Raw genomic sequence first — 57,671 nt, 5'->3', positions numbered from 1 at the left:
CTTCACTTACACCCGTCAACGTGAAATGAAAGGCTTGGGTCATGCGATTTTGACTGGTCGCGAATTAATTGGCGATGAACCTTTTGCTGTTGTACTAGCCGATGACCTTTGCGTTAATGAACAAGAAGGCGTGCTGGCACAAATGGTGACACTGTTTAAACAGTTCCGTTGCTCAATCGTAGCAGTACAAGAAGTCCCTGAAGATGAAACGCACAAATACGGCGTAATCTCGGGTGAGATGATCAAAGATGATATCTACCGTGTGGATGACATGGTGGAAAAACCGGAAGCAGGTACGGCGCCAAGCAATCTTGCGATTATCGGCCGCTACATCTTAACGCCTGATATTTTTGAGCTGATTGAAAACACGGAACCAGGCAAAGGTGGCGAGATTCAAATTACTGATGCGCTACTAAAACAAGCGAAGTCAGGTTGCGTTTTAGCGTACAAATTTAAAGGTCAACGTTTTGACTGTGGTAGCGTTGAAGGCTACATCGAAGCGACCAACTACTGCTTTGAGAACATGTACCTCAAAGACAGTCAGAAAACTGAGCTTGGTAAGCAAACGACCGCAAAACAAGCTTAAGTTAATCGCATTTAACCTACATTTATTCAAGGCAGCCTTCATGGCTGCCTTTTTGTTACTGTTTTTTTATCCAGTATCTTCTTTGAACATTTCTTCCGCTGTGCAATACTAAGGCAAACTGCGTATAACAATACGCCATCAGTTTAGCCATTCTTAGTATTCTTCCCATATAGAGCGATAACAATGGATAAGATAGAAGTTCGCGGAGCCCGCACTCACAATCTCAAAAATATCAATCTCACTATCCCGCGCGATAAACTTACGGTGATTACGGGTTTATCCGGCTCTGGGAAGTCCTCGCTAGCCTTTGATACTCTCTATGCAGAGGGCCAACGTCGCTATGTTGAATCCCTCTCGGCCTATGCGCGTCAATTTCTCTCATTGATGGAAAAGCCAGATGTCGACCATATTGAAGGACTCTCGCCGGCGATTTCTATCGAACAAAAGTCCACTTCGCACAACCCACGTTCGACGGTCGGCACCATTACCGAAGTGTACGATTACCTGCGCTTGCTTTACGCTCGCGTTGGTGAGCCTCGCTGCCCGACGCACAAAGAACCTTTAACAGCACAAACCATTTCTCAGATGGTTGATAAGGTACTTGAGCTACCGCAAGGCTCTAAAATGATGTTGCTTGCACCGATCGTAAAAGAGCGCAAAGGTGAGCATGTTAAGACATTAGAGAATTTAGCCGCGCAAGGTTTTATTCGTGCACGCATTGACGGTGATACCTGCGATTTAAGCGATCCTCCACCGCTAGAACTACATAAAAAACACACCATTGAAGTGGTGGTTGACCGCTTTAAAGTACGTGACGACTTACAACAGCGCCTCGCAGAATCTTTTGAAACCACACTAGAACTTTCGGGTGGTATTGCGATTGTCGCACCAATGGAAGGCGATGGTGAAGAAACCGTATTCTCTGCCAACTTTGCCTGCCCACATTGTGGCTATAGCATGCAAGAGCTTGAACCACGCTTGTTCTCGTTTAACAACCCCGCAGGTGCTTGTGGAACGTGTGATGGCCTAGGCGTACAACAATACTTTGATCCAGCACGAGTGATTCAAGATGAATCGTTAAGCCTTGCACAAGGTGCGATTCGTGGTTGGGATCAAAAGAACTATTACTACTTTCAAATGCTCAGCTCACTGGCTAAGCATTATGATTTTGATCTTCACCAGCCATTTAATCAGCTGCCAAAGAAAATCCAATCGGTGATTTTAACCGGTTCTGGCCGCACTGAAGTGGAATTTAACTACATCAATGATCGCGGTGATATTCGCGTTAAACGCCACCCATTTGAAGGTATTCTCAATACCTTAGAGCGTCGCTATCGTGATACCGAATCAAACTCGGTTCGTGAAGATCTGGCTAAATATATTGCCACCAAATGCTGCGCTAGCTGTGATGGCAGTCGCTTGCGTCTTGAAGCACGCAATGTGTTTATTGGTGATACCGCCTTACCTGAGATTGTCGAACTGAGCATTGCTGATGCGTTAACGTTCTTTGCCCAACTAAAATTGGAAGGGCAACGCGCTAAAATTGCGGAAAAGGTAATGAAAGAGATCAACGACCGACTGGAATTTCTCGTCAACGTTGGTCTTAACTATCTTAACCTATCACGCAGCGCAGAAACCCTCTCTGGCGGAGAAGCGCAACGTATTCGTCTGGCCAGTCAAATTGGTGCAGGCTTGGTTGGTGTGATGTATGTACTTGATGAACCCTCTATCGGTTTGCATCAACGTGACAATGAAAGACTACTCAAAACATTGGTGCATCTGCGTGATCTGGGCAATACCGTTTTGGTGGTTGAGCACGACGAAGATGCAATCCGCAGCGCTGATCACGTGATCGATATCGGTCCTGGCGCTGGGGTTCATGGTGGCCAAGTGGTTGCTCAAGGCACCATGGCTGACATTATTGCCGAACCAGAATCGCTAACCGGCCAATACTTATCGGGGGCGAAACAAATCGCTGTCCCTCCAGTTCGAACACCGTTTGATAAGAAAAAGGTCGTCGAACTGATTGGCGCATCAGGCAACAACTTAAAAGACGTTAATCTAACGATTCCGGTTGGCTTATTCAGCTGTATCACTGGCGTTTCTGGCTCAGGGAAGTCGACCTTAATCAATGATACCTTCTTTAAGATCGCTCACACCCAGTTAAACGGCGCAACCACCGCAGTCCCTGCGCCATTTAAGAAAATTAAAGGCTTAGAGCATTTCGATAAAGTAATCGATATCGACCAAAGCCCAATTGGTCGTACGCCACGCTCAAACCCAGCAACTTACACGGGTATTTTTACGCCAATCCGCGAACTATTTTCCGGTACTCAAGAAGCACGTACCCGCGGTTATAAACCGGGTCGATTTAGCTTTAACGTACGTGGTGGTCGATGTGAAGCGTGTCAGGGCGACGGGGTTATCAAAGTAGAAATGCATTTCTTACCCGATGTCTATGTGCCTTGTGATGCCTGTAAAGGTAAACGCTACAATCGCGAAACGCTTGATGTACGTTACAAAGGGAAAAGTATTGATGAAGTGTTGGAACTTACCGTTGAAGACGCACGTCAGTTTTTCGATCCCGTGCCAGTGATTGCGCGCAAACTACAAACCTTGATTGATGTGGGGCTTTCTTATATCCGCCTTGGCCAAGCAGCCACCACGCTATCTGGTGGTGAAGCGCAACGCGTCAAACTGGCTCGTGAATTATCGAAGCGAGATACCGGTAAAACCTTGTATATTTTGGATGAACCAACCACTGGTTTGCACTTCCACGATATTCAGCAACTGTTGACTGTACTTCACCGCTTACGTGACCATGGCAATACCGTCGTGGTCATCGAGCATAATTTAGATGTGGTTAAAACCGCGGACTGGATTATAGATTTAGGCCCAGAAGGTGGCCAAGGTGGTGGTGAAATTATTGCTCAAGGCACGCCGGAAGAGGTGGTTAAGGTCAAAGGCTCGCATACCGCGCACTTCCTCAAAGAGATGTTAAAGTAATCACGGTTGATGCTATTTGTGGCGGCATAAGTGATTTACCAGGCAGAGCGCTTATATTTCAAAGCCTTTGACTTGAATAAATAACCAACAACCGCTGCAAAAATTAGCTCAAAAGGTCAACAGTCCTTCGAAACCAGCGTATCATACGCTGGTTTTATTTTTGTAAAAGTGACTCCTACTATATGGCAACCCTACATGTAACCGGAACGCAACTTGAGCCTCAAGTACCAAGATTGCCACTCATCCGCCCATTTTTAGCCTCGATTGGGCTTATTTTCATTGTTGCCATGCACTTTTTTATGCCGAACCCTGGCGGATCAGGATTGGCTTTATCATTTAATGCCACCACTTGGATTGCTTTAGCATTAACCATTGCCATTGGCCTGTATCAAATTGGCACTGCGGGTGTAATACGTTACAACAAGCTGACCATAGTGTTGTTTATTAGCTGCCTAATGCTAACAGCACCCGCACTCTACCCTAATGCCGAATTTCTACTCGCGATTAATCGCTTAACTGGCCTTTGGTTTGGCTTTTTGCTATTTGTAACCTTGCAGCAATTTCGTTTTAGCAATCGCCAGAAACAACGTTTGTTATGGTTCATCGTGATTGCCGTTGCCATTCAAGCATTACTAGGTTGGGTGCAATATTGGCTATTAGAACCGGGCAACTGGCTTGGTTACAACACAGTGCAAAATCGCCCTTATGGCATTTTTCAACAACCCAATGTGATGGCCAGCTTTCTTGCGACCGGCTTAGCTATTTCTGGCTACTTACTGGCTCGCCAGCCGACCAAATATCAACGTAAACTGAGTGATGTTAGCCTACTCTACATCATGCCAGCCCTAACGATTCCGCTATTGATTGTGTTAGCTTCGCGAACAGGCTGGTTAGGCGCTATTATCGCGGTCGCTCTGGTTCTGCCATATCTGTATCGCTTTGCGACTCATAAACGCGTAATTGGTTGGTGCCTCTCGGCGGTGATCGGTGTCATGGCAGGTCTGATTGGCCCTATGATGCAAACATCAGGCAGCGCAGATCTCATGGCGGCAAAAGCCAATTTAGAAAGCCCGCGCAGCTATATGTTCCCTCAAGCGCTAGACATGTTCATTGAAAAGCCATTTACCGGTTATGGTTATGGTAATTTTGAAGCGGACTACATGCTCTACACCGCTCGCCAGCATCAGCTCAACCCTGACTACCATATTGGTTTACCAGCGCTAGATCATCCACATAACGAACTGTTGTATTGGGCGGTCGAAGGTGGGCTATTACCGATTTTGGCCATTTTCTTAGCAGCGCTCTTTGTCTTGATTCGTATCTACCAATGTAAAAAAGGCACTCGACTGGCGATGTTTGGCTTACTGGTGCCGATCATCCTGCACAGCCAACTGGAGTATCCGTTTTACCACTCGATGGTACACTGGCTAACGTTCATTATTTTATTATATTGGATCGATCAACGAGCAAACTCATATCGAGCCGCTGGTTTTAGTCGCATCACTCAAACCTTGTTGAGAGTGATGAGCCTAGTGGTTCCGATTACAGTAAGTCTGTATATGCTCAGCTCATTACACACTAACTCTGTGTTAACCCAATTTGAGAAATCGAGCCCTAAAAATCCAGATATCCTTAATAGTGTCAGCAACCCCATTGTCTGGAAAGATCGCTATGATTGGGATGTGTATAACACCTATCTCAATATTGGTTTGATGAGTCAAAATCCAGATTACATTCAACCTTATATTGATTGGTCTTTGCAGATCATTAAACACAAGCCGCGTCCGGCTTTCTATAACAACCTAATCTTGGCCTATCAAGGCATTGAAGAGACACAGAAAGCCGAGCAAATTCGCAGCGAAGCAAAGTTCCTGTTCCCAAATCGAGACTTTGACAAAGTGCAATATATCGCTCCAGATATCAACGCACTAAAGCCCTCCTCGGCTCAATAAAAAAGAGCGGCCTCAGGGCCGCTCTTACTCGTTCCTACCAGGTTGGTATCTAGCGCTTTGTCTAACGCACTGAACAAGATTATTGCGTGATGGATTCTTCTAAGGCTCGCAGACACAACGCAATATTCTCTTCTCTTGCGCCATATCCCATCAAACCTATGCGCCACGCTTTACCCGCCAAAGCGCCAAGCCCAGCACCGACTTCGAGATTGTAAGTCTGTAGCAAATGGCTACGCACCTTCGCTTCATCAATACCTTGTGGAACAAAAACCGCATTCAATTGTGGTAAGCGATACGCTTGTTCGACCACAAATTCAAAACCTAACTTTTCCAAACCCAATTTGAGCTTTTCATGCATCAATTGGTGACGATGCCAAGCATTCTTTAACCCTTCTTGTCGCAGAATCAGTAATGCTTCATGCAGCGCATATAAACTGTTTACGGGCGCCGTGTGGTGATAACTCCGCTTACCTTCACCACTCCAATAGCCCAATACTAGGCTCTGATCGAGAAACCAACTCTGCACCGGCGTGGTACGACCCTGTATTTTTTCAATCGCTTTGGCGGAAAAAGTCAATGGTGATAAGCCTGGCGTACAAGAAAGACATTTCTGGCTGCCTGAATAAACAGCATCTAACTGCCATTCATCCACTTTTAATGGCACACCACCGAGTGAGGTTACGGCATCCACAATCGTCAGAGCACCATATTGCTTAGCTAGCGCTCCTAGCGCTTGCGCATCGGAGAGCGCTCCTGTGGACGTTTCGGCATGTACAAAGGCTACGATCTTAGTATCCGGATGCTCCACCAGCGCTTGACGCACCTTGTCGATAGAGACTGGGTATCCCCACTCATCATCCACCACTACAACCTCGCCTCCAGCGCGGATCACATTTTCTCGCATCCGTTCGCCAAATACCCCATTGCGGCACACAATCACTTTATCGCCCGACTCAATTAAATTAACAAAACAGGCTTCCATACCCGCACTTCCCGGGGCTGAAAGCGCAATGGTAAACTCATTTTCAGTTTGAAAAGCGTATTTTAAGAGTTGCTTTAACTCATCCATCATAGCGATAAAAAGCGGATCTAAATGACCAACGGTTGGGCGACTCAACGCTTGCAATACTTGTGGCGAAATATCAGATGGCCCCGGCCCCATTAAGGTTCGGTGTGGTGGAATAAAGCTGGTAATCGTCATTGTCACTCCTTGCTGTATATCAGGATTAATCTCAAGCTAATTCACCATAGAACAATACCTTGCTAACAACAATTGGCCGTAAGTCTAGTTAGCAGCGATTTTGTTATATTTGTAAATTTTTAATTGACTTTGGTCACATAAAAACGTTCAATATTTAATCACAGAAGAGGAGCGCTGCCTAGGTAGATGCATCGTGGAGCCACAACTCCGATACGGTGTGTTGAAGGGAGAGCAGTGCCGAGATTGCGCTAAATTGTCGGATTAGAGCAGTCGGTTGACTTGAGTTGATTCTCATCAATTGTCATCAGCACCGCCTGATGAAGCGCTTCTGAGGTGAACTATTCACAATAAATACGAACCTCTTTATACCGCTCAGGAAATTCTCTTCTCGTTTGAATCATCAAACACAAAACATCGGACGTTGGGATTCCAACAACAATTTAGGAAGTCGTGGGAGAAATACTGTGAGCTCTTTTAATGTCGCCAAATTTGGCGGTACAAGTGTCGCAAACTTTGAAGCAATGAGCCGTTGTGCGGCCATCATTGAAAATAACCCTAGCACCAGATTAGTCGTTAGTAGCGCCTGCTCTGGCGTAACCAATCTATTAGTTGAACTGGCTAATGGCGTACAAGAACAACAGCAACGTAGCCAAATCTTAAGCCAAATTGCAGAAATTCATGAAGCAGTACTTGGCCAACTTGAAGATGCCACCAATACCGCCGCTGAGATTTACAAAATTCTCGATACCGTCACCAGCCTTGCTGAAGCCGCTTCGATTCAAGCAACAGATAAACTCACTGATCACTTAGTCGCCTGTGGTGAACTAATGTCAACGCATCTACTTGCTCAACTGATGCGAGAGCGTGGCATCAAAGCACAACGTTTTGATATCCGCCAAGTACTACGCACAGATAATACCTTTGGCAAAGCCGAACCGAATGTAGAACAAACCGCTCAGTTAGCGACACAACATTTAGTCCCTCTCTGCCAAGAATTCGTTGTCATCACGCAGGGCTTTATCGGTTCTGATGAGCTCGGTAACACCACGACTCTCGGTCGCGGAGGCAGTGATTACAGTGCCGCTTTGATTGCGGAAGCCGTTAAAGCAGAAGGTTTAGAGATCTGGACTGATGTTCCGGGTATTTACACCACCGATCCTCGTATTGCAGAAAAAGCGTCTCCAATTCCAGAGATTAGCTTTAGTGAAGCATCTGAAATGGCCAACTTTGGCGCCAAGATCCTGCACCCTTCAACGTTAGTACCAGCGCTACGCCATGATATTCCGGTATTTGTCGGATCATCAAAAGAGCCAGAAAAAGGCGGCACATGGATCCGTCATCAGGTGCAAAGCTCACCTCTTTTCCGTGCACTAGCCCTGCGCTGTAATCAAACTATGGTAACGCTACACAGTGCTAATATGTTCCATGCTTATGGCTTCCTCGCGAAAGTATTTGAGATTCTGGCCAAGCATAAAGTTTCAGTGGACTTGATCACCACCTCGGAGATCAGTGTGTCACTTACTCTCGATCAAACGGGCACATCTGGCGGCGCACCACAATTACCAAGCGCGGCACGTGAAGAGCTAGAAGCACTATGCACTGTCGAGGTAGAACACAATCTATGTTTAGTGGCGCTGATCGGTAACAACATGAGCGAAAGCCGCGGCTACGCAAAACAAGTGTTTGGCACCCTAGAAGATTTCAACTTACGTATGATTTGCTACGGCGCAAGCCCGCACAACTTATGCTTCTTACTGCATGAATCGGTGTCACGCCAAGCGATCCAAAAGCTCCATCAAGAGCTATTTGAAAAATAGTCTTGAAACCAAAAATAAAAAACCGAGCTGCGAGCTCGGTTTTTGTTTTGGTCCACAACAGCCCTATCAGTCCATATCAATGGTGATATCAGCCAGAGATCCACTCGTTAAAGACTCTCCGCGCTCCGTTTTAAGCATAATGCGTAAATCATTGGCAGAGTCAGCACTGTGCAGCGCATCCTCTTCACTAATTTTGCCATCAACCAGCAACTGAAATAACGACTGGTCAAAAGTCTGCATACCCGTCTGCTGCGACTTCGCCATGGTCGCTTTCACTTCGTGCAACTCACCACGACGGATCAAATCAGCGATGCGAGGGCTATTGAGCAGCACTTCAAAAACACCATGACGACCTTGACCATTTTTATCTCGCAGCAACTGCTGAGCAACCACGCCTTTCAGGTTCATCGACAAATCAAATAAGAACTGCTCTTTTTTCTCTTTTGGCACCAAATGTAAAATACGCTCTAACGCTTGATTGGCATTATTAGCGTGCAAGGTTGCCATACACAGATGACCGGTTTCCGCAAACGCCATTGCATATTCCATGGTTTCTCGACTACGAATCTCACCAATTAAGATCATATCCGGCGCTTGGCGCAGCGAGTTTTTCAGGGCGACTTCATAGCTTTCAGTATCGAGGCCGACTTCACGCTGAGTCACAATGCAGCCCTGATGTTCGTGAACAAATTCAATCGGATCTTCCACGGTGAGAATGTGACCGCTGCGGTGTTGATTTCGATAGCCAGTCATTGCCGCCATGGTGGTCGATTTACCAGAACCGGTTGCTCCAACCACCAGCACCAAACCTCGCTTGGTGGTCGCCAGCTTTTGCAACACCGTAGGGAGATTAAGTTCTTCACAAGTTGGAATCTTCGTTTCGATACGTCGAATTACCGCCCCGGGTTGCTCACGTTGAAAAAAGGCAGAAACACGAAATCGTCCGCAATCTCGCACCACGGCAAAATTCGCTTCACGACTGCGTTTAAACTCGCTCAAGCGCTCGTTATCCATTAACGAGTTCAATAACGCGAACACCTCTTGCTCAGCAAGCTTATCGCCTTGTGGCTGTAATTCACCATCAACACGATAAAGCACTGGAGCGCCAACGGTGATATACAAATCTGACGCTTTTTGCTCACTCATTCCTTGCAGGAAGGCATCCATATTGTTTTGCTCCTTTAGAAATCTAGCGAGCCAATTTTTTGCTCAACCTCAGCTTGATCGACCAAGCCCTTGGCGATCAAAAGTTTGGCATTTTGTTCCATAGTTTGCATGCCTTGAGCCGATCCAGTTTGGATCACTGAATACATCTGCGCGACTTTATCTTCACGGATCAAGTTACGGATTGCGGGCGTTGCCATCATAATTTCATGACACGCAACACGACCACCGCCAATACGCTTCAGCAGTTTTTGTGCAATCACTGAACGTAGTGATTCCGAAAGCATAGAACGCACCATGCCTTTCTCACTGCCCGGAAAAACATCAATAATACGGTCAATGGTTTTGGCTGCAGAGCTGGTGTGCAGCGTAGCAAAAACTAAGTGGCCCGTTTCCGCTGCCGTTAGCGCCAAACTAATCGTTTCTTGATCACGCAACTCACCAACAAGAATGACATCAGGATCTTCACGTAAAGCACTACGCAAAGCCGCTTTAAAGCTGCGAGTATCTCGATGGACTTCACGTTGATTGACCAAACATTTTTGGTTGCTGTGAACAAATTCAATCGGATCTTCAATAGTCAGAATGTGCTTGTTATGGTTTTGATTAATATAGTCAACCATCGCCGCCAATGTGGTCGACTTACCAGAACCCGTCGGGCCCGTCACCAGCACTAAGCCTTTTTCCAAGTTGACGATACTTTCAAATATCGCCGGCGCTTCAAGCTGCTCCAACGTTGGAATGGAAGTAGGAATAGTACGAAAAACCGCTGCACTACCACGCGCTTGGTTAAACGCATTGACGCGAAAACGACCGATATCGGGAAGTTCAAATGAAAAATCAACTTCTAAGTGTTCTTCAAATTCGCTACGCTGAGCATCGTTCATCACTTCAAAAATTAAGCGATGGACTTCGGCGTGGCTAAAAGCAGGGATTCCCAGCTTGCGAACTTCGCCATCAATGCGCACCATCGGAGAAACACCCGCAGAAAGATGTAGATCTGACGCATTATGTTTTACACTAAAATCCAGTAACTCAGCGATATCCATTTAAATTCCTTAGTAAAGTAGGCTATGAGTAGTATTCAACAAAACATTGAACAGATCACCTCACAGATCTCTAGCGCACAGCAAAAATGTGGCCGTGTTCAAGAGTCAGTGCAACTTCTCGCGGTAAGTAAAACCAAACCCAATCAAGCAATCCTTGATGCCGCCCTTGCCGGGCAACAGATGTTTGGTGAAAACTACGTTCAAGAAGGGGTTGATAAAGTAACATATTTTTCTGAGCATCAACCTAACCTTGCTATCGAGTGGCACTTTATTGGCCCTATTCAATCCAATAAAACTCGTCCTGTAGCGGAACACTTTGCTTGGGTACACACGGTTGATCGCGCTAAGATCGCTCAACGTTTAAATGATCAACGTCCAAGCGACATGCCGCCGTTGCAAGTACTGATTCAAGTAAACACCAGTGGCGAAGACAGTAAGTCTGGCATTGAAGAGCATCAAGTGTTTGAACTGGCAGCGTTGATTTCGACACTGCCTAACCTCACATTAAGAGGATTGATGTCAATTCCGGCCAACGTGCCAGATTACACATCACAATTGCGCGCGTTTAAACAACTTACAGCGCTAAAACAGGCACTGGCTGAACGCCATCCAAACCTCAAGCTCGATACCCTTTCAATGGGAATGAGTGGGGATATGGAAGCGGCGATTGAAGCCGGTAGCACCATGGTGCGTATCGGTACCGCTATTTTCGGCGAGCGCGATTACAGCACTAAAGCGTAGCAATGCAAAATTAGTAAAAAATAACAATATTACCCATTTAGGAAGTCATCATGGAACATAAGAAAATCACCTTTATCGGCGCAGGGAACATGGCGCGCTCTATCATCGCGGGCCTAGTGGCAAGTGGCTATCCGGCAAACTTGATTACTGCGACGGATCCTAATCAAGAGCAACGTGATTTTCTTTCTAACCAATATGGTATCAATACCGAAGCCGACAATGCGATTGCCGCGACACAAGCGGATGTGGTGGTACTGGCGGTTAAACCACAACTCATGGAAGTGGTTGGCCAAGGAATGCAAGGTGTCGACTTTTCGCATAAATTGGTGATTTCGATTGCAGCGGGCATCAGTGCCGAGCGCCTCAACTCAATGTTTGCAGCCGAGCTAAGCCTAGTTCGCGTTATGCCAAATACGCCAGCGCTAGTCAGCCAAGGCATGAGCGGCCTTTATGCTCCTGAAAATGTTTCAACGCAAGATCGTCAATTTGCCGCAGATCTTATGAGCGCGGTAGGCAAAGTATGTTGGGTTGAACAAGAATCAGGGATCAACAATGTTATCGCCGCCGCTGGTAGCGCGCCGGCTTACTTCTTCTTGTTTATGGAAGCGATGCAAGCTGAAGCGATTGCACAAGGTTTTGATAATGATACTGCGCGCCTGCTGGTACAACAGTCAGCACTGGGCGCAGCCGAAATGGTGATTGCTAACCCACAAATCGAGCTTTCTACCCTACGCGAACAAGTGACATCTAAAGGTGGTACCACCGCTGAAGCAATTCGTACTTTCAATGAGCACCAATTATCGGATATCGTAGCGAAAGCAATGCAAGCTGCGGTTATTCGCGCTCAAGAAATGGAAAAGTTATTTTAATAAGCAGAGCCAATAAGGCTCGATTGATTTAAGGGCAACCTATGAGTTCACTCAGTTTCTTAATTTCTACCGTGTTTGATTTGTACATCATGGTGGTTCTTTTGCGTCTTTGGTTACAAGCAACACGTGCCGATTTTTATAACCCATTCTCACAGTTTATTGTGAAAGCAACTCAACCTGTGATCGGCCCACTACGCCGTGTTATTCCTTCGGTCGGTAGTATTGATTTATCCACGGTACTGTTTGCTTACGTACTTTGTGTGGTGAAGTTTGTCGCGGTTATTTTAGTTGCCTCTAACGGCTCTGTTGCCTTCAGTGCTGATTTCTTATTCCTCGGCGCACTATCACTAGTGAAAGCAGCGGGCGGATTATTATTCTGGGTGCTGTTACTACGCGCAATCTTGAGCTGGGTAAGCCAAGGCCGCAGCCCGGTGGAATACGTGTTCCATCAATTAACAGAACCAATGCTAGCACCGATTCGCCGTATTCTGCCTGAAATGGGCGGTTTCGACTTGAGTGTGTTAGTGCTGTTCATCGTGCTGCAATTTGCCAACTTCCTTATGGGCGACATCATCGGTCCGATTTGGTACCAACTATAGTGTCTGTAGCGGTTTGGAAAGAAGGTGAAGACATCGTGCTTCGCCTTTATATTCAGCCTAAAGCCAGCCGTGACAAAATCGTCGGCTTGCATGGTGAAGAAGTCAAAATCGCCATTACCGCTCCGCCAGTGGATGGCAAAGCCAATGCGCACTTGTCTAAGTATCTGGCAAAACAATTTAAAGTGGCTAAGGGATTGGTCAAGATTGAAAAAGGTGAACTCGGGCGGCACAAACAAGTGCGTATCGTGACTCCCAGCCAGATCCCTGCTGAAATTGAAGCCATCCTATGATGGCTTTTTATTTATCTCAGGAATATCACAATGACAAAATACCTCATCGCTTTACTCGCATGCGCTCTATCACTGCCAAGCATCGCCGGTCAGTTCACTACTATCAAAGATGTTGAAGTGCACTACTCAGCATTTAATTCAACTTTTCTTACCCCTCAAGTCGCCCGTAGCTACCAACTAAAACGCAGTGGCTACTCCGCCATTTTAAACATCAGCCTACTCGACCGTTCACAGCTAGGTAAGCCCGCTATCAGTGGCAAACTGACTGGCACGGCAAAAAATTTAATTGGCCAAACTCGCGAGCTAAACTTTAGGAAAGTAGAAGAAGGAGATGCGATATACTATTTGGCTGAATTTGCCATCACGGAAGAAGAAACTATTCGCTTTAATATCGAACTCGATGCTGGCAATAAAGGCAAAGGCACTTTAAAGTTCACCCAAAAATTTTATGTTGAAGAGTAACTAGGATAGAGCATGAGCAAGATTGTATTAGCGACAGGTAACCAAGGTAAGGTACGTGAAATGGCCGACCTATTGGCCGATTTTGGTTTCGACGTATTTGCTCAAAGCGAATTTAACGTCATTGACGCCGAAGAAACCGGTACCACCTTTATCGAAAATGCGATCATTAAAGCACGTCACGCAGCAGCAGAAACGGGCCTAGCGGCGATTGCTGATGACTCAGGTCTTGAAGTCGATTATCTACAAGGTGCTCCTGGCATTTATTCTGCTCGTTACGCAGGCGAAGATGCGAGTGACCAAGACAATATCGATAAGCTACTTAAAGCGATGGTTGACGTGCCAGCAGAGCAACGTACTGCACGTTTTCACTGTGTTTTAGTCTTTATGCGCCATGCGGCCGATCCAACTCCTATCGTGTGCCATGGTAAATGGGAAGGTCGTATTCTTACTGAAGCGCAAGGTGAAAACGGCTTTGGCTACGATCCGATTTTCTATGTTCCTGAAGACGATTGCTCATCTGCAGAGCTTGAACCGACGCGTAAAAAGCAACTTTCACATCGTTCAAAAGCGTTGCAAAAACTCTTTGCTGCGTTATCTGAGCAGCACTAATTTATGCATCTAATTCCACCAGCACTCAGCTTGTACATCCATATTCCGTGGTGCGTACAAAAATGCCCTTATTGCGATTTTAATTCTCACGCGTTGAAAGAGCAGATCCCAGAAGATCGCTACATTGATGCCCTACTGGAAGATCTTGATCGGGATATCAGTAAGTATCAACTTAACGATGCTCCAAGGCCTTTGCATTCGATATTTATTGGTGGTGGCACGCCAAGCCTGATCTCAGCCGAAGGCATTGAGCGTTTGCTCAAAGGGGTTGAACAGCGCATTCCATTTAAGCCCGGAATCGAAATTACCATGGAGGCGAATCCAGGAACGGTAGAAGCAGAACGATTTGCGGGTTACAAAGCAGCTGGCGTAACTAGAATTTCGATTGGTGTACAAAGCTTTGCTGAAGAAAAACTGGTGAGCCTTGGTCGAATTCACGGAAAACAAGAAGCGCTCAATGCCGCCAATTTGGCTCATCAAATTGACTTAAACAGCTTTAATCTTGATTTGATGCATGGTCTGCCGGATCAAACCATCGATCAAGCATTGGCTGATTTAGATCAGGCGATTGCATTGAATCCACCGCATTTGTCTTGGTATCAACTGACCATAGAACCGAATACCATGTTCTATTATAAGCAGCCGACCCTGCCTGATGATGATGAATTGTGGGATATCTTTGAGCTTGGCCATCAAAAATTGACTGAGGCCGGTTATGTTCAATACGAAATTTCTGGCTACAGCAAAGTGGGTTATCAATGCCAACACAACCTTAATTACTGGCGCTTTGGTGATTACCTTGGCATTGGTTGTGGTTCGCACGGTAAATTGAGTTTTAGTGATGGACGTATTATCCGCACCACCAAGGTTAAACATCCACGCGGCTATCTCACCGCATACCAAAACATGGTGAAACCCTATTTAAGCGATGAAGTGGAAGTGGCAGCAGAAGATCGCCCGTTCGAATTTTTTATGAACCGCTTCCGCTTAATCGAATCATGTCCAAAGCAAGATTTTATCGATACCACCGGCTTACCATTGAGTGCGATTCAATCCACCATTGATTGGGCGCTAGAGCAGCAATACCTTTCACAAACCGAGACGCATTGGCAGATCACCGAGAAAGGTAAACTGTTCTTAAATGATCTATTGGAAGCGTTTATGGCGGAAGAAGAGTAAACACCAAAAAACTGAGAAGAGAGATTTAGAGCCGTTGTATTAACGTCAATCGAAAATTTCAGAAACGAAAAGGGTCAGCAAATGCTGACCCTTTCACTATTCATGCGACTCAATAAAACCCACAGCGAGCGCTTCTCGATTCTCCGATCTAAACTCTCGTATATTCTTGGCTAAAAGATCGAACGACCAATTCGCTCTGAAAGCAATTCGAGTGCATAGGTGCCAGCTAATGAGTTGCCCGAAGCATCAAGCTCTGGTGACCATACTGCAATCGTCATCTCGCCCGGTACGATCGCGATAATCCCACCACCGACACCGGACTTACCCGGCATACCAACACGATACGCAAACTCACCCGCGCCATCATACAAACCACAGGTTGCCAGCAGAGCATTTAACTGTTTGGTTTGCATTGGTGTAATGATCTGCTTACCCGTTTGTACCGACACGCCTTTATTGGCGAGATAGCTAAATGTTTTTGCCAAATCGACACAGTTCATCTTCAACGCACAAGCATGAAAATAGTTATTCAGCACCGGAATCACTTCATTTTCAAAATTACCAAATGCACGCATCAAGTAGGCGATAGCTGCATTTCTATCGCTATGCATCATTTCTGACGCCGCTACGACCTTGTCGTAAACGATATGACTTTCACCTGATAACTGACGCACAAAATCCAAAAGACGCTGTCTCGGCGCAGATAGACGGCTGTGGAGCATATCCGCGACGATGATTGCACCAGCATTGATAAATGGATTGCGCGGAATGCCCTGCTCCATCTCAAGCTGGATCATTGAGTTAAATGCTTGGCCAGACGGCTCTTTACCAACACGAGTCCAAATTTCTTCAGGCTTATAGAGAGACATAGCAAGCGTTAAACTGAGCGCCTTAGAGATCGATTGAATCGAAAATCCCTCGTCGGCATCACCCGCTTTAATCACTTCACCTTGGTTGGTATAGACCGCGATCCCGAGCTTTGTATGTGGCACTTTTGCCAAGGCTGGAATGTAATCTGCGACTTTCCCTTGTCCTATTAAAGGACGAACTTCTTCCAAGATGTCCGCCAGAATCTCATATGTTGGTTTCATCATGACCTGCTTATGCTTGTAGTCTGAACCCGTAATTTTGGGGATGGTAAGGTCAAAAAAGCCAACATGATAATGTTGGCTTATTGTCTATATTCTATACCTAGTTAGGCTAAGTATAGGGAGGTATTAAATCGCTATTACGCTGTGCGTTTGTATTTAATATCCCAAACGCCGTGACCTAAACGATGGCCGCGCGCTTCAAATTTAGTCAGTGGACGCTCATCCGGACGAGGGATGTAGTCACCATCAGTGGCAATGTTAGCAAAACCAGGCGCTTGGTTCATCACTTCAACCATATGCTCTGCGTAGTTCTCCCAGTCTGTTGCCATGTGGAAGATACCCTCTTCTGGCTTCAGCTTTTGACGCACCATTTCAGCGAAATCAAGTTGAACGATGCGACGCTTGTGGTGACGCTTTTTGTGCCATGGGTCAGGGAAGAACAGTTGCAATGTGCTTAGGCTGCCATCTGGAATCATGTTCTCAAACACTTCAACCGCATCATGGCACATTACACGTAGGTTGGTAATGCCAGCTTCGCGAGCGTCAGAGAGACATGCACCGACGCCAGGACTGTGCACTTCAATACCAAAGAAGTTTTTCTCAGGAGCATTTTTAGCCATTTCAACTAATGATGCACCCATACCGAAACCAATTTCCAACACTACAGGATTGTCATTACCGAACACTTCTTGCCAATTAAGCAGCGTATCTTGGTAGTCGATACCCATCGTTGGCCAGCAATCTTTCATTGCACTTTCTTGACCTTTGGTTAGACGACCCTCACGGCGCACAAAGCTACGTATTCTGCGGATCAACTTACCTTCGTCATTGTATTCGTTAGTAGTCACTTCACTCATGATTTTGCCTGTTTAAAAATTGGTCTCGATACAAAGGGATTGTGATTATCCAAAGAATCGTCATTGGTGCAAGCATTTCCGAATAAAACCACATACTTTATCGGTTGTACTTTACCCACAATCTGTGATGCAATTTTAGCCCAATATCGAATAAATAATAAATGAGCACGTCGTGACCCCTTTTGCCCAAGCCATTTTGCAATGGTATGACGCTTATGGAAGGAAAACCCTTCCATGGCAACAAAACAAAACTGCCTACAGTGTTTGGCTGTCGGAGATCATGTTGCAACAAACCCAAGTAGCTACCGTTATTCCTTACTTTGAGCGCTTTTTAACGCGCTTCCCAACGGTAATCGATTTGGCCAATGCCGAACAAGATGAAGTACTTCACCTATGGACCGGCCTTGGTTACTACGCACGTGCTCGTAATCTACATAAAGCAGCGCAAATCGTTGCCAACGAGTATCACGGCGAGTTTCCAACCGATATTGAAGCGCTCAATGCGCTGCCAGGAATTGGCCGTTCAACGGCGGCGGCGATCCTCTCCTCTGTCTACAAGCAGCCACATGCCATCTTAGATGGCAATGTGAAGCGCACTCTAGCTAGAAGCTTTGCGGTAGAAGGTTGGCCAGGACAAAAAACGGTTGAAAATCAACTCTGGCAATTCGCCGAGCAGCACACCCCGAAACAAGATACCGATAAATACAATCAAGCGATGATGGATATGGGCGCGATGGTTTGCACCCGCAGTAAGCCGAAGTGTACCTTGTGCCCGATTGAAAAATTGTGTCTTGCTAACAAGCAAGGTAACCCACTCGATTATCCGGGTAAAAAACCGAAAAAAGAGAAGCCAGTGAAAGAGACTTGGTTTGTGATGTTGCATTACCAGGGCCAAGTCTGGCTAGAGCAACGTCCACAATCAGGGATTTGGGGCGGCTTATTTTGCTTCCCTCAGCATGATAATTCCGAAATCACACCGCAATTAGATCGTCGCCACATTGATCCTTCACAGATCATTAGCCAGCAAACTTTGATCGCATTTCGCCATACCTTTAGCCATTACCATCTCGATATTACGCCGATTTTGCTGGATCTATCAAAACAGCCTGACGTGATAATGGAAGCCAACAAAGGTCTTTGGTATAACTTATCTCAACCAGAAGAAGTTGGCCTTGCTGCCCCAGTAAAACAATTACTGCAAAGCTTGCCTCATGAACTTCGCTAGTCAAAAGGAATCTAATATGAGCCGCACTGTATTTTGTGCTCGACTACAACAAGACGCTGAAGGTCTTGATTTCCAACTTTACCCAGGAGAGTTGGGCAAAAGAATTTTCGACAATATCTCAAAACAAGCATGGGCTGAGTGGCAACAGAAACAAACCATGTTAATCAATGAGAAGAAACTGAACATGATGGATCCAGAGCACCGTAAGCTCCTGGAGACGGAGATGGTTAACTTCCTATTTGAAGGCAAAGACGTTCATATTGAAGGTTACACACCGCCAAGCGCATAACGTTAAGCCCATCGAAGTGAAATGGCACCGCAGTTTTCTACGGTGTCATTTTTGTATTTGTAGTTAGGATACTCATGAGAAAACTCATTTACTTTTTTACCACCTTAATGCTGGTCGGCTGCAGCCGTGAATTCGTCGAGAGCTTTTACGACGTAAACTATGAGCCAACCAACCGTTTTGCCAAAAACTTGGCACAACTGCCCGGTCAATTTCAAAAAGATACTGCTGCGCTCGATGCGCTAATTAGTAGCTTTTCAGGCAATATCGAAAAACGCTGGGGAAGCCGTGAAATCAAAGTTGCGGGTAAAAATAACTACGTTAAATACATTGATAATTATCTCAGTCGCTCTGAAGTTGATTTTCAGAAAGGCACTATCATCATTGAAACCGTTTCTCCTACGGATCCTAAGCTGCATCTAAAAAATGCCATCATGACGACACTGTTAACACCTGATGATCCCGCTAACGTCGACCTGTTCTCTTCAAAAAGTATCACTTTAGAAGGTCGACCATTTTTGTATCAACAGGTGGTCGATCAAGATAACAAAGCGATTCAATGGTCTTGGCGTGCTAACCGCTTTGCCGACTATTTGATTGCCAACAAGCTAAAAGTCAAAGACGTCGATTTTAAGAAAGCCTACTACGTCGAAATCCCTCTGGTCGAAAACCAAGTGGAGATCCGTAGCTATCAATACGCCGACATCGTGCGTCGTGCGTCACAAAAATATGATATTCCGGAAGACCTGATTTACGCCATCATCAAAACCGAAAGTAGCTTTAATCCTTATGCGGTGAGCTGGGCGAATGCCTATGGTTTAATGCAAGTGGTACCCAAAACCGCCGGCCGCGACGTATTCAAGTTAGTCAAAAAACGCTCTGGTGAGCCAAGCCCAGAATACTTGTTCAATCCGGAAAACAATATTGATGCGGGAACCGCTTACTTTTACATCTTAAAAAATCGCTATTTGAAAGATGTACAGCATCCACTAACGCTTGAGTACACCATGATCTCCGCCTACAACGGTGGTACTGGTGGTGTTTTAAACACTTTTAATCGCAACAATCGAAAACAAGCAATGAACGACATCAATTCTTTGCAACCTAATCAGGTTTTTTGGGCGCTCACCAATAAACATCCCAAAGCAGAAGCGCGTCGTTACCTAGAAAAAGTTACAAAATTCAAAAAGGATTTTAACTCTGGCAAAACCTAACGGTGACTTTCGCACAAAAACCGAGCAAACAATCGTTATTTTGAAATTATTTTCAAAAACACGTTGACGGATGACCTGAAAATCCGTTTAATACGCTCCGTTGCCCGGATAGCTCAGTCGGTAGAGCAGAGGATTGAAAATCCTCGTGTCGGTGGTTCGATTCCGCCTCCGGGCACCACAATTTGATTGTTGGTGTCTTAGACGTCAACAAGTTAGCAAAGAATTTAGTGTGCCGACTTAGCTCAGTAGGTAGAGCAACTGACTTGTAATCAGTAGGTCACCAGTTCGACTCCGGTAGTCGGCACCATTCTTTTGCCTCGATAGCTCAGTCGGTAGAGCAGAGGATTGAAAATCCTCGTGTCGGTGGTTCGATTCCGCCTCGAGGCACCATTATTTGGTGCTTATCTCGCAAGAGATGACACAGATAATTCCCCCTTAGTTCAGTCGGTAGAACGGCGGACTGTTAATCCGTATGTCGCAAGTTCAAGTCTTGCAGGGGGAGCCACTTTAAGAAAACCGTATCGCAAGATACGGTTTTTTTTCGTCTCAAGCTTGGTAAATAAAATCGACACATTTCCGCATCATAACCTCCTCCCTACTCTTTCAGTTTTTCCTGCAAGCGGTCATTTCATTAAGTGTAAAAATCAACAGACTCCTTCATCTCAGTTTCATATTGCGTTATATTTATACGAAACGACATGCCATAACTATTTTTTTGCTGCGTAATAAATGGCTAGATAATTAGAAAACGTCTCGTAATCTGACTACATAATTCCAAAATTCCGGACTTAATACAGTCAAACCTGATCTTTCTATGCATTTATCTCGAATCACCACCTTTTTTATTTTGTAGCGAAAATTTAATCAGCGTCATATTTTTGAGCTTTGCCGCTATACCGCGCCAAGGTGGGACGTAATAATTTTGTCATATTCGACGATACCAAAAGCTAGTCGCTGTTAAAGGCAGTCTAAATTGACGTATCACTAACAACGTAAACTCGCGAGGGCGTATGAAACTCAAAACTCAGGCCTATATTCTGTCAGCCATCATTTTAACCGCACTTTTAGCACTGACAGTGACAGGACTATGGACACTGCGCGTGGCCAGTAATTTGGACAACAAAGCTCGAGTCACCGAACTATTCAAAAGTGCTTACAGCATTTTGACTGAAGTTGAACAAATGGCCGTAGAAGGCTCATTAGGCGAAGACGAAGCAAAAGCACTTGCCACTCGCCTGCTACGCAACAACATCTACAAAGACAATGAGTATGTTTATGTGGCAGACGAAAATATGATTTTCGTTGCCACCCCATTGGATCCTCAATTGCACGGCACCAGTTTTAACGACTTTAAAGACGGCGATGGAAAAAGTGTTGGTCAGTTGATCCAACGTGTACTTGGAAACACGACAGGTCAGATCGTCGAATACACTTGGACACAAAAACTGGAAGACGGCACGATTGAGGAAAAACTCTCGATCGCTGAAAAAACACCACATTGGGGTTGGGTTGTTGGCACTGGTATTGGCTTCAATGAAGTCAATGCGCGCTTCTGGTCTACCGCACAATGGCAGCTACTACTTTGCTTCGCCATCGCTATCGGCATCTTTAGCGTGCTACTCGTCTCTATCCGTAAAATGCTGGCGCTACTCGGTGGCGAGCCACAAGACGTGCACAGTGCGGTACAGGCCGTTGCACAAGGTAATATTCAAGCATCATTTGATAAGTCTGCTCCGAAAGGCAGTATTTACGAAGCCGTCCAGCAGATGAGCCTATCACTGGCACAGCTAGTGAAAAACCTCGATACCTCGATGATCGCATTACGACAAGAACTGGCCAATGTTGAAGACCGTTCTGCTTCAATCGCAAGTTTGACAGATTCACAGCAACAATCGACTGAAATGATTGCCACTGCGATGACAGAAATGGCCTCTTCTGCGAATAACGTCGCTGATTCAGCGCGTGATACCGCAAGCAATACCGAAGAAGCCGACAAGCAGAGTCAACACACTCAGCACTGAGGGATCCCCTCATAATTTCCCCAAAGCACAACCATGTTTGAATAGATTTTGAGCAAGCAGGGTTGCAGCCGCGAGCAAGTCTTCCCTCGTTATTGTGTAGCCAGAATGCCGCAAAACTTCCATCCCTAAGCGCACTGTTGAGAGTACATTTCGATTTTTGACAGTGTTAGCTTGGAAGTGCTTATCCCAACCTTGTTTCTGACCATGAACTCCAGCAAGCCAAAATGTCAGTTGAAGCATTAGGGCGATTAGCAGCATGATATCAAAGCGCTCTGAGCTGCTAGTTCGGCTATGACGGAGGCCTAAACCGTAGGCTGGGCTTTTCAAGTCTCGGAAGGTTTCTTCAATTTGCATACGCTTCGAGTAGAGCCTAACAAGTTGCTTTGGTGTTCGGATTTCAACGGGCAAGTTAGTCGCTAAAACCCATGGTTCTTTTGTCGAAGCGGAGTAGATTTTAGGTGACGGATGATGACAATTAGTCCGTGTCGAACGCTGATTTTTTCGGCCTTTAGGACGTGATTTATACAGTGCAATTTGACATGAAATTGGGTTGCTCTTAGTCAACCTCTTATAGCCTAAAGTCTTTGAGCGACTTGAGGATATGCTATGTAAGTTGCTGATAGGTTGCCAGTTTTCCGCACCTAAATCTGCATATTGCACTTTCCCTCTGACTCGACTTAACCAGTACCAACCTAGCTTTTCAACGGATTTATACCATGGCACTTTAAAGCCAGCATCACTGACAATGAGCGGTGTAGTGTTACTCGGTAGAATGCTTGCAAGGTCGGCTAGAAATTGGTCATGAGCCTTCTTTGAACATTGCTCTGAAAGCGGAAAGGCTTTCTCATAAAGAGTAATAGAACGACCATGTAGTGCCACCGAAGCCCGCAATACCATAAGCCGTTTTTGCTCACGAATATCAGACCAGTCAACAAGAACAATGGGCATCGAATTACCTGAACAGATAAAGCTGGCATGCCAACGGTATACAGCGAGTCGCTCTTTGTGCAAGTGACGATTACCTAACAATCTGTCGATTCGTTTGATGTTATGTTTTGTTCTGGCTTTCGTTGGCAGGTTACGACCAAGTTCGGTAAGAGTGAGCGTTTTACATTCAAGTAATGCGTGGCAAGCCAGCGTTAAACTGTTGAGTCGTTTTAAGTGCAATTCAGGGCAGAATTGGTAAAGAGAGTCGTGTAAAATATCGAGTTCGCACATCTTGTTGTCTGGTTATTGATTTTTCTCAGAACCATTTGATCACATGACAAGATGTGCATCTACCTTAAATTTATGATTTTTATCAAAATCATTAGGGGATTCCTCAGCACTCAGCATCTAATTCACAATACCGTGGATAATATCCAAGGTTTGGCATCTCAACTCGGCACGGCAAGCCAAGCAGTGGCTGATCTTGATAGCGACGTAAATAACATCGTAAAAGTACTTGATGTGATTGGTGACATTGCTGAGCAAACTAACCTACTCGCGCTGAATGCGGCAATTGAAGCTGCTCGTGCTGGCGAACAAGGCCGTGGGTTTGCTGTTGTAGCCGATGAAGTTCGCAACTTGGCGGGCAGAACACAATCAAGCACCAAAGAGATCCAGCAGATGATCACTAATCTGCAAGCGGGCTCTCGCAATGCCATTAACACGATGGAAGTGTGTGCAGAAACCAGCCAAAGCACAGTGGTGGAATCACAAAATGCCTCTGAAGCACTGCAGCAGATCGTTATCGCACTCGAATCGATTACTCAAATGAGCCATCAAATTGCCACGGCAGCAGCTGAACAGACTCAAGTAGGTGATGATATTGCTAAGCGAATTAACCTAATTGAAGAGAGTGGTAATCAGCTAAGTAATGTGGTTGCAGAGAGTCACAGCAGTACACAAAGTCTAAATACTTTGGCGAATGACTTAGAAAACTGGGTAAGTAAGTTCACTGTTAAGCAATAATTCCTAACAGAAACCATAAAAAGCACGCTTTAACGCGTGCTTTTTTCTGCCTGATAGCAACTAATGCTGCGCTTTTTTAGAGAAAATGCATGGCTCAACTAGCCTTACAAGCCTATAAATGGCTAAAAACAGCCCATTAAGTATAGAAAAGCAACAAACGATATTTTTTTTGCATTTTAATGTTGACCTAAAAAGCAAAAAGCCGTTTAATACACCTCGTCGCCCGGATAGCTCAGTCGGTAGAGCAGAGGATTGAAAATCCTCGTGTCGGTGGTTCGATTCCGCCTCCGGGCACCACAATTTGATTGTTGGTGTCTTAGACATCAATAAAAAATAAAGAAATAGTGCGCCGACTTAGCTCAGTAGGTAGAGCAACTGACTTGTAATCAGTAGGTCACCAGTTCGACTCCGGTAGTCGGCACCATTCTTTATTTGAAAAGATAATTCCCCCTTAGTTCAGTCGGTAGAACGGCGGACTGTTAATCCGTATGTCGCAAGTTCAAGTCTTGCAGGGGGAGCCACTTTCAATTGACAAGCAAAGCTTGTTGATGAAAAACGTGCCGACTTAGCTCAGTAGGTAGAGCAACTGACTTGTAATCAGTAGGTCACCAGTTCGACTCCGGTAGTCGGCACCATCTTTTCCCCCTTAGTTCAGTCGGTAGAACGGCGGACTGTTAATCCGTATGTCGCAAGTTCAAGTCTTGCAGGGGGAGCCACATTCGAGAAAGCCTCATCATCTGATGAGGCTTTTTTTTACCTGTCATTTACCCTTCCCTGCTTATCGCTCGTCACGCATAGATGACTCATTACAGTAAACTCGCCAATTGTTTAATGGTCGTGAGTGTTGGCATGCTCGGCATATCGTAGTTTGCCCCCGTCGCGACAATCACCGCTTGTTTTCCTGGTAGCATCATAATGTACTGCTCACCGATACCTACCGCCGATACTGCCCCATTTACAGTTGGAACCTGCCAAAAATGCAAACCATAACCCATGTTATAACCATGAAACTGACTATGCTTTAGTTGCTCAAACCAATGCTTAGCGACAATTTGTTGCCCTGCAAAATGCCCTTGATTAAGCCACATCAAGCCAAACTTTCCCATATCCTCCGGCGTAAGCATTAAACCCCAGTCTGCGCCAGGCTCATTGCTGCCATGCTGATTCGACCAACGATAATTTTCTATCGCTAACGGGGAAAATAGCTTCTCTTTCATGACCACAGCAAAGGGTTGACCATATACCCGCTCAATCACCTTGGACAAACCGACCGTTGAAAGACCACTATAAGCAAAACGAGTCCCTGGCTTAAAAGCGAGATCGGTGGAGAGGAACTGAGCTAACAAATCTTTAGCCATATAATGACGCGTAAATGCATTGCCTGAACTATACGAAGCGGCAAGTTCATCCAAGGCATAACCTGTCGACATATTTAACATATCCCGCACGCTAATTTGCATCTTCTCCGCTCTATCGTTCGCTTGATACTCGGGAAATAAACTGAACACCGGCACATCCAAACTGGCGAGCTTGCCTTCATCAACCGCGATGAAGATTAATGTGGCAACAAAGGACTTCGTCACCGAATGGAGATTATGCAGTTCAGAGGGCCCTACAGGCACACTAGGCCGACTTTGTGAGCCAATGCGGCCACTGCCCTGCCTATGCAGCTCAAACACCTTATCTCCGTGCTGCCACGCAATCAAAGAGTGGATATTATTTCCTTTATCGCTTTCCACTCGCTTTTCGATAGGCGCAAAACGCTCTGCACTGATCACAACCTTAACGCTGGGCTTGGAACAACCAAATAGGAATAAGCCCATCGCTAAGATAAATAACTTTTGCTTCATCTTGTTACTCTCCATTGACTTCAGGCCAATAAAACAAAAAAAGAGAACGATTTCAGCGTGCTGCTATAGATATAAAAAAAGCGTGCGACTAAGCGCACGCTTTCTCAACTCATTTTGTCACTATCATCAAGCAAAGGTTATTTGCTTTGATTTAGAACCTTTACTTCTTCATTCAGCTCGGCCAGCTTTTGTTCCATTTGCTCACGGCATACATTCGCCACTTCACGCACTTGCTCTTTCTTACAGCCTTGTGTGCTCACTGGAGGTAGCATTTCAACGATAACATGACCATTGTTCCAACGGTTTAGCTTTACTCCTTCTGTTGAGCTACATACGATAGGCACCACATCAACCCCAGCACCAATAGCCGTATGGAAAGCACCGGTTTTAAATGGCAATAAACCACGGCCACGTGAGCGTGTGCCTTCTGGGAACATCCAAATAGACACATCACTGTTTTTCATTTTATCAATCACCTGATCAATGGTACCCATCGCTTTACTACGATTCCCACGATCAATCAAAATATTGCCTGTCAGCCAGTACAACTGACCAAACAACGGTAAGAACGCTAAACTCTTTTTACCAACAGTAACAACTTTAGGCGTTACCGCTGCGGCCACAGTAAAGAGATCCCAGTTATTCTGATGGTTAGCAATATAAACATGCTGACCACGTGTGTACGCATCTTCAGGCATTCTTAGCTCTAACTTAATGCCAAATACGCGAGCCATCTTGCCGAACAGGCGACCAAAGGTGAACACGTGTTTTGGGTTACGTGGGCTCAGCAAACAGTAGCCGCAACCAAAGACAAACATGACAATCGCAAATATCGCGACAGCAAAAACACGGAACAGTGCAATCATTAATGTTCTCCAAGAACAAGAGGGAAAAATTATGGCCATAATCTAACGTATCTTTTGGCCATAAAAAAGCCGAAACATGGGTTTCGGCTTACATTTGTTCGCTAAACTGTATTGTTACACAGTAAGCTTAATTAATTAGCGTCACGAAAACGTTCGATGTTTGCGCCCAACGCAGACAATTTATCTTCAATCTTATCGTAGCCACGATCGATGTGATAAATACGGTCAACAATGGTTTCGCCTTGTGCGATACAACCCGCGATAACAAGACTTGCAGAAGCGCGTAGGTCAGTTGCCATCACTTGAGCACCGCTCAGAGACTCAACATCACCACAGATCACTGTGTTGCCTTCGATTTCAGCTTTAGCACCCATACGCATCAGTTCTGGCACGTGCATGAAACGGTTTTCAAAAATCGTTTCAGTGATCACGCCGCCACCCTTAGCCATAAGGTTAAGTAGCGTAAACTGAGCTTGCATATCGGTTGGGAAACCAGGGTGTGGTGCTGTACGGATAGTCACCGCTTTAAGCTCACGACCCGTCATATCTAGCGAGATCCAGTCTTCGCCAGTTTCAACTTGTGCGCCCGCTTCTTCAAGCTTAGCTAGCACCGCTTCTAGTAGATGTGCACGAGTATTACGACATACCACTTTACCGCCAGAAACCGCCGCAGCAACTAAGAAGGTGCCTGTTTCAATACGGTCGGCAACAACAGCGTGTTTACCACCACCAAGGCGTTCAACACCTTCGATAGTAATGGTATCAGTACCTGCACCGGTAATTTTAGCGCCCAAAGCGTTTAAGAACTCAGCCGTATCAACGATCTCAGGTTCACGCGCAGCGTTATCTAATACTGTTTTGCCTTCAGCAAGCGTTGCAGCACACATGATAGTGATCGTGGCACCAACACTGACTTTATCCATTACGATATGGGCACCTTTAAGGCGGCCATCAACAGACGCTTTTACGTAACCATCTTCCAACACAATCGTCGCGCCTAATTGCTCTAGACCATGAATGTGTAGATCGACTGGACGCGCACCGATAGCGCAACCACCAGGTAATGACACTTGGCCTTGGCCAAAACGCGCCACTAGTGGACCCAGCGCCCAGATAGAGGCACGCATAGTCTTTACTAGATCATAAGGCGCACAATATTCATCGATGCTGCTTGGATCAACGTGCACAGAACCATTGCGTTCTACCTTAGCACCAAGGCGCTTTAGCAGTTCCATCGTGGTATCAATGTCACGTAAGTGAGGGACGTTAGTCACTTCAACCGGCTCTTCCGCCAAAATTGAAGCAAAAAGAATTGGTAGGGCGGCGTTCTTCGCACCAGAGATAGTGACTTCACCAACGAGGGGCTTGTTAGAACCTGTTACTCTAAATTTTTCCATTACTAAACCTTACAGTGACATCAACTTTTTATCACGAGCCCATTCAGCCGGCGTGTATGCCTTGATGGAAAGCGCGTGGATGTCATTTCTTTGGATATATTCCATGAGGGGCGCATAAATGGTTTGTTGTTTCTTAACGCGGTTCATTCCCTCGAAACAAGCATCAACAGCGATCACTTCGTAGTGGCTACCCTCGCCCTTCACGTGTAGTTCTTCTAGGTTTAGTGCTTCGTTTAAAATCTGTTGTACTTTTGCGCTATCCACAATTTACCTCTAATTAATCTTTATGTGCTCAGCAATGTATTTTTCAACATTACTCAGTGCCAGCAAAGTGCTGAGTTGCTTTGGCACGAAGCTGAGCATTATATGACAGTTTCGTTTTTTTGCATGCTCTAATAGGTGGATGAGCATCACCATTCCGGCGGAATCCACTCGTTCAAGCTGAGAAAGATTCAGCTCTAGCGTCGTTTGTTGTGGTTGCCATGCTTTCAACAGCTTCCACAGCGCGGGAACGGTGTCACGATTCAATAAACCTGTAAGCTTAGCCGTATTATCATCAATACGCTGATATTGCTCGTGGGCTATCATTTTTGTGCCTCAAAACGGATCGGTTGTGCCGCAAGCGTATCGAGCTCTTGCGCCACGGCTAAAATCCCTTCTTGACGCAGTTTTCCACTCCACTCTGATTGCTTACTGGACAACAAACTAATGCCTTCAGCAATCATATCAAACACTTTCCATTCACCCGTTTTTTTGTCTTTACGCAGCTTGAATTCCAATTGAATATTCGGCCGTGGCGCATCAACAATATCGACCTTTACGCTAGTAATGGTCTTACTTGGATCAATCTTCAACTCAGGGCCAAACTCGATCTCCTGATCGGTGTATTGGGTTAGAACCTGAGCGTAAGACGCAATTAAGTAAGAACGGAAAGCAATGATGAACTCATTAACGTCTGCACGTTTAGCCCCTTTTAAGTTTGAACCAAGTAGTTTCAATGCCGCATACTTATAGTTCACGTACGGCATCAACTCTTCTTCAACAATCACTTTTAAGTGATTAGGGTCTTGTTTGATGAGGCCTTGCTCTGCTTTTAAACGCTCAAATGCCATGCTGCCGACTTGTTCCATCATTGAGTATGGCTGGGTTGTATCAATTTCTGCACTGACTGCGTAAAATGGCAATATCAAGGCACAAACCGTTAATAAGAATTTTTTCAACATTATTTCTCTCCAGAATCAGAGCCGCCACCAACGCTATACAGCACTTGGCCAATAAGATCTTCTAGCACCAAAGCTGATTTGGTGTCTTCAACAAAGTCACCATCCACCAGCATCTGTTCATCATCGAACACAAAGCCTGGCGTCAGGCCGATATACTGCTCACCAATCAAGCCTGAAGTGAGAATTTGCACACTCGAAGTTTCAGGGAACTGATCGTACTGGCTATTCACCGCCATACCAACCACAGGCAAAAGTGATTCAGGGTTCAATGTGATAGACGTAACACGCCCCACGACCACACCGCCCACTTTCACCGGTGAGCGAACTTTTAGGCTACCAATGTTATCGAACTCAGCATTTAAGCTATAAGTATCGTTCGAACCAATACCTTTTACGTCAGCGACTTGAAAAATCATAATCAAGACTGCGCAAATTCCCGCTAAGATGAAGCTACCCACCCATAATTCTGTTTTACGTGTCTGTTGCATGTTTAGTTCCCGAACATCAATGCGGTCAGTACGAAGTCTAGTCCAAGTACTGCCAAAGAAGAGTGTACTACCGTGCGAGTGGTTGCGCGGCTGATGCCTTCCGAAGTCGGAATCGCATCGTATCCATTAAATAAAGCTATCCAAGTCACGGTAATGGCAAAAACAAAGCTTTTGATAAAGCTATTGCCAATATCTTGACCTAATTCAACTGACGATTGCATCGCCGACCAGAAGCTACCGTGATCGATGCCTTTCCAATCCACACCCACCAGCTGACCACCCCAAATACCCACCGCCATAAAAATCATCGTGAGTAAGGGCATAGAAATAACACCAGCCCAGAAACGTGGTGCAATCACGCGCTTCAAAGGGTCAACGGCCATCATTTCCATCGAAGAGAGCTGCTCGGTGGCTTTCATTAAGCCAATCTCTGCTGTCAATGCCGAGCCTGCCCGACCAGCAAATAGCAGTGCAGTTACGACAGGGCCTAGCTCACGCAATAGCGATAGCGCAACCATCTGACCTAATGCACCTTCAGCTCCGAAATCAATCAGAATGACATAACCTTGAAGGCTCAATACCATGCCAATAAACAGACCAGATAAAATGATGATCAGCAAAGATTGAACACCAACGCTATACAATTGCTTAATTAACAACGGTGCGTTTTTGATAGGACGAGGTCTGGCTGCTAGTGCGCCAAATAGCATCAAGCTAGCACGACCAACAGACGCACTAAATTTCATACCTCGTCGACCTAGAGAGGCAATAAAATTAAGAACACGAGTTATCATTGAAATAGATCCTCACCTATTGGTTTAGCCGGATATCGAAACGGCACAGGGCCGTCGGCATCACCCACTAGGAATTGTTGAACTTGCGGATCCGGATTGGTTCGCAGCTCCTCAGGAGTACCACTGGCAATCACTTGACCATTAGCAAGAATGTAGACCCAATCGGCAATACTCATCACTTCAGGCACATCATGAGAAACCACAATCGCAGTAATCGCCAAGGCTTGATTAAGGTTACGAATCAGCTCCACCAACACACCCATGGTAATCGGATCTTGGCCAACAAAGGGTTCGTCGAACATGATAAGTTCAGGGTCTAAAGCAATAGAGCGCGCAAGAGCCGCACGACGTGCCATACCACCAGAAAGCTCACTTGGCATGAGCTCAGCGGCGCCACGCAACCCCACGGCTTCTAGTTTTAGTAAAACTAAGGTGCGCAGCAACTCTTCATCAAGCTGAGTGTGCTCACGCAATGGGAAGGCAACGTTATCGAAAACGTTTAGATCGGTGAAGAGTGCGCCCGATTGAAAAAGCATACTCATGCGTTTTCTTTCTTGATAGAGCTTACGGCGACTCAATGTAGGGATATTCAGACCATCAAATAAAACCTCTCCACTATCAGGAGAAATCTGTCCGCCGATCAGGCGTAACAAGGTCGTTTTTCCGATCCCTGAGGGTCCCATAATGGCAGTCACTTTGCCCTTGGGAACATGTAGGTTTACGTTGTCAAAAATCTTCCTATTTCCACGTGAAAAAGTGAGATTATTGACTGTAACCAAATCAGTTGATGACATTCGGTACTCGTCGTCAGAATCCTTTATATGATGCGCAATCATAAGCAGATTAATCTCGAATTTAAAGCACTGTTCAATTAAATGTGAAGTACTTAAATTCCCGTCTTATATTCTAGCCACATATGGAATTACAAAATGGGCGGTAAATAATTGCATGTTCAGCTTCCATTTTACCCCCCAACGCGTCAAAATTGACGGTTAAATTGTTCAGTTTGTAGATAAGTTAGGATATATCATGATCGAAGCGGTAGCGTTTCTTATTATTGGTCTCATTTTTCTGGTATGGAGTGCCGACAAACTGGTTTATGGCTCTGCAGCCCTAGCGCGTAACTTCGGTATTTCACCGCTGGTGATTGGTATGACGATCCTAGCAATGGGCTCTTCAGCCCCTGAAATGATGGTGTCCGCAACGGCAGCGCTGGATGGCAAAACCGACACTGCGGTCGGTAATGTGATTGGTTCCAACATCGCAAACATCGCACTAATTCTTGGCATCACCGCCATGATTAAGCCACTCTCGATTAGTTCACCGGTATTACGTCGTGAACTGCCACTGATGATCGGTGTCACCCTGATTGCGGGTGCAATCTTGTGGGATAACCATCTTGGCTTCTACGAAGGTGTGCTGCTGCTAGGTCTATTCGTTATCTTTATTCTTGCTATGTTGCGCATTAGTCGTAAAGAGCAACCAAACGGTGATGTGCTACTTGAAGAACAAGAGCAAGACGTCCCTGAAGGCGTAGACAACAAAATTGCCTTAATGTGGGTTGTTATCGGTTTAATTATTTTGCCTATCGCAGCTGACACTCTGGTCGATAGCTCTGTTGTCATTGCAAAATATTTTGGCATGAGCGATCTGGTGATCGGTCTAACGATTATCGCAGTAGGCACAAGCTTACCTGAATTAGCCGCTTCGGTAGCTGGCGTGATGAAAGGCGAAGATGACATGGCCGTTGGTAATATCATCGGCTCAAATGTATTTAACATCCTTGCGGTAATGGGTATTCCCGGCATTCTTAATCCTTCAATTCTAAGCGAGCTCGTCATGGGGCGCGATTTTTGGGTCATGTTGGCGGTATCGCTACTGCTGGTTGTGATGGCGCTAGGAAAATCGCGCAGCATCAACCGTTTTGAAGGCGCATTCCTTGTGGTCGTATTTATTGCGTACCAGAGCTACCTTGTTATCAATATGAACGCGTAATTGTTCGCTGGAGATTGTGATGTTTGATTATCGCGCTGCCGCATTAGAAGTGCTTAATATTGAAATTGAAGCATTAAAGCAGCTAGACCAATATTTCAACGACAGTTTTGCTCAAGCTTGTGAGACGATCTTAGCCAATAAAAATGGCAAAGTAGTGATCATGGGAATGGGTAAATCTGGACATATTGGCAATAAGATTGCCGCCTCTCTGGCGAGTACGGGTACTTCAGCGTTTTTTGTTCACCCAGGAGAAGCTGCACACGGCGATCTTGGTATGATTGAACCCGGAGATATCGTTCTGGCGATTTCAAATTCGGGCGAATCAGGCGAAATATTGTCACTATTCCCTGTGCTAAAACGCCTTAAAATCACCATTATCAGCATGACGGGTAAACCGACCTCTAACATGGCAAAGCTGGCAGATATCCATCTCCAAATTACCGTGCCGAAAGAAGCGTGCCCACTCGGCTTAGCTCCGACCTCCAGCACCACTGCAACGTTAGTGATGGGGGATGCCCTTGCGGTTTCTTTATTACAAGCTCGTGGCTTTACTGCTGAAGATTTCGCATTGTCGCACCCTGGTGGGGCACTTGGCCGCAAGCTGTTACTAAAATTATCAGACATCATGCACACTGGTGATGAACTACCCTTAGTTTCACCACAAACCTTAGTGCGTGATGCATTGCTTGAAATAACACAAAAAGGCCTCGGTATGACGGCGGTTGTTGACCAAGATAAACAGCTGCTCGGTATTTTTACCGATGGTGACCTACGCCGAATTTTAGATAAACGCATTGATATTCATAGCGCTCTTATCAGCGAAGTGATGACCAAAAACCCGACCGTTGCCAATCCAAACATGTTGGCGGCAGAAGGTGTAAACTTGATGCAAGAGAAAAGCATTAATGGATTACTGCTTTGTGAAAACAACACCGTGGTTGGTGCATTGAATATGCACGACCTACTCAAAGCAGGGGTCATGTAATGACTGAAAAAGTCAGCACCTTATATGGTGAAGTTGACGCTGATATTTTAGCGATTGCCAAACACATTAAGCTATTGATCTGTGATGTCGACGGAGTCTTCTCTGACGGCCTTATCTACATGGGTAACCAAGGGGAAGAACTAAAAACTTTCCACACCCGTGATGGATACGGCGTAAAATCATTAATGAACGCAGGCATTGAAATTGCCATCATTACTGGACGTCAGTCTCAGATCGTCGAAAATCGCATGAAAGCGCTGGGCATTAAACTGATCTATCAAGGCCAAGACGATAAGGTGAAGGCTTACCACGATATTTGCCAACAGTTAGGGATTGCTCCCGAGCAAACCGGCTATATTGGTGATGATCTGATTGATTGGCCAGTCATGGAAAAAGTCGCACTAAAAGTGTGTGTGGCTGATGGTCATCCTTTGCTTGCTCAGCGTGCGAACTACGTCACAACCATTAAAGGTGGCCACGGCGCAGTGCGTGAAGTTTGCGATCTGATCCTTCAGGCTCGTGACGAACTAGACGTACACAAAGGTTTAAGTATATGAGTTTGTCTCGTATCGGTTATTTACTGCTGGTCGTCATCATTGCCATTTCTGGCTATTACTTGATGACCAACAAAGCCAGTTACGATATTCAAGTCGAACCGAATGTAGAGCTACCACTCTTCACTGGTAATGATCTAACCAACACCTCATACAATAAACAAGGTGTTCGCAGCTACGTAATCGTATCAGATAAGTTAAATCACTATGCCAGCAGCGGTGATACCGTGTTTGAGAAACCAATTCTAAGAATATATCTCAATGGTGATATTCAAGAATGGGAAATAACCGCAGGCAGTGGTGTGTTAACCAAAGATCATGTGCTTACCCTACAAAGCAATATATTAGGTAAAAATTTACTACCTGACTCCGGATTTGACACATTATCAACTGACATAATGCATATTCAGTTGGATAATCGTGATTTTTGGGCGGATAACCAAGTTACCCTAATTGGCCCTCAATTTGAGACGGTAGGTCAAGCGATGAAAGGCAATTTCGCTGACAACACCGCGATACTTTACAATCATGTACAAGGCAGATATGAAACTCTCACACCTTAGTTTAATCGCCTGTTTGTTCGCAGCAACACAGGCCATGGCATTGTCGACTGACAGCGATCAGCCTGTATACATTGATTCAGACAGTCAACACCTTGATATGCAAAGCAACCAAGTCACCTTCCTTGGTGATGTAAAGCTTAAGCAAGGCAGCATCAACATCAATGCCGACAAGATTATCGTCACACGTAATAAAACAGATGGCTCAATCAACAAGATTGATGGCTATGGCAATCTAGCGACCTTTTCTCAGCTCACTGACGATGGCAAAACCTTATACGGTGAAGCAAAAGAGCTGCATTACGAAGTGAGTAGCGACCAACTCACGATGATTGATGACGCAATGTTGGCACAAGATGACAGCGAAATTCGCGGTAATCATATTCGTTACCATATTTCATCACAAAAATTAGTTGCTGACGGTAAGCAAAAGGGCGATCGAGTGTCGACCGTACTTCAGCCTCAAGCAGTACAAGAATAATTATGGCGATTTTAAAAGCAGAACACCTAGCGAAAAGCTATAAAAATCGAAAAGTGGTTTCTGACGTCAGCTTACAAGTTGAATCAGGCCAGATAGTGGGATTACTAGGCCCTAACGGTGCAGGTAAAACAACTTCGTTCTATATGATCGTCGGCTTAGTGGCTCGTGATGAAGGTATTATCAGTATTGATGGACAAGACATCAGTATCTTACCGATGCACAGCCGCTCACGCATGGGGATTGGCTACCTACCACAGGAAGCCTCTATCTTCCGTAAATTGTCGGTACAAGACAACATTATGGCAGTTTTAGAAACCCGCGAAGAGCTAACCCGCGAAGAGCGCCAAGATAAGCTGGAAGATTTATTAGAAGAATTCCACATTCAGCACATTCGTGAGAGTGCGGGTATGGCACTATCAGGGGGCGAGCGTCGACGTGTAGAAATTGCACGCGCACTGGCCGCTAACCCACAGTTTATTCTGTTGGATGAACCTTTCGCTGGTGTCGATCCTATCTCGGTAATCGATATCAAGAAAATCATTGTTCATCTTCGTGATCGAGGCCTTGGGGTTTTGATTACAGACCACAACGTTCGTGAAACGCTTGATGTATGTGAAAAAGCCTACATTGTAAGCCAAGGACATCTCATTGCAGAAGGGACACCAGAAGACGTGCTTAACAACGAGCAAGTGAAACAAGTTTATCTTGGTGAACAATTCCGACTATGATTATTAAAAAGTCTGTAGAACTTTAAAAGGCATGTATTACTGAATGAAACCCTCATTACAACTCAAGCTAGGACAACAGTTGGCGATGACGCCACAGTTACAACAAGCCATTCGCTTGTTGCAGCTGTCTACATTAGATCTTCAACAAGAGATTCAAGAAGCCTTGGACTCCAACCCACTGCTCGAAGTGGAGGAAGGCAATGAAGAACTGACCACCAGCGAAGAGAAAAACCGTAATGAGGAAAAAGAATCCAGTGCGGAAGTCGCAGAAAGTGAACAGCAAGATAGCTCAGAGCTGATTGAAAAATCAGAGATCAGTTCTGAACTTGAAATAGACACTACATGGGATGATGTCTATAGCGCAAATACCGGCAGTACTGGCATCGCCGTCGATGACGATGCACCGATTTATCAAGGTGAAACCACCGAATCTCTTTACGACTACCTCATCTGGCAACTCGATTTAACCCCATTTAGTGAACTTGATAGAACCATTGCACTTGCACTGATTGATGCCATTGATGATTACGGTTATCTAACCGTACCGCTTTCCGAAATTCTGGAAAACTTTGATCATGAAGAAGTTGAACCAGAGGAAATTGAAGCCGTTCGTAAACGAATTCAGCAATTTGACCCACTCGGTGTCGCCTCTATCAACTTACAAGACTGCCTACTACTCCAGCTTGCGACTTACCCAGAAGACACGCCTTGGTTAAATGAAGCTAAACTGGTGTTGACCGATCATATTGATCAACTTGGTAATCGGGATTACAAGTTGATCATCAAAGAGACTAAGCTTAAAGAAACGGATCTACGTGATGTACTCAAGCTGATCCAACAATTGGATCCGCGTCCGGGTAGTCGCATATCCAGTGAGCAAGCCGAATACGTGATCCCTGATGTATCCGTATTTAAAGAGCATGGAAAATGGATGGTAACCAGCAATCCTGATGCCATTCCACGTTTAAAAGTCAATCAACAGTACGCCGCACTCGGCAAAGGAAGCAGCCCAGATAGCCAGTACATTCGTTCTAATTTGCAAGAAGCAAAATGGCTAATCAAAAGCTTAGAAAGCCGAAACGAGACACTGCTCAAAGTTGCCAAGTGTATTGTTGAACATCAAAGAAATTTCTTCGAGTATGGCGAAGAGGCGATGAAACCAATGGTACTCAATGACGTCGCTCTCTCCGTGGATATGCATGAGTCAACTATCTCTCGTGTTACGACACAGAAGTATATGCACACGCCACGCGGTATATTTGAATTGAAGTATTTCTTCTCCAGTCACGTCAGTACAGACAATGGTGGAGAATGCTCTTCAACTGCAATTCGTGCTTTAATTAAAAAGCTCGTCGCTGCAGAAAACAGCGCTAAGCCTCTTAGCGATAGCAAAATTGCAGCTCTACTCGCTGACCAAGGGATTCAGGTCGCTAGACGAACAATAGCTAAATACCGAGAGTCCTTGGGCATTGCCCCTTCAAGTCAGCGTAAACGCCTACTTTAAGGCAACAACCGAGAAGGAAAGCCTATGCAAATCAATATTACTGGCCACCACGTTGATCTTACCGACTCAATGCAAGACTACGTAAACGAAAAATTTCAAAAGCTGGAGCGTTTTTTCGACCACATCAACAGTGTTCAAGTGGTTTTAAAAGTTGAAAAACTTCAGCAAATCGCAGAAGCTACCCTTCATATTAATCAAGGCGAAATACATGCGTCAGCTGATGACGAAAGCATGTATGCCGCAATCGACTCGCTAACCGATAAACTGGTTAGACAGCTCAATAAGCACAAAGAAAAACTACATAATCATTAACTATGCAACTTAGCGAAATTCTAACCTTGGACTGCACCAAAAGTGCAGTCCAATGCACCAGCAAAAAACGCGCTCTTGAGATGATCAGTGAAATCGTCGCAGAGCATACCGGACAAAACTCAACCGAACTTTTTGAATGCATGCTCAGCCGTGAAAAGATGGGCAGTACTGGCATTGGAAATGGAATAGCCATTCCCCATGCTCGTATGCAGTCAAGCGACCAAGCTGTTGCCGTCCTTTTACAATGCGAAAGCCCAATAGAATTCGACGCGATTGATAACCGTCCCGTTGACCTCCTATTTGCTTTACTTGTGCCTGATGCACAATGCAAAGAACACCTCAAAACCCTCTCATGTATGGCTGAACGTCTTAACGACAAGCTGATCCTCAAGCAGCTTCGCAAAGCGCAGTCGGATCAAGAGCTGTATGACATTATGATCAACAGGTAGTCGTTGTTATGCGTTTAATTGTAGTCAGTGGCCAATCAGGGGCAGGTAAAAGCGTAGCGCTGCGTGTGCTTGAAGATTTAGGTTACTATTGTGTTGATAACCTTCCTGTTAACCTATTGAATGTATTCGTACAATCCATTCAAGGCAGCAAGCAAAATGTCGCGGTCAGTATCGATATTCGTAACCTGCCCGAAGAACCAACCTTGGTTAACGATGTACTACAAAAGCTAAAACAAGAAACCGACGTGAGCGTGCTGTTTCTTGATGCCAATAAAGACACTTTACTTAAGCGATACAGCGAAACTCGCCGTATCCACCCCCTCTCATTGGCACATGAAAGCACCTCGCTTGAGCAAGCGATTGAGAAAGAAAAAAGCATTCTTTCACCACTCAAAGAACACGCTGATCTCATCATTGATAGCAGCAATCAATCGCTGCATGAATTGAGTGAGAATGTTCGCCGTCGAGTAGAAGGACGTGAACGCAAAGATTTGGTGATGGTATTCCAATCATTTGGTTTCAAATATGGCCTACCCAGTGATGCTGATTATGTCTTCGATGTGCGTTTTCTTCCCAATCCACATTGGGAACCCGATTTACGCCCACTCACTGGGCTAGATGCACCAATTAAATCCTATTTGGAAAGCCATCAAGAAGTGATTGAATTAAAACTCCAAGTACAGAAATTCATAGAACACTGGCTGCCAATGTTAGAAAAAAATAATCGTAGCTATCTGACGGTGGCGATTGGCTGTACTGGCGGTAAGCACCGCTCAGTCTACCTCACCCAACAAATTGGCGAGTACTTCGCTGAACTGGGACATCAGGTGCAAATTCGCCACACCTCACTTGAGAAAAACCGACAGGATTAACGTATGCCGCAAGAGAGTAAAACCGTCCTAATTGAGAATCGACTTGGGCTACATGCTCGTGCGGCAGTTAAACTGGTTGAACTCGCACAATCATTTAATGCCATTTTGACCATTCAAAACCATGATGGAAAAGTTGCCACTGCCGACAGTGTTATGGGCTTATTGATGCTCGAATCAGCACAAGGCGAGCATGTCACCATTCACGCTGAAGGGAATGATGCAAGCGAGGCATTAATCGCGGTTTGCCAGTTAATTGAGCATAAATTTGACGAAGATGAGTAACCCTTCACCTACACTGATTACATCTACGGCTCACTTATCAACAGATAATTAGATTTTCTTAACACTAACTTATTAAACAAGCCGTTAAATTAAGTTACTATTCAACGCATTGTAACCATATAGAGTCAGGGGGAATCGATGGCCGAGCAAATAGAGTTTGATCAAGCTCACCAAGCCCTCCAAGAAGTCACAGATGCTCTAGAAAATGGCCGTTTCGTCCACGTCCGCCGTCAGCTGCAGGACATGGAACCGGAAGATATCGCTCATCTCTTAGAAGCCTCTCCGCGTAAAAGCCGTGAAGTTCTTTGGCAACTAACCGATCCAGAAGATTATGGCGAAATCCTCGATGAATTAAGCGAGGATGTAAAAGACGATCTCGTGTCTAGAATGGCACCAGAGATGTTGGCTGAAGCAACCGAAGGCATGGACACCGATGATGTCGCTTACGTCCTCCGAAGCCTGCCTGACGATGTTTCGCGTGAAGTACTTTCGCAGATGGATGTGGAAGATCGTCAACGTGTTGAAACTGCCCTATCGTATTCAGAGGATACCGCAGGTAGTTTAATGAATACCGACGTCATTACCATTCGTGGTGATGTCGATATTGACGTTGTGCTCCGCTACTTACGTATGCGTGGTGAACTACCTGAAGCGACCGATGCGTTGTACGTCATTGATGAAGAGAATCGCCTAATTGGTGAGCTCTCATTAACGGCCATTCTTACCACCCAACCCGATGTCAAAGTTGCGGATGTGATGGAAGATGCGGACGATGCAATCGAAGTGACGATGAAGGACTCCGATGTCGCGAGCCTATTCGAACGTCGTAACTGGGTTTCTGCTCCTGTCATTGATGAGAACCAACTACTCGTAGGTCGTATCACCATCGATGACGTGGTTGACGTTATTCGTGAAGATGCCGAGCACTCAATGATGAGTATGGCAGGTCTAGACGATGATGAAGATACCTTTGCCCCGGTGGTAAAATCGGCGCGCAAGCGTAGTGTGTGGCTCGGTGCGAATGTACTTGCAGCCCTTGCTGCAGCCTCAGTTTCCAACATGTTTGAAGCCACTTTAGATCAAATGGCGGCCATTGCAGTCTTGATGACTATCGTACCTTCGATGGGTGGGGTTGCGGGTAACCAAACCGTTGCTCTGGTCATTCGCGGCTTAGCATTAGGCCATATCGGTGATTCAAACAAACGTGAATTGTTAATCAAAGAAGCCGCGATCGGTTTTCTCAATGGCATCATGTGGGCGTTAATCATTGGTGGTATTGTGGTTGCTTGGAAAGGCAATTGGATACTTGGTGGTATTATTTCCGCAGCGATGATGACCAACTTATTGGTCGCAGGTATCGCGGGGGTAACCATCCCTATTATGCTGAAGAAAATGAATATCGACCCAGCGTTAGCGGGTGGTATGGCGCTAACAACCGTTACGGATGTAATTGGCCTATCGGTTTTCTTGGGCTTGGCGACGATTTTTATTTAACTCGTTCACAGCAAAATCCCAATAAAAAAGCACAGCTTCAAGCTGTGCTTTTTTGTCTCTATAGCGGCTGAGCAAAGGCGCATTAATTCATGTTTGGCCCGAGCCATTTTTCCGCTTCCAACATATCCCAACCTTTTCGGTCAGCATAACTTTCCGCCTGATCTTGCTGAATTTGTGCAATGGCAAAGTAACGAGAATCAGGATGCGAGAAGTACCAGCCCGAAACCGCCGCGCCCGGCCACATCGCATAGCTACTGGTCAGAGACATCTCTATACTCTCTTCAACATTTAGCAACTCCCACAACGCTCCTTTTTCGGTATGCTCTGGGCAAGCAGGGTAGCCAGGTGCAGGGCGAATACCTTGATACTTTTCTCGAATCAAATCATCATTAGAGAGCGCTTCATCACTTGCATAACCCCAGATTTCCTTACGTACTTTCTCATGCAAATACTCAGCAAATGCTTCAGCTAAACGGTCCGCAACCGCCTGAATCATAATGGCGTTGTAGTCATCACCAGCAGCTTTATATTGATCGGCCAACTCTCTTTCACCGATACCTCCGGTAACCGCGAACGCACCAATCCAATCAAGTTTACCGCTCTCTTTCGGCGCGATGTAATCTGACAGACAGTAGTTAAACCCTTTCGGTTTCTCGGTTTGCTGGCGCAGGTTATACAGCACTTTGGCCACTTCTGTACGTGATTCATCGGTATACACTTCAATGTCGTCACCAACACTTGCTGCTGGTAACAATGCACACATACCACGCGCTTCCAGTAACTTTTCACGCTCAACACGATCAAGCAACTCATTGGCATCTTTGAATAGTCGCTTAGCTTCCTCGCCTACTTCTTCATGTTCTAAGATTGCTGGATACTTACCCACCAACGACCAGGTCATAAAGAATGGCGTCCAATCGATATATTGGCGCAAAGTAGCAATATCAAAATCTTTAAAGATATGCACACCCGGTTTAGCTGGAGCTGGCGGCGTGTAGCTAGCCCAGTCAATCGCGACCTTATTCGCTCGCGCCCTTTCAAGCGTCACTGGGCGAGTACGTGGCTTCTTACGACGGTGCTGGTCCCTCACCACTTCATAATCCGCATCCAACTTCTCAACAAAAGCAGGATAAAGTTCTTTGGACAACAGCGAGGTACACACCCCTACCGCTCGTGACGCATTATTCACGTACACAACTGGCTTGTGGTAATTCTGCTCAATCTTAACCGCCGTATGCGCTTTAGAAGTCGTTGCACCACCAATTAACAATGGTAGTTCAAAGCCTTGTCGTTCCATCTCTTTAGCTACATGCACCATCTCATCAAGTGAAGGGGTGATCAGGCCAGATAAACCGATGATATCGACATTCTCTTCTTGAGCGACTTTGAGGATCTTTTCACATGGCACCATGACGCCAAGATCGATAATTTCATAGTTATTACATTGCAAAACAACACCAACAATATTTTTGCCAATGTCATGAACATCCCCCTTCACTGTAGCTAGAAGAATCTTACCGTTGGTCGAGCCCACCTCTTTAGAGGCATTGATGAACGGCTCTAAGTGAGCAACCGCCTGCTTCATGACGCGCGCAGATTTGACGACTTGGGGTAGGAACATTTTTCCCTCACCAAACAAGTCACCCACCACGTTCATGCCATCCATCAATGGTCCTTCAATGACCTCGATCGGACGAGAGGCATTAACACGCGCTTCTTCCGTATCTTCAACAATAAATTCGGTGATACCTTTAACCAGTGAGTGCTCTAGTCTCTTTTCAACCGGCCACGTTCGCCACTCTAACGACGACGCGTCTTCCACCTTGCCCACGGCTTTATCAAGATACTCTTGGGCGATGTCCAGCAGGCGTTCCGTCGAATCATCACGGCGGTTAAGCACCACATCTTCCACCGCTTCACGCAGGGTTTCTGGTACATTGTCGTAGATCTCAAGCTGACCCGCGTTAACAATCCCCATATCCATACCATTCTTAAAACAGTGATAGAGGAAGACCGCGTGAATCGCTTCACGCACATAGTTGTTGCCACGGAAAGAGAACGAAACGTTCGACACACCACCAGAAATCATCGCATGCGGTAAGTCACGTTTAATATCTGCCACCGCTTCGATAAAATCGACTGCGTAGTTATTGTGCTCTTCAATACCCGTCGCAACAGCAAAAATGTTCGGGTCGAAGATGATGTCTTCTGGCGGGAAACCTACTTCATCAACCAAGATGCGGTAGGCGTTGGTACAAATCTCAAGTTTGCGCTCGCGAGTCTCAGCTTGGCCAACTTCATCAAATGCCATGACAATAATCGCCGCGCCATAGCGACGAACAAGCTTAGCTTGAGCGACAAACTTTTCTTTGCCTTCTTTCAGCGAAATCGAGTTAACGATGCCTTTGCCTTGAATGCACTTTAAGCCCGCTTCAATGACTTCCCACTTAGAGGAGTCAACCATGATGGGCACTTTGGAAATTTCCGGCTCCGATGCACACAGGTTCAAAAAGCGTACCATACAGGCTTCGGCATCAATCATGCCCTCATCCATATTGATATCGATGATCTGTGCACCGTTTTCAACTTGCTGACGCGCAACATCGAGCGCTTCTTCGTACAGCTCTTCCTTGATTAAGCGTTTAAAGCGAGCAGAACCGGTCACGTTAGTTCGCTCACCCACATTTAAGAACAAGGTATCTTTCTCGATCGTTAAAGGCTCTAAACCTGATAAACGACACGCAACTGGCAAATCCGGTAATGCTCTTGGCGTCACACCTTCTACGGCTAGCGCCATTTGACGAATATGTTCAGGTGTTGTGCCACAACAACCACCAATCAAGTTTAAGAATCCGCTCTGCGCCCACTCAGTCACATGTTCAGCCATATCCACTGGTGATAAATCATACTCACCAAACGCATTAGGCAGACCAGCATTTGGGTGGACTGAAACAAAGGTTTCCGAGATACGCGATAGCTCAACCACATAAGGACGCAACTCATCAGGGCCTAACGCACAGTTCAGGCCAAACGAAATAGGTTTAACATGACGAAGAGAGTTATAAAACGCTTCTGTCGTTTGCCCAGAGAGGGTACGCCCAGAAGCATCGGTGATCGTACCGGAGATCATCACTGGCAGTGAATACCCTAGCTCTTCAAACACCGTTTCTACCGCAAACGCACACGCTTTGGCATTCAGAGTATCGAAGATCGTTTCAAGTAAAATGAGATCCGCACCACCTCGAATCAGCGCATGAGTCGACTCTGAATAAGCTTCGACCAGCTCATCAAAACTCACATTGCGATAACCAGGATCGTTAACATCTGGAGAGATCGAACAGGTTCGGTTAGTTGGGCCTAACACACCTGCGACATACCTTGGTTTATCTGGTGTCTTAGCCGTCCATTCATCCGCGGCCTCACGAGCAAGTTTAGCCGCAGCGAAGTTAATCTCTGCACTCAGGCTTTCCATGTCGTAATCGGCCATGGCAATAGTGGTCGCATTAAAAGTATTGGTTTCGAGAATATCCGCACCAGCTTCCAGATAGTCGAGGTGAATATCTTTAATCAATTTCGGCTGTGATAACACCAACAGATCATTGTTCCCTTTGAGGTCACAATGCCAATCCGCGAATCGCTCTCCACGGTATTCTTGTTCTTCTAATTTGTAATCTTGAATCATGGTGCCCATGCCACCATCAATCAATAAGATACGTCGCTTTAGTTGCGCCTCGATCTGTTGTCTTATTTTGCTTCCCACAGTACAGCCTCATTCCTTTGTGTATGACACCATCCTATCACACAATTCAAAGGAGTCTAGACGTCTAAAATAGTTAATCCCTAACAGCACCATGACGAAATAATATTTGCCATTTGCTCATCTTAGGCACAGAATTCTTATTCACAATTTGTTACACAAGAGTCCAAATATGTCCGTCTACTACACTCTTTGTTTTTTATCTGCCGCCGCGATGCTTATTGCTTTTATCAACAGCAAAATCGGCAAGATGCAAACAACCATCGCGATCACCGCGGGATCAATGATGCTTTCATTACTCATCTTGATTGCAGGCCAAAATGACTGGTTTCAATTGACGGAAATTGCGACTCACACCATGTCGAGTATTAACTTTGAAGATTTCTTGCTTAAAGGCATTTTAGGTTTTCTACTGTTTGCCGGTGGTCTTGGGATAAAATTACCAAACCTTAAAGATCAGAAATGGGAAATAACCGTATTAGCCTTAGGTGCTACGCTGTTCTCTACCTTCTTTATTGGTTACGCTCTATTTGGTTTTTGCCAACTTATCGGCATCAAATTTGACCTCGTTTACTGCCTGCTGTTCGGTGCACTTATTTCTCCAACCGATCCCATCGCCGTTCTTGCCATTGTAAAAAAACTCAATGCACCAAAACGCATCTCAACTCAAATTGAGGGAGAATCGTTATTTAATGACGGCTTTGGTTTAGTCATTTTTGTGACCATCTATACCATTGCATTTGGCAATGAAGCACCAACGCTAAGCAGCGTCTCTATGCTATTTGTTCAAGAAGCGATTGGCGGCATTGCTTATGGCCTACTACTAGGCTTAGTGTTCCACTATCTGATCTGTGCAACGGACGACCACTCAATGGAGTTGCTATTAACCATCGGTATACCAACCGCAGGTTATGCATTGGCTGACATTCTTCACGTATCCGGCCCTCTGGCGATGGTGGTCTCAGGTATTATGATTGGCAACTGGACGCGCTATATTGGCTTTTCAAAAGAGAGTGAAGATCATCTCGACCATTTCTGGGAATTGGTCGATGAGTTCTTTAATGGCGTACTGTTCTTACTTATCGGTATGTCGATGCTGCTATTCAAATTCCACCAAGAAGACTTCATTCTAATGGCGTTTGCCATTCCATTGGTCTTAACAGGTCGCTTCCTCAGCGTATTTTGCTCTTATATAGGCTTTAAACGTTATCGAACCTATAATCCTTGGTCTATCCCTATCTTAACCTGGGGCGGCTTACGTGGCGGCTTAGCGCTCGCCATGGCACTATCGATTCCTGCAGGCATTTGGGTTATCCCAGAAAAACAAATCGATGTAAGAGAAATTATTCTGGTCATGACATACGCCGTCGTTGTTTTCTCGATTTTGATTCAAGGGTCGACCATTACCCCAATGATTGAAAGAGCGAAAAAAGCAGAAGTAAAAATAGAATCATAAATCATATCAAAAATAAAAAAGGCAGCCTCGGCTGCCTTTTTTATTGTAATCGTATTGCTCACACTAATCTTTAGGTAGCTTTTAGATCATCGTAACCCAAAAGCCCTAATATGGCTTAACGCTCAACTTTTTCAACAATCGGTTTCACCTTGCTGGCTTGTTGCTCATTCAAAGCACGACGGACACGCATTGTGATAAAGCCCAATAACGCGGTAACAAAAGTGATCACTGGGGCCGCCATTAAAGCCATCGTCACTAACTTGCTAATGTTTTCAGGCAACAATGGTAACAGCATACCGAAAGAGCAAAGTAACAAGGTCCATAAAATAGCGCTTAACCATGAAAAGTAGTGGAATTTGTTCACTTTATTAGCTCGCATACCCATCATCAACGGCAGCAGAGAGCGCACCACTGGCACAAAGCGCGCACAGAACAAAGCGACTAATCCATGCTTACCCAAAAGCATATCAACTTGCTGTAAACGCTTTTGCGGAACTGCATTTACCCAACCTTGAACTTTAGGCAGACGATTGAGTAGACGTCCTTGTACATAGGCAGCCCAACTTCCCGTTGCCGCGCAAGTCCCGATAATAATCAACACCAGAAATGGATCTAATACGCCAACAGCCGCTAACGTACCAGATAACACCACTACGCTATCGCAAGGAAATGGTGCCGCGGGAATAAAACCACTTTCTAAGAAGATCAGTGCTCCCACCACAAAATACACCATGGCAGCACTGCCTGGTGTCATTAACGTCGCAAAGTCTTGATGCCATAGCGCCATCAAGACCGAAATAATTGAATCCAACATTTTTTTACCTCATAAACAGAACAGATTTTATTAACCAATCTGCAAATGATTTCGGCTATGTATAAAGCGATAAATTAAATTAGATTCATAGTGTTGTTTAACTCGATAACCCATTGCACCAATGGGTTCTTCAACAAGCAGTGACAATGCACGAAACGCCAATGCACTGAGTGTGTCGTTGGTCAACAAGCAGTAACTTAGCTGATTTTGCCGTTCGGCAGGTTTGTTTAGATAACGGCTCAGTAAATAGTAATGGAAGTCTTTATAGTTAAGGATCGCTAATTGACGAGAGATTTGATGCTCAGAAGGCAGGCGAAGTTGATAAGCTTCGGCGATAAATTCAGGATCACGAGGCAATACCTGTTCATCCGTCGCATTGGCAAGCAACAGAACTAAACAAGCCGCAGAGAAAAACCCTCTTACTCGCAAACACTCCACTCCAGATCAATTTTCACAGCGACATTGCTGAAAAACTATAAACTCTATGTGGGTTTTAGCCCCACTTGCCAATAAGTTCAATAGTGATTATCTATCGTAACCATCACTGCAAAATAAAAGGGAAATAAAGGTGATGAACCGACCTAAAAAGCACAGATATTCTAAGAAGTTGCACCTATCCCTATCGGTACGATTAGCAGGCTTAGCAGGCTTAGCAGGCTTAGCAGGCTTAGCAGGCTTAGCAGTATAAAGTATTTGAAAGTTAGGGCGAGAAGCGAGAAGCGAGAAGCGAGAAGCGAGAAGCGAGAAGCGAGAAGCGAGAAGCGAGAAGCGAGAAGCGAGAATATTGTAACCGCCAAGCTCTCCAATAAAAGGCCTAACTTGCTGAATAGTCGTTATTTTTTAATACAGACGTAAAGGGGTTCTTCAAATAAGTGGCGGAGTGGACGGGACTTCTAATAACCTAGAAAACAACACGCCCCCGGCGTGACAGGCCGCTAAGCGCTCCAATAAAAAGCCTAACCAACTGAACTACCACTAAGTTCATTTCCTACAGACGTAAAAAAGCCCTGCTATTGCTAGCAGGGCTTTTTCAAAATAGTGGCGGAGTGGACGGGACTCGAACCCGCGACCCCCGGCGTGACAGGCCGGTATTCTAACCAACTGAACTACCACTCCGCAGTGGCAAACTTACCGTAGTAAGCGTCCATTTTGTTTCTAGATGGTCTATCTAAAAACGAAATTTAAAGCCTGGCGATGTCCTACTCTCACATGGGGAGACCCCACACTACCATCGGCGCTATTGCGTTTCACTTCTGAGTTCGGCATGGAATCAGGTGGGTCCGCAACGCTATGGTCGCCAAGCAAATTCTTTAATTCGGAAAGCTGTTTGAAGTTCTATTTACACATTCAATCGTTCTTGCATTGAGTCCTACAAAACCCCTTGGGTGTTGTATGGTTAAGCCTCACGGGCAATTAGTACAGGTTAGCTCAACGCCTCACAGCGCTTACACACCCTGCCTATCAACGTTCTAGTCTCGAACAACCCTTTAGGGCACTTAAAGTGCCAGGGAAAACTCATCTCAAGGCTCGCTTCCCGCTTAGATGCTTTCAGCGGTTATCGATTCCGAACTTAGCTACCGGGCAATGCCATTGGCATGACAACCCGAACACCAGAGGTTCGTCCACTCCGGTCCTCTCGTACTAGGAGCAGCCCCTTTCAATTTTCCAACGCCCACGGCAGATAGGGACCGAACTGTCTCACGACGTTCTAAACCCAGCTCGCGTACCACTTTAAATGGCGAACAGCCATACCCTTGGGACCGACTTCAGCCCCAGGATGTGATGAGCCGACATCGAGGTGCCAAACACCGCCGTCGATATGAACTCTTGGGCGGTATCAGCCTGTTATCCCCGGAGTACCTTTTATCCGTTGAGCGATGGCCCTTCCATACAGAACCACCGGATCACTATGACCTACTTTCGTACCTGCTCGAACCGTCATTCTCGCAGTTAAGCGGGCTTATGCCATTGCACTAACCACACGATGTCCAACCGTGTTTAGCCCACCTTCGTGCTCCTCCGTTACTCTTTGGGAGGAGACCGCCCCAGTCAAACTACCCACCAGGCACTGTCCGTAATCCCGATAAGGGACCAACGTTAGAACATCAAGCATACAAGGGTGGTATTTCAAGATTGCCTCCACACATACTGGCGTACGTGCTTCAAAGGCTCCCACCTATCCTACACATGTAGGGTCAATGTTCAGTGCCAAGCTGTAGTAAAGGTTCACGGGGTCTTTCCGTCTAGCCGCGGGTACACTGCATCTTCACAGCGATTTCAATTTCACTGAGTCTCGGGTGGAGACAGCGTGGCCATCATTACGCCATTCGTGCAGGTCGGAACTTACCCGACAAGGAATTTCGCTACCTTAGGACCGTTATAGTTACGGCCGCCGTTTACCGGGGCTTCGATCAAGAGCTTCGACCGAAGTCTAACCCCATCAATTAACCTTCCGGCACCGGGCAGGCGTCACACCGTATACGTCATCTTACGATTTTGCACAGTGCTGTGTTTTTAATAAACAGTTGCAGCCACCTGGTATCTGCGACTCCCAATAGCTCCATCCGCAAGGGACTTCACCGTCGAGAGCGTACCTTCTCCCGAAGTTACGGTACCATTTTGCCTAGTTCCTTCACCCGAGTTCTCTCAAGCGCCTTGGTATTCTCTACCCGACCACCTGTGTCGGTTTGGGGTACGATTTCTTATAATCTGAAGCTTAGAGGCTTTTCCTGGAAGCATGGCATCAATGACTTCACTACCGTAGTAGCTCGACATCGTATCTCAGCGTTAACAAGAGTCCGGATTTACCTAAACTCTCCGCCTACGTACTTGAACCTGGACAACCGTCGCCAGGCCCACCTAGCCTTCTCCGTCCCCCCATCGCAATTATAAGAAGTACGGGAATATTAACCCGTTTCCCATCGACTACGCCTTTCGGCCTCGCCTTAGGGGTCGACTTACCCTGCCCCGATTAACGTTGGACAGGAACCCTTGGTCTTCCGGCGAGGAGGTTTTTCACCCCCTTTATCGTTACTCATGTCAGCATTCGCACTTCTGATACGTCCAGCATGCCTTACAGCACACCTTCAACCGCTTACAGAACGCTCCCCTACCCAATGAAGTAAACTTCATTGCCGCAGCTTCGGTTTATTACTTAGCCCCGTTACATCTTCCGCGCAGGCCGACTCGACTAGTGAGCTATTACGCTTTCTTTAAATGATGGCTGCTTCTAAGCCAACATCCTAGCTGTCTAAGCCTTCCCACATCGTTTCCCACTTAGTAATAATTTGGGACCTTAGCTGGCGGTCTGGGTTGTTTCCCTCTCCACGACGGACGTTAGCACCCGCCGTGTGTCTCCCGGATAGTACTTACTGGTATTCGGAGTTTGCAAAGGGTTGGTAAGTCGGGATGACCCCCTAGCCTTAACAGTGCTCTACCCCCAGTAGTATTCGTCCGAGGCGCTACCTAAATAGCTTTCGGGGAGAACCAGCTATCTCCAGGTTTGATTGGCCTTTCACCCCTAGCCACAAGTCATCCGCTAATTTTTCAACATTAGTCGGTTCGGTCCTCCAATTGATGTTACTCAATCTTCAACCTGCCCATGGCTAGATCACCTGGTTTCGGGTCTAATTCTAGCAACTATACGCCCAGTTAAGACTCGGTTTCCCTACGGCTCCCCTAGATGGTTAACCTTGCTACTAAAATTAAGTCGCTGACCCATTATACAAAAGGTACGCAGTCACGGGACGCAATGCCCGCTCCTACTGCTTGTACGTACACGGTTTCAGGTTCTATTTCACTCCCCTCACAGGGGTTCTTTTCGCCTTTCCCTCACGGTACTGGTTCACTATCGGTCAGTCAGTAGTATTTAGCCTTGGAGGATGGTCCCCCCATATTCAGACAGGATAACACGTGTCCCGCCCTACTCGTTTTCACCTAATATGCGTTGCCGGTTACGGGGCTATCACCCTGTATCGCACAACTTTCCAGAAGTTTCACCTGACGCATAAAACGCTTAAGGGCTAATCCAATTTCGCTCGCCGCTACTTTCGGAATCTCGGTTGATTTCTTTTCCTCGGGGTACTTAGATGTTTCAGTTCCCCCGGTTCGCCTCATTAACCTATGTATTCAGTTAATGATACGTGCTTATGCACGTGGGTTTCCCCATTCAGAAATCCCAGACTCAAATGGTTGTTACTACCTAATCTGGGCTTATCGCAAGTTACTACGTCTTTCATCGCCTCTGACTGCCAAGGCATCCACCGTGTACGCTTAGTCACTTAACCATACAACCCGAAGGAGTTTCGTTAAACAACCAAGTTGTCTCTCTATTTTATGAGTGAGAGACGTTCGATTTTGCCGGACTCAATTTCGAATAATCATCATAAATGATGATATTGCCAAGAACACTTGAATGTGTTTTTTGGTGTTTATCTTAAAGATAAACATTGAGAACTTTTTTTGATAACAACAATGTTGTTATCAGTCAGCTTTCCAAATTGTTAAAGAGCAATAATAGCTCGAGGTTAAAAACCTCAAAACCATCAATCTGTGTGGACACTCATCGTGAGTAATCATCGTATAAGGAGGTGATCCAGCGCCAGGTTCCCCTAGCGCTACCTTGTTACGACTTCACCCCAGTCATGAACCACAAAGTGGTGAGCGTCCTCCCCGAAAGGTTAAACTACCCACTTCTTTTGCAGCCCACTCCCATGGTGTGACGGGCGGTGTGTACAAGGCCCGGGAACGTATTCACCGTGGCATTCTGATCCACGATTACTAGCGATTCCGACTTCATGGAGTCGAGTTGCAGACTCCAATCCGGACTACGACGCACTTTTTGGGATTCGCTCACCATCGCTGGTTGGCAGCCCTCTGTATGCGCCATTGTAGCACGTGTGTAGCCCTACTCGTAAGGGCCATGATGACTTGACGTCGTCCCCACCTTCCTCCGGTTTATCACCGGCAGTCTCCCTGGAGTTCCCGACATTACTCGCTGGCAAACAAGGATAAGGGTTGCGCTCGTTGCGGGACTTAACCCAACATTTCACAACACGAGCTGACGACAGCCATGCAGCACCTGTCTCAGAGTTCCCGAAGGCACACCTGCGTCTCCGCTGGCTTCTCTGGATGTCAAGAGTAGGTAAGGTTCTTCGCGTTGCATCGAATTAAACCACATGCTCCACCGCTTGTGCGGGCCCCCGTCAATTCATTTGAGTTTTAATCTTGCGACCGTACTCCCCAGGCGGTCTACTTAACGCGTTAGCTCCGAAAGCCACGGCTCAAGGCCACAACCTCCAAGTAGACATCGTTTACGGCGTGGACTACCAGGGTATCTAATCCTGTTTGCTCCCCACGCTTTCGCATCTGAGTGTCAGTATCTGTCCAGGGGGCCGCCTTCGCCACCGGTATTCCTTCAGATCTCTACGCATTTCACCGCTACACCTGAAATTCTACCCCCCTCTACAGTACTCTAGTCTGCCAGTTTCAAATGCAATTCCGAGGTTGAGCCCCGGGCTTTCACATCTGACTTAACAAACCACCTGCATGCGCTTTACGCCCAGTAATTCCGATTAACGCTCGCACCCTCCGTATTACCGCGGCTGCTGGCACGGAGTTAGCCGGTGCTTCTTCTGTCGCTAACGTCAAATCCATACGCTATTAACGTATGAACCTTCCTCACGACTGAAAGTGCTTTACAACCCGAAGGCCTTCTTCACACACGCGGCATGGCTGCATCAGGCTTGCGCCCATTGTGCAATATTCCCCACTGCTGCCTCCCGTAGGAGTCTGGACCGTGTCTCAGTTCCAGTGTGGCTGATCATCCTCTCAGACCAGCTAGGGATCGTCGCCTTGGTGAGCCATTACCTCACCAACTAGCTAATCCCACCTGGGCTAATCTTGACGCGAGAGGTCCGAAGATCCCCCTCTTTGGCCCGTAGGCATTATGCGGTATTAGCCATCGTTTCCAATGGTTATCCCCCACATCAAGGCATATTCCCAGGCATTACTCACCCGTCCGCCGCTCGTCAGCAAAGAAAGCAAGCTTTCTCTCTGTTACCGCTCGACTTGCATGTGTTAGGCCTGCCGCCAGCGTTCAATCTGAGCCATGATCAAACTCTTCAATTTAAGATTTTGTCGGCTCAATGAATACTGACTTCAAAACTACTAAAAGTAATTTTAAAGCTATTATCGTTCCAACAGAACGATAATGAATTGACTGTGCCAAATAACCGAAGTTATTTGTATTGGTCACTCAGTTCATTGAACCCAATTTGTTTCCGAAGAAACAGTCGTTACCTAAGTAACAACTTATTGGATTATCATCAACGAGTGCCCACACAGATTGATAGGTTTATATTGTTAAAGAGCTTTGCTTTCAGTGCCTTAGCACGTCAGCGAGGTGCGTATAATACGCTTCCCACTTTGAAAGTCAACATAAAACTCTAAGTTTTCTTAAAATTTTATGGTGACTTGCTTGAAATTCAAGCAAGTGCGAAATAAAGCCTGGCGATGTCCTACTCTCACATGGGGAGACCCCACACTACCATCGGCGCTATTGCGTTTCACTTCTGAGTTCGGCATGGAATCAGGTGGGTCCGCAACGCTATGGTCGCCAAGCAAATTCTTTAATTCGGAAAGCTGTTTGAAGTTCTATTTACACATTCAATCGTTCTTGCATTGAGTCCTACAAAACCCCTTGGGTGTTGTATGGTTAAGCCTCACGGGCAATTAGTACAGGTTAGCTCAACGCCTCACAGCGCTTACACACCCTGCCTATCAACGTTCTAGTCTCGAACAACCCTTTAGGGCACTTAAAGTGCCAGGGAAAACTCATCTCAAGGCTCGCTTCCCGCTTAGATGCTTTCAGCGGTTATCGATTCCGAACTTAGCTACCGGGCAATGCCATTGGCATGACAACCCGAACACCAGAGGTTCGTCCACTCCGGTCCTCTCGTACTAGGAGCAGCCCCTTTCAATTTTCCAACGCCCACGGCAGATAGGGACCGAACTGTCTCACGACGTTCTAAACCCAGCTCGCGTACCACTTTAAATGGCGAACAGCCATACCCTTGGGACCGACTTCAGCCCCAGGATGTGATGAGCCGACATCGAGGTGCCAAACACCGCCGTCGATATGAACTCTTGGGCGGTATCAGCCTGTTATCCCCGGAGTACCTTTTATCCGTTGAGCGATGGCCCTTCCATACAGAACCACCGGATCACTATGACCTACTTTCGTACCTGCTCGAACCGTCATTCTCGCAGTTAAGCGGGCTTATGCCATTGCACTAACCACACGATGTCCAACCGTGTTTAGCCCACCTTCGTGCTCCTCCGTTACTCTTTGGGAGGAGACCGCCCCAGTCAAACTACCCACCAGGCACTGTCCGTAATCCCGATAAGGGACCAACGTTAGAACATCAAGCATACAAGGGTGGTATTTCAAGATTGCCTCCACACATACTGGCGTACGTGCTTCAAAGGCTCCCACCTATCCTACACATGTAGGGTCAATGTTCAGTGCCAAGCTGTAGTAAAGGTTCACGGGGTCTTTCCGTCTAGCCGCGGGTACACTGCATCTTCACAGCGATTTCAATTTCACTGAGTCTCGGGTGGAGACAGCGTGGCCATCATTACGCCATTCGTGCAGGTCGGAACTTACCCGACAAGGAATTTCGCTACCTTAGGACCGTTATAGTTACGGCCGCCGTTTACCGGGGCTTCGATCAAGAGCTTCGACCGAAGTCTAACCCCATCAATTAACCTTCCGGCACCGGGCAGGCGTCACACCGTATACGTCATCTTACGATTTTGCACAGTGCTGTGTTTTTAATAAACAGTTGCAGCCACCTGGTATCTGCGACTCCCAATAGCTCCATCCGCAAGGGACTTCACCGTCGAGAGCGTACCTTCTCCCGAAGTTACGGTACCATTTTGCCTAGTTCCTTCACCCGAGTTCTCTCAAGCGCCTTGGTATTCTCTACCCGACCACCTGTGTCGGTTTGGGGTACGATTTCTTATAATCTGAAGCTTAGAGGCTTTTCCTGGAAGCATGGCATCAATGACTTCACTACCGTAGTAGCTCGACATCGTATCTCAGCGTTAACAAGAGTCCGGATTTACCTAAACTCTCCGCCTACGTACTTGAACCTGGACAACCGTCGCCAGGCCCACCTAGCCTTCTCCGTCCCCCCATCGCAATTATAAGAAGTACGGGAATATTAACCCGTTTCCCATCGACTACGCCTTTCGGCCTCGCCTTAGGGGTCGACTTACCCTGCCCCGATTAACGTTGGACAGGAACCCTTGGTCTTCCGGCGAGGAGGTTTTTCACCCCCTTTATCGTTACTCATGTCAGCATTCGCACTTCTGATACGTCCAGCATGCCTTACAGCACACCTTCAACCGCTTACAGAACGCTCCCCTACCCAATGAAGTAAACTTCATTGCCGCAGCTTCGGTTTATTACTTAGCCCCGTTACATCTTCCGCGCAGGCCGACTCGACTAGTGAGCTATTACGCTTTCTTTAAATGATGGCTGCTTCTAAGCCAACATCCTAGCTGTCTAAGCCTTCCCACATCGTTTCCCACTTAGTAATAATTTGGGACCTTAGCTGGCGGTCTGGGTTGTTTCCCTCTCCACGACGGACGTTAGCACCCGCCGTGTGTCTCCCGGATAGTACTTACTGGTATTCGGAGTTTGCAAAGGGTTGGTAAGTCGGGATGACCCCCTAGCCTTAACAGTGCTCTACCCCCAGTAGTATTCGTCCGAGGCGCTACCTAAATAGCTTTCGGGGAGAACCAGCTATCTCCAGGTTTGATTGGCCTTTCACCCCTAGCCACAAGTCATCCGCTAATTTTTCAACATTAGTCGGTTCGGTCCTCCAATTGATGTTACTCAATCTTCAACCTGCCCATGGCTAGATCACCTGGTTTCGGGTCTAATTCTAGCAACTATACGCCCAGTTAAGACTCGGTTTCCCTACGGCTCCCCTAGATGGTTAACCTTGCTACTAAAATTAAGTCGCTGACCCATTATACAAAAGGTACGCAGTCACGGGACGCAATGCCCGCTCCTACTGCTTGTACGTACACGGTTTCAGGTTCTATTTCACTCCCCTCACAGGGGTTCTTTTCGCCTTTCCCTCACGGTACTGGTTCACTATCGGTCAGTCAGTAGTATTTAGCCTTGGAGGATGGTCCCCCCATATTCAGACAGGATAACACGTGTCCCGCCCTACTCGTTTTCACCTAATATGCGTTGCCGGTTACGGGGCTATCACCCTGTATCGCACAACTTTCCAGAAGTTTCACCTGACGCATAAAACGCTTAAGGGCTAATCCAATTTCGCTCGCCGCTACTTTCGGAATCTCGGTTGATTTCTTTTCCTCGGGGTACTTAGATGTTTCAGTTCCCCCGGTTCGCCTCATTAACCTATGTATTCAGTTAATGATACGTGCTTATGCACGTGGGTTTCCCCATTCAGAAATCCCAGACTCAAATGGTTGTTACTACCTAATCTGGGCTTATCGCAAGTTACTACGTCTTTCATCGCCTCTGACTGCCAAGGCATCCACCGTGTACGCTTAGTCACTTAACCATACAACCCGAAGGAGTTTCGTTAAACAACCAAGTTGTCTCTCTATTTTATGAGTGAGAGACGTTCGATTTTGCCGGACTCAATTTCGAATAATCATCATAAATGATGATATTGCCAAGAACACTTGAATGTGTTTTTTGGTGTTTATCTTAAAGATAAACATTGAGAACTTTTTTTGATAACAACAATGTTGTTATCAGTCAGCTTTCCAAATTGTTAAAGAGCTAGATTCAAACTAATGAACCATTTTTAAAAACTCTCAGTAGGTAGAACCTAAAAAGTGCTTAAAGATGGTATCCCGTAGGGGAGTCGAACCCCTGTTACCGCCGTGAAAGGGCGGTGTCCTAGGCCTCTAGACGAACGGGACACTAGTTTAACTCTTAAACTTTATAAACGTATCAATCTGTGTGGACACTCATCGTGAGTAATCATCGTATAAGGAGGTGATCCAGCGCCAGGTTCCCCTAGCGCTACCTTGTTACGACTTCACCCCAGTCATGAACCACAAAGTGGTGAGCGTCCTCCCCGAAAGGTTAAACTACCCACTTCTTTTGCAGCCCACTCCCATGGTGTGACGGGCGGTGTGTACAAGGCCCGGGAACGTATTCACCGTGGCATTCTGATCCACGATTACTAGCGATTCCGACTTCATGGAGTCGAGTTGCAGACTCCAATCCGGACTACGACGCACTTTTTGGGATTCGCTCACCATCGCTGGTTGGCAGCCCTCTGTATGCGCCATTGTAGCACGTGTGTAGCCCTACTCGTAAGGGCCATGATGACTTGACGTCGTCCCCACCTTCCTCCGGTTTATCACCGGCAGTCTCCCTGGAGTTCCCGACATTACTCGCTGGCAAACAAGGATAAGGGTTGCGCTCGTTGCGGGACTTAACCCAACATTTCACAACACGAGCTGACGACAGCCATGCAGCACCTGTCTCAGAGTTCCCGAAGGCACACCTGCGTCTCCGCTGGCTTCTCTGGATGTCAAGAGTAGGTAAGGTTCTTCGCGTTGCATCGAATTAAACCACATG

The 57,671-nt window shown here is 46.1% G+C and carries 45 protein-coding genes, 11 tRNA genes, 6 rRNA genes, 2 pseudogenes and 1 riboswitch (2 of these 65 cut by a window edge); of the genes and pseudogenes, 38 read left to right on the top strand and 26 right to left on the bottom strand.

Annotation, left to right across the window (positions count from 1 at the left end; genetic code table 11):
• From galU to RJD38_RS08505, 3 genes are all read left to right on the top strand, one after another.
• Nucleotides 1–586, top strand: partial view of a UTP--glucose-1-phosphate uridylyltransferase GalU gene (gene galU, locus RJD38_RS08515; protein WP_065429774.1) — the 3' portion only. Its footprint begins 287 nt before the window's first position; the window shows 586 of its 873 coding nt (coding positions 288–873); its start codon lies off the left edge, out of view; it ends in the stop codon at nt 584–586.
• A 183-nt stretch (nt 587–769) separates the two neighbouring features.
• Nucleotides 770–3,592 (top strand): excinuclease ABC subunit UvrA, encoded by a 2,823-nt coding sequence (gene uvrA, locus RJD38_RS08510; RefSeq protein ID WP_065545737.1) that lies wholly within the window; start codon nt 770–772, stop codon nt 3,590–3,592.
• A gap of 182 nt (nt 3,593–3,774) precedes the next feature.
• The gene (locus RJD38_RS08505; RefSeq protein WP_065545738.1) at nt 3,775–5,544 is read left to right on the top strand and encodes a PglL family O-oligosaccharyltransferase; all 1,770 of its coding nucleotides are present in this window, start codon (nt 3,775–3,777) and stop codon (nt 5,542–5,544) included.
• 79 nt (nt 5,545–5,623) lie between these two features.
• Here RJD38_RS08505 and RJD38_RS08500 read toward each other — a convergent pair whose 3' ends face one another.
• On the bottom strand, nt 5,624–6,745 hold the full coding sequence (locus RJD38_RS08500) for a pyridoxal-phosphate-dependent aminotransferase family protein (RefSeq protein WP_065545739.1): 1,122 nt from the start codon (nt 6,743–6,745) through the stop codon (nt 5,624–5,626).
• Between the two features lie 156 nt (nt 6,746–6,901).
• Nucleotides 6,902–7,081: riboswitch (Lysine riboswitch) on the top strand.
• A gap of 128 nt (nt 7,082–7,209) precedes the next feature.
• Here RJD38_RS08500 and lysC point away from each other — a divergent pair.
• On the top strand, nt 7,210–8,562 hold the full coding sequence (gene lysC, locus RJD38_RS08495; RefSeq protein ID WP_065545740.1) for a lysine-sensitive aspartokinase 3: 1,353 nt from the start codon (nt 7,210–7,212) through the stop codon (nt 8,560–8,562).
• A gap of 66 nt (nt 8,563–8,628) precedes the next feature.
• Here the strand turns inward: lysC and RJD38_RS08490 are convergent, their stop codons facing one another.
• Nucleotides 8,629–9,729, bottom strand: a complete 1,101-nt coding sequence (locus RJD38_RS08490; protein ID WP_065545741.1) for a PilT/PilU family type 4a pilus ATPase — start codon at nt 9,727–9,729, stop codon at nt 8,629–8,631.
• A 14-nt stretch (nt 9,730–9,743) separates the two neighbouring features.
• A complete protein-coding gene (locus tag RJD38_RS08485; RefSeq protein ID WP_005595639.1) occupies nt 9,744–10,775 on the bottom strand; it encodes a type IV pilus twitching motility protein PilT in 1,032 nt (343 codons plus the stop codon).
• Nucleotides 10,776–10,799: 24 nt separating this feature from the next.
• Here RJD38_RS08485 and RJD38_RS08480 point away from each other — a divergent pair, with 24 nt between their 5' ends.
• The 7 genes from RJD38_RS08480 to hemW are packed head-to-tail and all read left to right on the top strand — an operon-like array spanning nt 10,800 to nt 15,524.
• Nucleotides 10,800–11,516 (top strand): YggS family pyridoxal phosphate-dependent enzyme, encoded by a 717-nt coding sequence (locus tag RJD38_RS08480; RefSeq protein WP_009385811.1) that lies wholly within the window; start codon nt 10,800–10,802, stop codon nt 11,514–11,516.
• 50 nt (nt 11,517–11,566) lie between these two features.
• The gene (gene proC, locus RJD38_RS08475; protein ID WP_065545742.1) at nt 11,567–12,385 is read left to right on the top strand and encodes a pyrroline-5-carboxylate reductase; all 819 of its coding nucleotides are present in this window, start codon (nt 11,567–11,569) and stop codon (nt 12,383–12,385) included.
• A 41-nt stretch (nt 12,386–12,426) separates the two neighbouring features.
• The gene (locus RJD38_RS08470; protein WP_065429768.1) at nt 12,427–12,984 is read left to right on the top strand and encodes a YggT family protein; all 558 of its coding nucleotides are present in this window, start codon (nt 12,427–12,429) and stop codon (nt 12,982–12,984) included.
• Entirely contained in the window at nt 12,984–13,274 is a 291-nt protein-coding gene (gene yggU / locus RJD38_RS08465) for a DUF167 family protein YggU (protein WP_065545743.1), read from the top strand. The genes RJD38_RS08470 and yggU overlap by 1 nt, the downstream gene beginning before the upstream one ends.
• A gap of 30 nt (nt 13,275–13,304) precedes the next feature.
• Nucleotides 13,305–13,736 (top strand): DUF4426 domain-containing protein, encoded by a 432-nt coding sequence (locus RJD38_RS08460; RefSeq protein WP_065545744.1) that lies wholly within the window; start codon nt 13,305–13,307, stop codon nt 13,734–13,736.
• A 12-nt stretch (nt 13,737–13,748) separates the two neighbouring features.
• Nucleotides 13,749–14,345, top strand: a complete 597-nt coding sequence (locus RJD38_RS08455; protein WP_065545745.1) for an XTP/dITP diphosphatase — start codon at nt 13,749–13,751, stop codon at nt 14,343–14,345.
• A 3-nt stretch (nt 14,346–14,348) separates the two neighbouring features.
• Nucleotides 14,349–15,524, top strand: a complete 1,176-nt coding sequence (hemW, locus tag RJD38_RS08450) for a radical SAM family heme chaperone HemW (protein ID WP_065545746.1) — start codon at nt 14,349–14,351, stop codon at nt 15,522–15,524.
• Nucleotides 15,525–15,694: 170 nt separating this feature from the next.
• On the opposite strand, the gene glsB is transcribed toward hemW, so the two are convergent.
• A complete protein-coding gene (gene glsB, locus RJD38_RS08445; RefSeq protein ID WP_005595627.1) occupies nt 15,695–16,615 on the bottom strand; it encodes a glutaminase B in 921 nt (306 codons plus the stop codon).
• Between the two features lie 137 nt (nt 16,616–16,752).
• Entirely contained in the window at nt 16,753–17,472 is a 720-nt protein-coding gene (gene trmB, locus RJD38_RS08440; protein WP_005595625.1) for a tRNA (guanosine(46)-N7)-methyltransferase TrmB, read from the bottom strand.
• 172 nt (nt 17,473–17,644) lie between these two features.
• Between trmB and mutY the strand changes: the two genes are divergently transcribed.
• The 8 genes and pseudogenes from mutY to RJD38_RS08400 form a co-directional block, all read left to right on the top strand.
• The gene (gene mutY / locus RJD38_RS08435; protein ID WP_065545747.1) at nt 17,645–18,697 is read left to right on the top strand and encodes an A/G-specific adenine glycosylase; all 1,053 of its coding nucleotides are present in this window, start codon (nt 17,645–17,647) and stop codon (nt 18,695–18,697) included.
• Nucleotides 18,698–18,713: 16 nt separating this feature from the next.
• The gene (locus tag RJD38_RS08430) at nt 18,714–18,986 is read left to right on the top strand and encodes an oxidative damage protection protein (protein ID WP_005595621.1); all 273 of its coding nucleotides are present in this window, start codon (nt 18,714–18,716) and stop codon (nt 18,984–18,986) included.
• Between the two features lie 74 nt (nt 18,987–19,060).
• Nucleotides 19,061–20,197, top strand: coding sequence for a membrane-bound lytic murein transglycosylase MltC (gene mltC / locus RJD38_RS08425; protein ID WP_005595619.1), 1,137 nt, complete (start codon nt 19,061–19,063; stop codon nt 20,195–20,197).
• 102 nt (nt 20,198–20,299) lie between these two features.
• Nucleotides 20,300–20,375 (top strand) — tRNA-Phe (locus tag RJD38_RS08420).
• A gap of 53 nt (nt 20,376–20,428) precedes the next feature.
• A tRNA-Thr gene (locus RJD38_RS08415) sits at nt 20,429–20,504 on the top strand.
• Between the two features lie 7 nt (nt 20,505–20,511).
• Nucleotides 20,512–20,587 (top strand) — tRNA-Phe (locus RJD38_RS08410).
• 39 nt (nt 20,588–20,626) lie between these two features.
• Nucleotides 20,627–20,702: transfer RNA gene (locus RJD38_RS08405), tRNA-Asn, on the top strand.
• A gap of 505 nt (nt 20,703–21,207) precedes the next feature.
• Nucleotides 21,208–22,212, top strand: a pseudogene (locus RJD38_RS08400) (cache domain-containing protein); the annotation flags it as partial.
• A 15-nt stretch (nt 22,213–22,227) separates the two neighbouring features.
• Here the strand turns inward: RJD38_RS08400 and RJD38_RS08395 are convergent.
• Nucleotides 22,228–23,436, bottom strand: coding sequence for an IS4 family transposase (locus RJD38_RS08395; RefSeq protein ID WP_032073033.1), 1,209 nt, complete (start codon nt 23,434–23,436; stop codon nt 22,228–22,230).
• Nucleotides 23,437–23,544: 108 nt separating this feature from the next.
• Between RJD38_RS08395 and RJD38_RS08390 the strand changes: the two are divergent.
• The 6 genes and pseudogenes from RJD38_RS08390 to RJD38_RS08365 all read left to right on the top strand — a co-directional run.
• Nucleotides 23,545–24,171 (top strand): annotated as a pseudogene (locus tag RJD38_RS08390) (methyl-accepting chemotaxis protein); the annotation flags it as partial.
• Nucleotides 24,172–24,392: 221 nt separating this feature from the next.
• Nucleotides 24,393–24,468: transfer RNA gene (locus RJD38_RS08385), tRNA-Phe, on the top strand.
• Nucleotides 24,469–24,519: 51 nt separating this feature from the next.
• Nucleotides 24,520–24,595: transfer RNA gene (locus RJD38_RS08380), tRNA-Thr, on the top strand.
• A gap of 21 nt (nt 24,596–24,616) precedes the next feature.
• Nucleotides 24,617–24,692 (top strand) — tRNA-Asn (locus RJD38_RS08375).
• 38 nt (nt 24,693–24,730) lie between these two features.
• Nucleotides 24,731–24,806: transfer RNA gene (locus RJD38_RS08370), tRNA-Thr, on the top strand.
• Between the two features lie 5 nt (nt 24,807–24,811).
• Nucleotides 24,812–24,887 (top strand) — tRNA-Asn (locus RJD38_RS08365).
• Nucleotides 24,888–24,977: 90 nt separating this feature from the next.
• Here RJD38_RS08365 and RJD38_RS08360 read toward each other — a convergent pair.
• The 9 genes from RJD38_RS08360 to mlaF all read right to left on the bottom strand — a co-directional run bounded on the left by RJD38_RS08360 (nt 24,978) and on the right by mlaF (nt 31,583).
• A complete protein-coding gene (locus tag RJD38_RS08360) occupies nt 24,978–26,021 on the bottom strand; it encodes a serine hydrolase domain-containing protein (protein WP_065545748.1) in 1,044 nt (347 codons plus the stop codon).
• A 137-nt stretch (nt 26,022–26,158) separates the two neighbouring features.
• Nucleotides 26,159–26,887 (bottom strand): 1-acylglycerol-3-phosphate O-acyltransferase, encoded by a 729-nt coding sequence (locus RJD38_RS08355; RefSeq protein WP_005594974.1) that lies wholly within the window; start codon nt 26,885–26,887, stop codon nt 26,159–26,161.
• A 131-nt stretch (nt 26,888–27,018) separates the two neighbouring features.
• Complete coding sequence (gene murA / locus RJD38_RS08350; protein WP_009385798.1) at nt 27,019–28,284, bottom strand: UDP-N-acetylglucosamine 1-carboxyvinyltransferase; 1,266 nt, start codon at nt 28,282–28,284, stop codon at nt 27,019–27,021.
• Nucleotides 28,285–28,293: 9 nt separating this feature from the next.
• Nucleotides 28,294–28,548 carry a BolA family iron metabolism protein IbaG gene (ibaG, locus tag RJD38_RS08345; protein ID WP_005593719.1) on the bottom strand — a complete coding sequence of 85 codons (255 nt, stop codon included), beginning with the start codon at nt 28,546–28,548 and terminating at the stop codon, nt 28,294–28,296.
• A gap of 9 nt (nt 28,549–28,557) precedes the next feature.
• Nucleotides 28,558–28,872 (bottom strand): STAS domain-containing protein, encoded by a 315-nt coding sequence (locus RJD38_RS08340; RefSeq protein WP_005593718.1) that lies wholly within the window; start codon nt 28,870–28,872, stop codon nt 28,558–28,560.
• Complete coding sequence (locus RJD38_RS08335; RefSeq protein ID WP_065429763.1) at nt 28,869–29,507, bottom strand: MlaC/ttg2D family ABC transporter substrate-binding protein; 639 nt, start codon at nt 29,505–29,507, stop codon at nt 28,869–28,871. The genes RJD38_RS08340 and RJD38_RS08335 overlap by 4 nt, the downstream gene beginning before the upstream one ends.
• Nucleotides 29,507–29,995, bottom strand: a complete 489-nt coding sequence (gene mlaD, locus RJD38_RS08330) for an outer membrane lipid asymmetry maintenance protein MlaD (RefSeq protein ID WP_065545749.1) — start codon at nt 29,993–29,995, stop codon at nt 29,507–29,509. Before mlaD ends, RJD38_RS08335 begins: the two co-directional genes overlap by 1 nt.
• A 2-nt stretch (nt 29,996–29,997) precedes the next feature.
• Nucleotides 29,998–30,789 carry a lipid asymmetry maintenance ABC transporter permease subunit MlaE gene (mlaE, locus tag RJD38_RS08325; protein WP_005593714.1) on the bottom strand — a complete coding sequence of 264 codons (792 nt, stop codon included), beginning with the start codon at nt 30,787–30,789 and terminating at the stop codon, nt 29,998–30,000.
• Nucleotides 30,786–31,583, bottom strand: coding sequence for a phospholipid ABC transporter ATP-binding protein MlaF (mlaF, locus tag RJD38_RS08320; RefSeq protein WP_065545750.1), 798 nt, complete (start codon nt 31,581–31,583; stop codon nt 30,786–30,788). The genes mlaE and mlaF overlap by 4 nt, the downstream gene beginning before the upstream one ends.
• Before the next feature lie 235 nt (nt 31,584–31,818).
• Between mlaF and RJD38_RS08315 the strand changes: the two genes are divergently transcribed.
• The 12 genes from RJD38_RS08315 (at nt 31,819) to mgtE (ending at nt 41,005) form a co-directional block, all read left to right on the top strand.
• A complete protein-coding gene (locus tag RJD38_RS08315; protein WP_005593710.1) occupies nt 31,819–32,784 on the top strand; it encodes a calcium/sodium antiporter in 966 nt (321 codons plus the stop codon).
• A gap of 19 nt (nt 32,785–32,803) precedes the next feature.
• Nucleotides 32,804–33,769 (top strand): arabinose-5-phosphate isomerase KdsD, encoded by a 966-nt coding sequence (gene kdsD / locus RJD38_RS08310; RefSeq protein WP_005593708.1) that lies wholly within the window; start codon nt 32,804–32,806, stop codon nt 33,767–33,769.
• The gene (gene kdsC / locus RJD38_RS08305; RefSeq protein ID WP_005593707.1) at nt 33,769–34,326 is read left to right on the top strand and encodes a 3-deoxy-manno-octulosonate-8-phosphatase KdsC; all 558 of its coding nucleotides are present in this window, start codon (nt 33,769–33,771) and stop codon (nt 34,324–34,326) included. The genes kdsD and kdsC overlap by 1 nt, the downstream gene beginning before the upstream one ends.
• Entirely contained in the window at nt 34,323–34,886 is a 564-nt protein-coding gene (gene lptC, locus RJD38_RS08300) for an LPS export ABC transporter periplasmic protein LptC (RefSeq protein WP_065429762.1), read from the top strand. The genes kdsC and lptC overlap by 4 nt, the downstream gene beginning before the upstream one ends.
• Nucleotides 34,867–35,364, top strand: a complete 498-nt coding sequence (gene lptA / locus RJD38_RS08295; protein WP_065429761.1) for a lipopolysaccharide transport periplasmic protein LptA — start codon at nt 34,867–34,869, stop codon at nt 35,362–35,364. Before lptC ends, lptA begins: the two co-directional genes overlap by 20 nt.
• A gap of 2 nt (nt 35,365–35,366) precedes the next feature.
• Nucleotides 35,367–36,092, top strand: a complete 726-nt coding sequence (lptB, locus tag RJD38_RS08290) for an LPS export ABC transporter ATP-binding protein (protein WP_006713560.1) — start codon at nt 35,367–35,369, stop codon at nt 36,090–36,092.
• Nucleotides 36,093–36,135: 43 nt separating this feature from the next.
• Nucleotides 36,136–37,596 carry an RNA polymerase factor sigma-54 gene (locus RJD38_RS08285; protein WP_065429760.1) on the top strand — a complete coding sequence of 487 codons (1,461 nt, stop codon included), beginning with the start codon at nt 36,136–36,138 and terminating at the stop codon, nt 37,594–37,596.
• 24 nt (nt 37,597–37,620) lie between these two features.
• A complete protein-coding gene (hpf, locus tag RJD38_RS08280; protein ID WP_005593702.1) occupies nt 37,621–37,908 on the top strand; it encodes a ribosome hibernation promoting factor in 288 nt (95 codons plus the stop codon).
• Between the two features lie 2 nt (nt 37,909–37,910).
• The gene (gene ptsN / locus RJD38_RS08275; protein ID WP_005593700.1) at nt 37,911–38,357 is read left to right on the top strand and encodes a PTS IIA-like nitrogen regulatory protein PtsN; all 447 of its coding nucleotides are present in this window, start codon (nt 37,911–37,913) and stop codon (nt 38,355–38,357) included.
• A gap of 8 nt (nt 38,358–38,365) precedes the next feature.
• Complete coding sequence (gene rapZ, locus RJD38_RS08270) at nt 38,366–39,229, top strand: RNase adapter RapZ (RefSeq protein WP_005593699.1); 864 nt, start codon at nt 38,366–38,368, stop codon at nt 39,227–39,229.
• A 3-nt stretch (nt 39,230–39,232) separates the two neighbouring features.
• Nucleotides 39,233–39,511: an HPr family phosphocarrier protein gene (locus RJD38_RS08265; protein ID WP_005593697.1), complete on the top strand. Its 279-nt coding sequence runs from the start codon at nt 39,233–39,235 to the stop codon at nt 39,509–39,511.
• 138 nt (nt 39,512–39,649) lie between these two features.
• Entirely contained in the window at nt 39,650–41,005 is a 1,356-nt protein-coding gene (mgtE, locus tag RJD38_RS08260) for a magnesium transporter (protein ID WP_005593695.1), read from the top strand.
• An 82-nt stretch (nt 41,006–41,087) separates the two neighbouring features.
• On the opposite strand, the gene metH is transcribed toward mgtE, so the two are convergent.
• Nucleotides 41,088–44,765 carry a methionine synthase gene (gene metH, locus RJD38_RS08255; protein ID WP_065545751.1) on the bottom strand — a complete coding sequence of 1,226 codons (3,678 nt, stop codon included), beginning with the start codon at nt 44,763–44,765 and terminating at the stop codon, nt 41,088–41,090.
• 169 nt (nt 44,766–44,934) lie between these two features.
• Here metH and RJD38_RS08250 point away from each other — a divergent pair, with 169 nt between their 5' ends.
• Nucleotides 44,935–46,218: a cation:proton antiporter gene (locus RJD38_RS08250; RefSeq protein WP_005593692.1), complete on the top strand. Its 1,284-nt coding sequence runs from the start codon at nt 44,935–44,937 to the stop codon at nt 46,216–46,218.
• A 115-nt stretch (nt 46,219–46,333) separates the two neighbouring features.
• Here RJD38_RS08250 and RJD38_RS08245 read toward each other — a convergent pair whose 3' ends face one another.
• The 10 genes from RJD38_RS08245 to RJD38_RS08200 form a co-directional block, all read right to left on the bottom strand.
• Nucleotides 46,334–47,032: a DedA family protein gene (locus RJD38_RS08245; protein WP_005593690.1), complete on the bottom strand. Its 699-nt coding sequence runs from the start codon at nt 47,030–47,032 to the stop codon at nt 46,334–46,336.
• A 30-nt stretch (nt 47,033–47,062) separates the two neighbouring features.
• The gene (locus RJD38_RS08240) at nt 47,063–47,470 is read right to left on the bottom strand and encodes a hypothetical protein (protein ID WP_223296331.1); all 408 of its coding nucleotides are present in this window, start codon (nt 47,468–47,470) and stop codon (nt 47,063–47,065) included.
• Nucleotides 47,471–48,071: 601 nt separating this feature from the next.
• Nucleotides 48,072–48,148, bottom strand: a tRNA-Asp gene (locus tag RJD38_RS08235).
• A gap of 70 nt (nt 48,149–48,218) precedes the next feature.
• A 5S ribosomal RNA gene (gene rrf / locus RJD38_RS08230) occupies nt 48,219–48,334 on the bottom strand.
• A 90-nt stretch (nt 48,335–48,424) separates the two neighbouring features.
• Nucleotides 48,425–51,318 (bottom strand): 23S ribosomal RNA (locus RJD38_RS08225).
• 296 nt (nt 51,319–51,614) lie between these two features.
• Nucleotides 51,615–53,161: ribosomal RNA gene (locus RJD38_RS08220) — 16S ribosomal RNA — on the bottom strand.
• 376 nt (nt 53,162–53,537) lie between these two features.
• Nucleotides 53,538–53,653: ribosomal RNA gene (gene rrf, locus RJD38_RS08215) — 5S ribosomal RNA — on the bottom strand.
• A gap of 90 nt (nt 53,654–53,743) precedes the next feature.
• Nucleotides 53,744–56,637, bottom strand: a 23S ribosomal RNA gene (locus tag RJD38_RS08210).
• Nucleotides 56,638–56,928: 291 nt separating this feature from the next.
• A tRNA-Glu gene (locus RJD38_RS08205) sits at nt 56,929–57,004 on the bottom strand.
• A gap of 69 nt (nt 57,005–57,073) precedes the next feature.
• Nucleotides 57,074–57,671: ribosomal RNA gene (locus RJD38_RS08200) — 16S ribosomal RNA — on the bottom strand; it runs 949 nt beyond the window's last position.
• Together the 16S, 23S and 5S rRNA genes with 2 tRNA genes alongside form the textbook arrangement of a ribosomal RNA operon.

The organism is Vibrio scophthalmi (assembly GCF_040869025.1).
Classification (GTDB): domain Bacteria; phylum Pseudomonadota; class Gammaproteobacteria; order Enterobacterales; family Vibrionaceae; genus Vibrio; species Vibrio scophthalmi.
The sequence above is the reverse complement of the archived record's forward strand: the minus strand, read 5'-3'. Positions and strand labels throughout refer to the sequence as shown.

Bases quoted from the DNA above. Each gene is read 5' to 3' on its own strand.
- uvrA (WP_065545737.1), top strand. From the start codon at position 770: ATGGATAAGATAGAAGTTCGCGGAGCCCGCACTCACAATCTCAAAAAT.
- RJD38_RS08505 (WP_065545738.1), top strand. From the start codon at position 3,775: ATGGCAACCCTACATGTAACCGGAACGCAACTTGAGCCTCAAGTACCA.
- RJD38_RS08500 (WP_065545739.1), bottom strand. From the start codon at position 6,745: ATGACGATTACCAGCTTTATTCCACCACACCGAACCTTAATGGGGCCG.
- RJD38_RS08490 (WP_065545741.1), bottom strand. From the start codon at position 9,729: ATGGATGCCTTCCTGCAAGGAATGAGTGAGCAAAAAGCGTCAGATTTG.
- RJD38_RS08485 (WP_005595639.1), bottom strand. From the start codon at position 10,775: ATGGATATCGCTGAGTTACTGGATTTTAGTGTAAAACATAATGCGTCA.
- RJD38_RS08480 (WP_009385811.1), top strand. From the start codon at position 10,800: ATGAGTAGTATTCAACAAAACATTGAACAGATCACCTCACAGATCTCT.
- proC (WP_065545742.1), top strand. From the start codon at position 11,567: ATGGAACATAAGAAAATCACCTTTATCGGCGCAGGGAACATGGCGCGC.
- RJD38_RS08470 (WP_065429768.1), top strand. From the start codon at position 12,427: ATGAGTTCACTCAGTTTCTTAATTTCTACCGTGTTTGATTTGTACATC.
- RJD38_RS08460 (WP_065545744.1), top strand. From the start codon at position 13,305: ATGACAAAATACCTCATCGCTTTACTCGCATGCGCTCTATCACTGCCA.
- RJD38_RS08455 (WP_065545745.1), top strand. From the start codon at position 13,749: ATGAGCAAGATTGTATTAGCGACAGGTAACCAAGGTAAGGTACGTGAA.
- hemW (WP_065545746.1), top strand. From the start codon at position 14,349: ATGCATCTAATTCCACCAGCACTCAGCTTGTACATCCATATTCCGTGG.
- glsB (WP_005595627.1), bottom strand. From the start codon at position 16,615: ATGAAACCAACATATGAGATTCTGGCGGACATCTTGGAAGAAGTTCGT.
- trmB (WP_005595625.1), bottom strand. From the start codon at position 17,472: ATGAGTGAAGTGACTACTAACGAATACAATGACGAAGGTAAGTTGATC.
- RJD38_RS08430 (WP_005595621.1), top strand. From the start codon at position 18,714: ATGAGCCGCACTGTATTTTGTGCTCGACTACAACAAGACGCTGAAGGT.
- mltC (WP_005595619.1), top strand. From the start codon at position 19,061: ATGAGAAAACTCATTTACTTTTTTACCACCTTAATGCTGGTCGGCTGC.
- RJD38_RS08395 (WP_032073033.1), bottom strand. From the start codon at position 23,436: ATGTGCGAACTCGATATTTTACACGACTCTCTTTACCAATTCTGCCCT.
- RJD38_RS08360 (WP_065545748.1), bottom strand. From the start codon at position 26,021: ATGAAGCAAAAGTTATTTATCTTAGCGATGGGCTTATTCCTATTTGGT.
- RJD38_RS08355 (WP_005594974.1), bottom strand. From the start codon at position 26,887: ATGATTGCACTGTTCCGTGTTTTTGCTGTCGCGATATTTGCGATTGTC.
- murA (WP_009385798.1), bottom strand. From the start codon at position 28,284: ATGGAAAAATTTAGAGTAACAGGTTCTAACAAGCCCCTCGTTGGTGAA.
- RJD38_RS08340 (WP_005593718.1), bottom strand. From the start codon at position 28,872: ATGATAGCCCACGAGCAATATCAGCGTATTGATGATAATACGGCTAAG.
- RJD38_RS08335 (WP_065429763.1), bottom strand. From the start codon at position 29,507: ATGTTGAAAAAATTCTTATTAACGGTTTGTGCCTTGATATTGCCATTT.
- mlaD (WP_065545749.1), bottom strand. From the start codon at position 29,995: ATGCAACAGACACGTAAAACAGAATTATGGGTGGGTAGCTTCATCTTA.
- mlaE (WP_005593714.1), bottom strand. From the start codon at position 30,789: ATGATAACTCGTGTTCTTAATTTTATTGCCTCTCTAGGTCGACGAGGT.
- mlaF (WP_065545750.1), bottom strand. From the start codon at position 31,583: ATGTCATCAACTGATTTGGTTACAGTCAATAATCTCACTTTTTCACGT.
- RJD38_RS08315 (WP_005593710.1), top strand. From the start codon at position 31,819: ATGATCGAAGCGGTAGCGTTTCTTATTATTGGTCTCATTTTTCTGGTA.
- kdsD (WP_005593708.1), top strand. From the start codon at position 32,804: ATGTTTGATTATCGCGCTGCCGCATTAGAAGTGCTTAATATTGAAATT.
- kdsC (WP_005593707.1), top strand. From the start codon at position 33,769: ATGACTGAAAAAGTCAGCACCTTATATGGTGAAGTTGACGCTGATATT.
- lptC (WP_065429762.1), top strand. From the start codon at position 34,323: ATGAGTTTGTCTCGTATCGGTTATTTACTGCTGGTCGTCATCATTGCC.
- lptA (WP_065429761.1), top strand. From the start codon at position 34,867: ATGAAACTCTCACACCTTAGTTTAATCGCCTGTTTGTTCGCAGCAACA.
- lptB (WP_006713560.1), top strand. From the start codon at position 35,367: ATGGCGATTTTAAAAGCAGAACACCTAGCGAAAAGCTATAAAAATCGA.
- RJD38_RS08285 (WP_065429760.1), top strand. From the start codon at position 36,136: ATGAAACCCTCATTACAACTCAAGCTAGGACAACAGTTGGCGATGACG.
- hpf (WP_005593702.1), top strand. From the start codon at position 37,621: ATGCAAATCAATATTACTGGCCACCACGTTGATCTTACCGACTCAATG.
- ptsN (WP_005593700.1), top strand. From the start codon at position 37,911: ATGCAACTTAGCGAAATTCTAACCTTGGACTGCACCAAAAGTGCAGTC.
- rapZ (WP_005593699.1), top strand. From the start codon at position 38,366: ATGCGTTTAATTGTAGTCAGTGGCCAATCAGGGGCAGGTAAAAGCGTA.
- RJD38_RS08265 (WP_005593697.1), top strand. From the start codon at position 39,233: ATGCCGCAAGAGAGTAAAACCGTCCTAATTGAGAATCGACTTGGGCTA.
- mgtE (WP_005593695.1), top strand. From the start codon at position 39,650: ATGGCCGAGCAAATAGAGTTTGATCAAGCTCACCAAGCCCTCCAAGAA.
- RJD38_RS08250 (WP_005593692.1), top strand. From the start codon at position 44,935: ATGTCCGTCTACTACACTCTTTGTTTTTTATCTGCCGCCGCGATGCTT.
- RJD38_RS08245 (WP_005593690.1), bottom strand. From the start codon at position 47,032: ATGTTGGATTCAATTATTTCGGTCTTGATGGCGCTATGGCATCAAGAC.